The organism is Aquimarina hainanensis, assembly GCF_042684685.1.
GTDB lineage: Bacteria > Bacteroidota > Bacteroidia > Flavobacteriales > Flavobacteriaceae > Aquimarina > Aquimarina hainanensis.
The window spans coordinates 230,687-286,435 of the sequence record NZ_JBHULX010000002.1; the positions used below are offsets into that span (position 1 = coordinate 230,687).

Here is a 55,749-nt window from a genome sequence, read left to right on the forward strand (position 1 = left end):
ATTGATAAAGTAGCTCCGATTTCTATTAGGATCTCTTTCCAGGAATACTTTTTTTTGAAGAGTGCTTTGTATAAAAACCGAAGGAGTAAAAAAATGAGAAGGATATAGGCGATATCTCCAAAAGAAAAGGGCAACCAGCCCAAAGCATATCGCAACAATGTACTGATAAAAGGATAAATACCATTACTATAATATTGTTCTACAAACTCCGGGAAAAGAGAGAGTATTTTTACAATTACTATTTGTAATGGGAGTAAAAATACAAGAATACGTTTTGTTGTCAATTGCATGAGGTAAATGTATGATCTAAAATTAAAAAATCCGTTCTTTGCGGAAAGCAAAACAACGATTTAACGTAATTTTACCATTAAAACATACAAGATTATGAGTTCAGAAATAAGAAAGCTGGAGCCGGTATCAGTCTGGAATAAGTTTGCAGATCTTAATGAGGTTCCCAGACCTTCAAAAAAAGAAGAGCGGGTTATCGCATTTATGAAATCTTTTGGAGAGTCATTGGGATTGGAGACAAAGGTAGATAAAATAGGAAATGTATTTATCAATAAACCGGCTACTCCTGGATTAGAAGATCGAAAAACGGTAGTGATGCAATCACATCTTGATATGGTACATCAAAAAAATGCGGATACGGTTTTCGATTTTGACACACAGGGAATAGAAATGTATGTAGAGGGAGATTGGGTAAAAGCAGCTGGAACAACACTTGGTGCTGATAATGGATTAGGAGTAGCTACGATTATGGCTATATTAGAATCGACAGATATTCCGCATCCTGCTATTGAAGCACTGTTTACGATTGATGAAGAAACTGGTATGACCGGGGCAATGGGTTTAGAAGCTGGATGGTTAACAGGAGATATTTTACTAAACCTGGATACAGAAGAAGATGATGAAATAGGAGTAGGCTGTGCTGGAGGAATCGATGTAACAGCTTCGATGTCCTATAAAGAAGAAACATTAGAAGGTGCATATGCCGGATATTCAATTGCTGTAAGAGGTTTGAATGGAGGACATTCTGGGATGGATATTCATAAAGGGTTAGGAAATGCGAATAAGATAATGAATCGCGTATTGCATCTTGGGATTACTCAGTTTGGACTGAGAGTTCATGAGGTCCGTGGTGGGAGTTTACGAAATGCCATTCCAAGAGAAAGTTTTGCCAAAGTACAAGTACCTGTAGCGGAAGTTACAGCATTTGAAGCCGAAAGTAAGAGGTTAATAGCAACTATTAAAAATGATTTTTCCATTACAGAAGCCGATTTGGAAATTGTAATAGAAAATACAGAAGTCCCTTTACAGGTCGTAAGTGAAGCGGTAAGTACTAAGTTAATAAAAGCGATATACGCCGCACATAATGGAGTGTATAGAATGAGTCCTTCCATAGCAGATCTTGTAGAAGCCTCTAATAATATAGCCAAAGTAACAATAGGGGGAGGAGAGGTTGTTATCGAATGTCTGACCAGGAGTAGTGTAGAATCTTCTAAGGAGGATGTCGTAAATACCTTAACAGCTACTTTTGAGTTATGCGGATGTCAGGTGAAGACAAGTGGTGATTATCCTGGATGGGCACCAAATATGGAGTCTCCGATTTTAAAGGTTTTAGATACATTATATCAAAAGTTAAATGGAGAAAAAGCACATATAGCAGCCTGTCATGCAGGATTGGAATGTGGAATATTAGGACAAAACTACCCGGATATGGATATGATTTCTTTTGGTCCTACCATTTTAGGAGCACATTCCCCGGATGAACGTGCAAGCATTTCTTCCCTACAAAAATATTGGAAGTTTGTCAAAGAGATTTTAGCAAATATTCCGAAACAGTAAAAAGTAATTTAACTCTAAAAAAGAAGCCATTCAATTCATGAATGGCTTCTTGGTATATGGTAATTATTTATGTTCTCGATCAAGGATAAATTGTAGTTCAGGATCTTTTTCTTCTAGAAGATACTTCATGTATTGATCTACAGGAACTATATGATCAGGAATAATTCCATGTGGGGTGTCAATCACATCCCCAAAATATAGTTCGGTAATAGGAATTCGAACTCTTAATTTCGTTTTTGGAAGTTTATAGTTCATGAACCACCCGGCAAAAGTGGTGTTTTCATTTCCACCTGTTTCTATTCCTACAATACTTCCTCTTTTATGATCTTTGAATAGTTTAGCGAAATACACGGCCGCAGAAAAAGTATTTCCTCCTATAGTAGTATATACAGTTCCTTTAAAATTGTCTTTGTCCGGAGGGAAGTTTTCTAAAATTCCTTCTTTTAATCGATCATTTCCGATGTAAATACTGTCTTTTTTATCAAAACGTTGGTACAGGAAGTTTTCGAAATTTTTAATTCCTTCATACCCTACAGGTGCTCCATTTTCATCGATCAGATTTTCAGAATACAATTTAATAGTACTAGTCTTATAATTAAATAGATTTTTAAAATTAGTATCCGTAATAAATGAAAATAATAAAGCTGCAATATTTGGATTTCCCCCGGGATTGTTTCGAATATCGATAATAACTGTCTTATATTGATCAGCATTCATTTTTTTGAAAAACTTACTAAATTCTTTATAAGCGTATGCTTCGTTTATATTAAAACTATTAACTGTTAGAATTCCCGTTTTCGAATCAGGAAGATAATGACCGTGAATTGTTTTGTATTGTTCCAGTTTATTAATCGGATGCATTGCCTGAAAAGCTCTTCTGTATAATTCATAATAATCTACAGCGGGAACTTGAATTGTTTTCAGAGTACCTGTATTTATGTTCTTGTATTCTATTGAAAATGAAGTAACATTTTTTTGAATGTAATTAGAGTAATAAAAAGGGAAGTCAGATGAAATGTTTGTTTCTGTATTTGTTTTGATATACCCATCTCCATGAATATAGTAGTGAAGTTTATCTATGATTTCTTTTGTAGCTATTTTTTCTATAGCAGTAATCTCCGTTCCAAAGGGAAGGGTGGTGTTTTTATAATTAATAAACATTTTTCCACCCCTTACGAGTACAGGAAAAGGAAAGAAAATGTCGTTCATAATAGTGTAATCTATAAAATCTTCAGGAGGAGTGTAACTGAGATGACCATCTCCGAATCGATTTAACGCTTGTATAAAATGATGATAGGAAGGCTCTTTTTTTAAACGTTTGATCGCATTTTTTTTGTTTTTTAATTGTAATTCTTTTGATACGTACTTATACGGATTAGGGTGTTGAGCTTCAATCGTTTTGTCAAGTGTTTCTAAATCCGATAAGTAGTCATCTAATGTGAGTTTTTCAATGTCGATTTCCTGAGAAAAACCAAACTGTATTAATAATACGAGAATAAAGGGTACATGTTTTTTCATAAAAATAATTAAGATTTTTTTGAGTGTCTCAAATTCAATAATTGTACCAGTGACTCATTTCAAAAAGTGTATGTTGCGGAAAACGAGTTTTTTAAGGGAGTTTTATGTTTTTATTGTATTTTTTTAACAAACCAGAATGGCACCCGATTAGAAGAAAAAAAGTTTATAAAGAAAATATGTCATTGATGCTTTTCACTTTTATAATCTGAATAGTTGCAGGTTATGTATAAAAAAGGAGTCATTGGTATAGAAAACGATTCCAGTGGTATAATTTAGTTTAGTATGTATTCAAGATTTTATTTTTTTAATAAATGGTTGATAAAGTGTTTTTTATGATAAACGAAGTATTTGGATGAAATTTCTTTGAGAAAAAAGACATGTTTTCTTGGACTTACCTAAAGGAAACTAATATTAAAAAGAGGAAGAGTAATACACAGCCTTTATCTGAAGGTACAGCATTGTTTTGTTATATCGCTGCCATGCAAAGAAAAAAAATGCAGATACTATTTACCTATTAGGGAAGTCTTTGATGTTTTGGTTTGCTAAGAAATTAAAATTTATTTCCTGTATCATGCTTTGTAGACTTGGCTTAGAAGAAATCACAAAGTTTGATCTACATTTTACCCCGAAATTACTAATTTGTTTCAAACGAATACCTCGTGTTTTTACTTCGGGGTAATTCACTAACTTATATACACACAATTTTTTTAACTTTTAAAACTCAACTTATGATTACAAAAAAGAATGTTTTGTTGGCTTTCTTACTGTTTTCGATTTTCGTCACAGCGCAGGATAAAGCAGATAGAGAGCAAATAAAACAACAGACAAACGTACAAGCGTTACAGAAGATTATTGAACAGTCAGAGCGTCAGCTCAAAAATAATTTTACAAAGGCTACTAAACAAAAAATCCCCCTAAGCAGAACTAATAAAGATGGTGCTCTGGGAGTCTTGTATTCTTTTGATAAACAAGGAAATCCGGTATATGCTTATGATGATAATGTCGATGCTGCGATTAGTTGTCGGGCGAATAAGATATGGAGAGGAGGAAGTACGGGATTAAATCTAACAGGTTCAGGGATCGAAATTGGTGTTTGGGAGAGTGGTGCAGCCAGTCCAACCCATCAGGAGCTCAGAGGAAGTACCTCTAATGGAGATGGGGCTTTGCCAACGAATCACGGAACTCATACAGGAGGGACGCTAATTGCCAAAGGAATTGTTCCAGCAGCTAGAGGATTTGCTTCAGAGGCAACATTAAAAAGTTATACTGCAACAGGAATGGTCGCAGAAGCTGCCAGTTTTGCGGCTGCCGGAGGAATCCTGGCAAATAATTCAAATTCTCCGATTGGTCCTTATGGTTTGTATGATGATAATGCCAGAGATATGGATAATGTAGCCTATAATGCCCCGTTCTATCTACATTGCAAATCAGCAGGAAATAACGGAGGAAGATATGGATCTATATATGGAAACCAATTAGCTAAGAATTTATTTGTTGTTGCCAATGCGAATGATGTACCTAATTATACAGGACCAACATCGGTAACTATGGCAAGTTCCAGTACCTATGGACCTCCTAAAGATTGGAGAGTAAAACCTGATATTACCAATAATGGAGTAGATGTATATTCATCAGATGCTATTAGTGATACCAGTTATAGTTCTAAAACAGGAACTTCGATGTCTACTCCTGCTACTGCTGGGACTGTTGCCTTATTGCAGCAGTATTACAAAAGTAAAAACGGAGTATATATGAAAGCTGCTACCGCAAAAGCACTTGTTATAGGTACGGCAGATGAAATAGGAGCTCATGATGGTCCTGACTTTAGAGGAGGATGGGGATTGGTAAATGCAGAAAGAGCTGCAGCAGTTATTACCAATAATGGAGCCGCAGCTGTTATCGAAGAGACTAGACTTCGCTCTGGGGGGACATATACTCGGTCAATTACTTCTGATGGAAGAACTCCTTTGGCAGTTACTGTAGTGTGGAATGATCCGGCAGGAACCCCAACTTCGGGAAATGCATTGGCATTAGTAAATGATTTGGATCTTAGGGTTATAGGAGGGAATAATACTTATTTTCCTTGGGTGATGGTTCCCAATGCAACCTATGATAATTATACTGACCCTGCACAAAAAGGAGATAACTTTAGAGACAATGTAGAGAAAATTGATGCCGTTTTACCAGCAGGGACGTACCGAATTGAGGTCACACATAAAGGAACACTAAGTAATAATTCACAAGATTTTTCTTTGGTGATAAATGGAATTAAAACAAATCCAGATACGATACCTCCAACACCTCCTACAAATGTAACCGCAGTTGGAGTATATTCAACTACGATAGCACTTTCATGGAACGCGGCAACGGATAATATCGGAGTGACATCCTATGAGATTTTTCAGGACGGAGTTCGTGTAGGAACTTCTACGGATACGGCATATACTGTTACCGGGCTTCGCTCGTTAACCACTTATCGTTTTTATGTAAAGGCGAAAGATGGTGCTGGAAACGTATCGACCAATAGTAATACAGTTAGTGTTACCACTGTAGCAACACCAGCATGTACTGGAGTAACTTCATTTCCGTATACAGAAAGCTTTGAAACAGACTTTGGCGTTTGGGTAAACGCAACTACTGATGATATCCAATGGACAAGAGATTCAGGAGGAACTCCCTCTACAGGAACGGGACCTTCATCGGGACAACAGGGAGCCTATTATATTTATACAGAAGCCTCTACTAATGTAAGCCCGGTAGGGAGTCCTAATAAAGTAGCTATTTTGGATAGCCCATGTATCGACCTAAAAGGAACAGCAGATTATTCGATGGAATTTGGATATCATATGAAAGGGACTGCTATGGGAACCATGGAATTATTAGTGAGTACAGATAATGGAGTAACGTATTCATCACTTTGGTCAAAAACAGGAACTCAGGGAAGTAACTGGAATCAGGCAAGGGTTTCTTTGTCTCCATATGCCGGATCGGTTATTAAACTGAGAATAAAAGGTGTTACAGGGAGTGGATGGAGTAGTGATATGGCATTGGATAACCTTCGTATTTTAGAAATGGTACCAGATAATGAGTCACCAACTCCTCCAACGGCAGTAATGGCTTCCTCTGTTTCTTCTAATTCAATACTTCTTTCATGGACAGCATCTACGGATAATGTAGGAGTCACTGGGTATGACATATTTCAGGATGGAGTAAAAGTAGGAACTTCAGCGTCTAGTTCTTATCAGGTTGTCGGGCTTTCGCCTACTACAGCTTATCGCTTTTATGTAAGAGCTACAGATGCAGCAGGAAATATTTCGGGAAATAGTAATGTGGTTAATGTAACAACAACTGCGAGTCCTTCTTGTTCTGGAGTAAGTGTTTTTCCTTACACAGAAAGTTTTGAAACAGGTTTAGGTATGTGGACAAATGAGCTAGGAGATGATATTCAGTGGACCAGAGATTCGGGAGGAACCCCTTCATTTGGTACAGGTCCCTCATCGGGGCAACAAGGAGCTTATTATCTTTATACCGAAGCGTCTTCTAATACCACTCCCGTGGGAAATCCTAATAAAGTAGCTTTACTGACCAGTGACTGTATTGACTTAAGTGCAGGGAGTAATTATTCGTTGGAGTTCGGGTATCATATGAGAGGAAATGCAATGGGGAAGATGGAAGTATTATTGAGTACGGATGATGGAAATACATATACATCTATTTGGTCCCGATCAGGAAGTCAGGGATCTAATTGGAATCAGGCAGTTGTCGCTTTGTCTAATTATGCGGGAACAGTGATTAAGTTACAGATAAAGGGGGTTACCGGCAATAGCTGGAGTAGTGATATGGCAATTGATCATATAAAAATAATATCTACTGCTAAAGGAAATACCCAGAAAGACTCTTTTGACGATGCGTTTACTGAAAAGAAAGAAGGAAATGAATTTACAGGGCTGATACTATATCCGAATCCGGTTAGTTCTTCTGTAGTACACTTATATTATCCTCAATATGATGAGAAAGTAAAGACAATATTCATTGTCAGAGATGTATTGGGAAATACTATTGAAAAGGTAAAACTTTATTCTTATAAAATGGATTATAGTGTGAAATATTTACCTGCGGGGATGTATTTTGTGAGTGTAGTAACTCCCGAAAAAACAATTAATAAAACATTTGTAAAAAAATAAGAAAAAGGTTTCTTTATTCTGGGAGAATTGATAAACTCAGAGGATCTCTTCATAAAAAAAACGTCCGTTGATCAACGGACGTTTTTATGTATATAAGGTTGTTTACGATCTTATTTAGGAGCTTCTTCCTGAGTTTTGTTAACAATGCTAACTAAATCAATTTCAAAGATTAAATCAGTCTTAGGAGGAATAGGACCTCTTCCTTTTTCCCCGTATCCTAGGTGGTAAGGAATAAAAAGAATAGCTTTATCTCCAACGTTTAATTGTTGTACTCCTTCTTTGAATCCTGGGATCATTTGTGCTTCTGGAGAATATGGCATTTCCATAGGAGCATATCCTTTAGGGTGTGCCGCTCTACGTTCATCAAATATTCCATGCTCTTTTGCTTTTTCAGCAATATTCGTGTCGAATATTTTTCCGGTAGCGAAAAATCCTTGGTAGTTGATGTTAACGAAATCTGTTGGTTTTGGCTTCTCTCCTTCTCCTTCAGTAAGTACTAAGATTTCAAGACCACTTTCCAGTTTTTTAGCTTTTCCTTTTAGTTCACTGTATTTAGCAGCAACTTTTTCTTGCTTTTCTTTAGCGATACGCTCTTTTTCCTTTTTTTCTTCTTCTAATGCTTTTAGTTTTTCATCAAATACGCTTGTGGCATCAAAAGCTTTTGCTTCGTCTCCTTTTCTGATGATGTTTACTTCTAGCATTTTTACTTCTGATTTAGGCTTATCCCCAGGAGCTGTTTCTACTACTCCGATGCTATCTACCACATCCTGACCAATAACAACTTCTCCGAATACGGTATGTTTTTTATTTAGCCATGGAGTTTCTTTTAGTGTAATGAAGAATTGACTACCATTGGTAGCAGGACCAGAATTCGCCATAGAAAGGATTCCTTTAGAGTTATGTGTAAGAGAATCTACAAACTCATCAGGGAATTTATACCCTGGGTCTCCGGTTCCGGTTCCTAATGGATCTCCGGTTTGAATCATAAAGTCTTTGATAACTCTGTGGAAAATGATACCGTTGTAGTATTTTTTTCCTCTATAAGTGCTATCTACAGCTGTATTGGTTCCTTCTGCCAGAGAAACAAAGTTCGCTACTGTAAGCGGTGTTTCATTATAATGTAATTTGGCAACAGTAGTTCCCTTGTTGGTAATGATTTCTGCATATAAACCGTTTTCCAAATCCGGGTATTTGTCTTCACAGCTACTAAAAGCAATTGTGATAAGTGCTAACAATAAAAGATTTAGTTTTTTCATTTTTTGTGTTAAGTATTAATTTTTTGTTGTTGATTCTTGTTTTATAGAGTTTAATGTTACTTCTGCTTTTAACGGAATATTTGTCCCAATCTTGTGATCATCCCCATAATATCCATATGCCTGATATGAGGGAAAGAGAAATGTTATTTTTTCTCCCTGTTTCATGAGCTTTAAACCTTCTCTAAGACCTAAAAACAATTCTTCCTTATCAATTGCATAGGTGACAGTATCTAATTCTTTTTCGCTATAAATAATAGTATTGTTCAAATCACTTAGGTTATAGGTAAAACGAACAACATCTCCAAACTTAGGAGTTCGGTTGGTAAGTGTGTCTTTTTTTTGATAATAATACCAAAAACCATTTTCAGAAGCAATGTAGGTATTGGTACTATCGAGGGCGATGATTTTGAGGATGAGTGCTTCTTCTCTGGCAGATAGTTCCTTGTTTCTATGAATAGATTCGCTCATAAAAGAACCCGAAGAAGTACTGAGAGGTCTTCTGGCTTCCGGAGTCTTACATGAGATTGTAGCAATACCCAGACAAAATAATAAGAGAATGGTCGTTAATCGCATAATTCGGTTTTATAGGACGGTAAGATATTAATAAATTTCTCAACCGTCTCTTCCATACTAAGATTACTTTTTCCTCCGGCAGCATTATGGTGACCTCCTCCTTCAAAATGATTTCTGGAAAATTGGTTTACAGAGAACGCTCCTTTTGAGCGTAGGGATATTTTTATAATATTTTCTCCTTTGTTTTCAATAAAAATCACAGCAAAGATAATTCCTTCCAGAGATAATCCCATATTTACGAAACCTTCTGTATCTCCTTTTTTGAATTGGTGGTCATCTAACTCTTTTTGAGATAAGGTAATATAAGCTGTTTTATATTCTGGTAGTACTTTTAGGTTCTTTAGTGCTACACCCTGTAGTTGCAATCTCGAATAGGTATTGGCATCATAAATACGTTCGTGTATAGCAGTATTGTCTGCTCCTTTATCGATGAGGGCTGCAATTACTTTATGAGTAGTACTGGTAGTAGATCTAAATCTGAATGATCCGGTATCAGTCATAATACCTACATAAATGCAGGTAGCTATTTCCGGACTTATTTTTTCTGTATCACCGAGTTGTTCAATAAAATGATATACCATTTGACAGGTGGAACTCATACTTGTATCACTATAAGTATACGTAGCATAATCATCAGGTTGCTGATGATGATCAATCATGATAAAAGTAGTCGCTTGTTTTTCCAGAAAAGCTTCCATGTCTCCGGTTCTTGAGAAATGATTAAAGTCCAGGGTGAATATGATATCAGCTTCTTCGATCAATTTTTGAGATGCATCTGTTTCATTCTCATATTTAAGAATTGTTTCTTCCCCGGGAATCCATTTCAAAAAGGAGGGATAATCATTAGGAGTGATCACTGTCGAATCATGACCTAATCCTTTTAAATAGAGTGATAGCCCTAATGTAGAACCAATAGCATCTCCATCCGGATTCTTATGTGGGATAATAACGATTTTTTTTGGAGTAGATAAAAGCTCCTTGATTTCTAATATTTCATCTGCATTCATAAGGAAGCGAATATACAATATATAAATATTTTGTGATCCTTTGTTCGTTTAATTTTAAGAAAAACCACCTTTAATTCGGTTGAAATAGTACATATTTAAGACTTTTTTTGAAAAAACCCAACAGCCTTATGGAGAGGGGTAAAGCTTCCTGTTTTGTACAATCGATAGAAAGAAGAGTCGCTGGATTATAAATATAATATATCTGTTTTTGTGTATTATTATTGCAATCAGTTCCCTTGGTTTTATTGGTGTCGCCAAAGAGTATAATATTCTAAGACTTGCTTTAAAATTAAAAATTTGTTTCTGACGAATGCTTCGTGGATTTTCCTCGAGAGAGTTTACGTGATGATAGAGGGAGAATGTTTTGGAGTTTGTGCTGAAATCGAAATGTATCGTTTAAAAAGGGATCAGGTGTATGTAGTCTGAGCCAGTTGGTTGGTATGATATTTTTTGAATTTTAAAGAGAGTTCTGTATGATCTATATACATTGATAGTATGTCAAAAAGAGATGTGTCCCCGTTTTTTATAAATGAAGTGTACTTTACTATAGATAACTCTTGTTTTTATAATCATTATACATACTTTTGCAAAAAATAAATTTTAATAATCATTGATTATTGCTCTTTATTGATTAGAGCTGAAAATTATACAAATTAAGACATAAAAATGGCAACAAACAGAACTTTCACAATGCTTAAGCCGGATGCGGTAAGAAATGGACATATCGGAGCAATCCTTGAGCAAATTACTGCTTCAGGTTTTAGAATTGTAGCGATGAAACTTACACAATTAACTACGGATGATGCAAAGGCTTTTTATGCAGTACACAGTGAGCGTCCTTTCTACGGAGAGTTGGTTGAATATATGACTAGCGGACCAATTGTAGCTGCAATTTTAGAAAAAGATAATGCAGTCGAAGACTTTAGAACATTAATCGGTGCTACAAATCCTGAAGAGGCTGCAGAAGGTACTATCCGCAAAAAATATGCTGCTTCTATTGGTGAAAATGCTATTCATGGTAGTGATAGCGATGAGAATGCTGCTATTGAGGGAGCATTTCATTTTGCCGGAAGAGAGCAGTTTTAATAAAATACTGTTTTTAATTATATCAAAACCACCTGCTAGAGGTGGTTTTTTGTTTTTAGGAGAGTTTGTCTCGTAATAACAGCAGGGATTTTTTATGTACCAGTATATCTGATACCTTTCCTTCATAAGTGGCAACTGTTCTATAGTTTGGGAAACTGAGTTTCGTTTTGGTAATAGAATAGGTAAGGGTGAGCAGGGGATAGTTGAAAAGTAAAATAAGCAATTGGATACCATCTTGTTTTGTGCGTTTTAATCCGATTTTATTAGCTGTTCGCTCGTTGATAATATACGATGTACCTTGAATGATGTATTGCGTTTTTGAATTCGTTTCCAGTTCTTCAACTAATTTGAGAAGCCCTTCAATATAATTGTATAGAATAAAACGGGTTCGTTCTCTTGCATTGGAATTTTTATTGATAGTAAAGCAATAATCTAAGAAAGTCCCACCATGAATTTTGATGCGTTTATTCTTTTCTTTTTCTGCAATAAAGAGAGGGGCGTAGTAGGTGATTTTTTTAGTAGCCTTTAATGAAGGAACATCTATAAAAGGGGCTATGATCGAAATAATGACAGGAAGAATAATAAAAGGGAAAAAATATAAGGTAGTAGCATAAGCGATTACGATACTTATGAAGAAACAAAGCAAGGCGAGGCATATGATTTTGAATATAAAAAAACGCTGTTGTTGCTTTGTTTTACTATAAAAGGAATGGGGTATATTCATTGAGTAACAGGGATGTTTTTTACCCGGTAATATAAGTGGTGTTTTTGATTTTTCCTATGAAAAAAATAAGAAGAGAAGAGATCGTAAAACACAAAATTGTTACAACAGGAATACTAATGCTTGGGTGACATATTTTCCAATCAATATTGAATGAGCTTAATAGAGAAAGAATGAGGATGTGACATAAGTATATTCCGTAACTTTTCTTGCTGAGACTGTGAATCACTTTTTGGTATTTCGGATTGGTAATGACAGCTTTTTTAAAGAGGATAAAAATAGCGGTAGCGCATAAGATTGTATCAAATGTGAGATACCCGTAAAAATAATTAGTAAAGCTGTTATTTTGTTCACTTAGGTAATAAGTACCAATAATAGTGATGGCACTACCTATTGCCAGGAAAATATACCAGATGTTTTTATTAGAGATTTTATAAACGGATAAGTAGTATCCCAGTATAGTATAGCCAATAAAGCCACTAAAATTTCTTAGGTCAACAAAGCGGATGTACTCACGAACTCCAGGAATGTCAATAAGACTTGTGATTCCCCAGATGACTAGAAAATACTGTATTTCTTTTTTTGATGCATTTTTTATCCATTTACTTAGGATAGGGATTAATAAATAGATACCAATTAACACGTAAACGAACCAAAGATGATATTCACTACCTCTTAATAAGTTGCTAAATATAGTTTTGAACACTAATATAAGGGATGAAAAATCCCATTGCAATCTATGGTAAGGAAAATCATAGGCTATGTAGATACAACTCCAGAAAAGAAAAGGAGGAATGATTCTGTAGCATCGTTTTTTTAGGAAAGTAGTCAAAGAATATTCTTTTCGGAATAATAACGCCCCCGTAAGCATAAAAAAAATAGGAACACAAAAACGGGTAGCCCCATCGTATATATTACCAACCCACCAAAGGTTATCTGGAATTTTTTTGAATTCGTATAAAATAGGAGCAGAGACATGTAATAAGATGACGCTGATTGTAGCAAAAACCCTTAGGTGATCTGCCCAAAAAAGAGTATTGGTCGATTGATGAAGAGGTGTATGTTTCATGATGTGCAGTATACTTAAAGTAAGGGGAAACTAGACTGTATAGGAGTTTAAAGTACAGAAAATGAAAGGGATTTAATTCTTTTAACGGGTGAAAGTTTTGTTAAAAAAGGAATCAATGAATAAAAACAGTCGAAGAGTTGTATAAATGTATTTTTTGACGAAAAAGATATGATGTTTTTAAATTTGAGTAGAAATATAAAGGTTGTTTGATAAAAGGGAGAAATACCAGTAAGAATTTACTTATAGTTACAATTCATTTCTATGTAACAACCCCTACTATCTATAGTTAGGTAATTTTGTTTGGTGTTTTTTCTTTATATATGTTTTATTTCCATTGGAATTAATGTAATATTTTCCTCCTCTTGGTCCGGTTAGAATTGTTCTTCTCGATGAATTGTTTGGAGTTGAATAGGTGGGGATTGGGTAGGAGGAAGATGAATAATACCTGTTGGATGTCCTTTTTTTAGGGCTTAGATATACTTTTTTTTCATTGCTGATTATGTAGGATTTTCCTCCGTTCTTTCCAGTGTAAATGGTTTGTTTTTTGAGATCAGTTTCTAAGTAACTTGAATTCGAAATAGAAGAAGTGTTGTGTCTATTATGATAAGTTGAATTTGAATACTGTTTTTGTTTTAGGACTGGGTAAGAAGAGTTGCTTCTCTTGGCTCTTTCTCGCGCTGTTTTTCTTTTGTGTTGTTCAATGGTTAGTAACTGCATATTGCTTGGGTCATCTGTACCTCCTTCAGATAAAGGTTTTATATGATCAATTTCATAGCCAAATGGAATTTTGTTATATCCCAATGATTGTAAAAAAACTCTTTTATTAGCAGCACTTCTTTTTACAAGTGGTTTGCCTGTAGTGGCATAATATTGTCCGTAATAATATTCGGTATTTCCAATCTTGTAAAAGTATAGCCTAACAAAATTATCGAAGTACAATCTTTTTTATCAGATCTTTTCTAAGGGCTTCATTCAGGTTAGAAATAATTTTTTCTTTACCGTAACTAAGCTCTTCTCTTAACACTGATGAGGTGAGTCCTATATATAAGGTGCTTTTCTCCAGTGTGATGGTATGGGTATATTTATTAATAGCACTTCCCATGACCTGTTGCCAGGCGTCCCGTACATTTACTTTGTCCAGACCATTCTCCAGATTATTGCTTTTTACAAAATCCTTGAGAACATCTTTCAGTAACTGATGATCATTCTGTCGTTTGCTCATGGTTGTATTACAATCTTTTTATAAGGTTTGTAAAAATACGTATTTCCAATAGCATTTTTGAGGACAATCTCATTTTCTTTGGCAGAAATAACAGTTTCCTTATACGGGGAATTTGCTTTTTGGTAATAGATAAACAGGCTGTCATTTTCTATTTTTAGCTCGATAGGTTCTCCGGGATTGGTTCGGACAAAAGTACCATCTAATCGAGGTTTTAGCTTTGTACGCATCCCTTTTAGTCCTTCAATAGTAAAATGGTCTACAATAGGGTTGAATCCATATTCTTTTAGAGAACCATCATGCAACCTTACCCGTTCGATTTCCCAATAACCGTTAATAAAAGGGATTAAGTCTTCAGGGTTTTTCCGGGAACAGCTACTGAATACCAATAGGAATATAGCAAAAAGGTATTGTACGCTGGTAGGGAGTATTGATTTGAATGTCATAAGGAGGCTATAGTTTGATGATTTTATACGATTGAGAAATTCTTTTGACAACGGTCTCCGTTCTTTCTGCATGAGTATCACTAATAAATAACTGTCCGAAATTTTGATCATCGACTAGTTTTACGATATGCTCTACTCGTTTTTCATCCAATTTGTCGAAAATATCATCTAATAGAAGTAATGGGTTGACATTACTTTCTTTTTTTATAAAATCAAATTGGGCTAATTTAAGAGCAATTAGAAAAGACTTTTGTTGTCCCTGACTTCCAAACTTCTTAATGGGGTACGCTTCAATTTCAAAAGATAAATCATCTTTATGGGTACCCACGCTTGTGTATTGTAGTGCTCTGTCTTTTGCTATATTTTCTTCCAATAAGTCGAGTAGTGGTTTATCAGAGAGTTTACTTTGGTAATGCAATGCTATTTTTTCTTTTCCAGAACTGATCATTTCATATCTGTTAATAAAGATAGGCGTAAATATCTCTAAAAAGTTAGTGCGTTTTTCGTGGATAATAGAACCGTACTCATGAAGTTGCTGATTATAGATGTCGAGCGTAGTTGCGTCGAATGTATGATTAGCAGCAAAATACTTTAGTAAAGAGTTACGCTGTGAAATGAGTTTCGCATACTTTAATAAGGTCGTTAGGTAGGTAGGGTCACTCTGAGAAATTACCCCATCTATAAACTTACGTCGTCCTTCACTACCTCCAGAAATTAAGTCTCTATCAGCAGGTGATATAATTACCAGAGGAAGAAACCCTATATGTTCGCTAAGAGTATCGTAAGTCTTTCCGTTTCTTTTAATGACTTTTTTTTGTCCTTTTTTGGTACTTACCGTAACTTTTTCATCACGTTCATTTTTTTGATATGCTCCTTCGATTAAGAAAAAATCAGTTCCGTGTTTTATATTCTGACTCGTGATAGGATTAAAGTAGCTTTTACCAAAAGACAGGTGATAAATGGCATCCAGAACATTTGTTTTTCCAACCCCATTATTCCCAACAAGGCAGTTTATCTTCTCGTCAAAATCAAAATTAATCGACTCAAAATTTTTATAATTTAATAAGGACAGGGATTTTAGAATCATAAATTTTTAACATTCAAAAGATAAGAACCTTTGTGAAGTATTTAAATTACGAGCGCAAAATATTGAAAAATATCAAATATTTTCGCTTTTAATTATGAATAAAAATTTTATTTTTGCGCTTACCTAAAACTAAACTCATGGCAACTTATAAAAAACGAGGATATAAACCAAAGAATAAAGTAGAAGAAGTAGAACAGGTAGAAGAGCAGTCGACTACTGCTGAAGTTTTTAATACTTTAGATGAAGGAGCCTCCAAAACAGAAGAGTGGGTAGCCAACAATCAGAAATATATTTTTATGGTAGTTGGAGCTATTGCAATAGTAGTATTGGGGTATCTTGGTTTTCAAAAGTTTATTCAAGAACCAAAAGAGCAAACAGCAGCCAATGAAATGTTTCAGGCTCAGAAGTACTTTGATGATGCCTTGACAGGAAATACAGCCGTTCGTGACTCTCTTTTTAATCTAGCATTAAACGGAAGTAATGGGCAGTACGGATTCTTGAGTATTATTGAAGAATACGGAGGGACAAAAGCTGCAAACTTATCAAGCTACTATGCAGGTGTTTGTTATTTGAAAACAAAAGAATATCAAAAAGCAATTGATCATCTGGATAAGTTTGATGGAGGAGGAGAAGTGTTAGGACCTTTAGCTCTTGGGGTTATAGGAGATTCTTTCTCTGAGCTAGGACAATTAGACGATGCGTTATCATACTATGAAAAAGCAGCAAAGTCAAAAAGTAATGACTACACAGCACCTAGGTTTTTATTAAAATCAGCAATTACTGCAATTGAATTAGGAAAAGCTGATGTAGCTATCACTCATTTAAATAGAATAAAAGAAGAGTTTTCTAAAAGTATAGAAGCAAATCAGGTAGATGTACACTTAGGGCGTGCAGAAGCTATGCTTAATTAGAAAATAATGTAGTAGATCCTCATTTGTAGAGATACATGAGGTATTACATAGATATGAATTTTAATTTCGGAAATTATATTCCGAAACATTCAAATCTCGATGACCGAGTAAATATATGGCTACAGAAAATAAAAATTTATCAAATTACGATAAAGCAACAATCCCAAATTCGAAGGACTTTCGGTTTGGGATTGTTGTTTCAGAATGGAATGATGCAATAACAGAGGGGTTATTTCAGGGGGCTTTTGATGCACTTACAGATTGTGGAGTTCTTAAGGATAATATTGTCCGATGGAATGTTCCAGGGAGTTTTGAGCTTATCTACGGATGCAAAAAGATGAGAGAAAGTTATGATATGCTCGATGCAGTGATTGCTATTGGAAGTGTGATACAGGGAGAGACGAAGCACTTTGATTATGTGTGCGAAGGAGTTACCCATGGGATTAAGGATCTAAATATACAGGGGGATATTCCGGTTATTTTTTGTGTGTTGACTGATAATACATTACAGCAATCTATAGATCGTTCTGGAGGAAAACATGGAAATAAAGGAACGGAGGCAGCAATTGCAGCTATAAAAATGGCGCAGTTGAGAAAAGAAGCTACGTTTTAATTCAATTTTGGTGGTAGAATACCAAATGCGGCATTATCCTTGTTGTTAATATTTCACAAGGTATTGTGTTTCTAAATCCTTTAGAAAACAATGCTTTTTGAGTATATTTGAATCATACAAAAAAGAGAGGAGTAGCGCATGAAAGTAAATATCCTAAAAAAGAAAGAAAACAGAAGGTTTAATTATACCCCCAGATATTACAAAGGCAAGAGCGAGGGGAATATTTATGATTTTGAAAACAGGATTGTAAAATATCGCGAAACTACCAACTCTAGCGATTTTGGTGCGCAATGGTCGGAAGCCAGAAAAGCAAGTCGCCATAGAGGAAATAGAGAAATTAATAGGCGTGTTATCTATATAGCGCTGATATTGATTTTTATCTTTTTGTATTTAATAGATTTTGATTTATCCATTTTTAGTGCGCGACGATAGATGTCTGATATTATTCAATTATTACCTGACCATGTAGCGAATCAAATTGCCGCAGGAGAAGTGGTGCAACGCCCGGCTTCAGTGGTAAAAGAACTTCTGGAAAATGCTATTGATGCGAAGGCAAGCAGTATAAAACTAATTGTAAAAGAAGCAGGAAAAACCCTGATCCAGATTATTGATGATGGAGTGGGGATGAGTGTTACGGATGCGCGAATGAGTTTCGAGCGTCATGCAACTTCCAAAATAAGAAAAGCAGAAGACCTTTTTGATCTCACTACTAAAGGATTTAGAGGAGAAGCGCTAGCCTCTATAGCGGCGATAGCCCATGTAGAATTAAAAACAGCAAGAGCAGAAGATGAAGTAGGAACAGAAATTAAAATTGAAGGAGGTAAAGTTATTGCTCAGGAAGCTTGTGTTACACCTCAGGGGACCTCAATTAGTGTTAAAAATCTGTTTTATAATATTCCGGCAAGAAGGAACTTTCTAAAATCTAATTCAGTAGAATTACGGCATATTATAGATGAGTTTCACCGGGTAGCCATGGTACACCCGGATATTAAATTCGAAATGTATCACAATAATACAGAGGTGTTTAGTTTGCCAGGGTCTAATCAACGCCAGCGTATCGTTCGGATTTTTGGAGGAAAAACCAATGAAAAATTAGTGCCAATACAAGAAGAAACTGATTTGGTAACGATCACTGGTTTTGTAGGAAAACCACAGTTTGCTAAACGAACCAGAGGAGAGCAATTCTTTTTTGTAAATGATCGTTTTATAAAAAGTGCATACCTAAACCATGCGGTGAACTCTGCATTTGAAGGACTGCTAAAAGAAAAAACACATCCGAGTTATTTTATTTACCTGCAGGTGGATCCAAAATCTATTGATATTAATATTCATCCTACAAAAACAGAAATAAAATTTGATGATGAGCATTCTTTATATGCAATGTTGCGATCTACTATTAAGCATAGCTTAGGACAGTTTAATGTAGCTCCAGTATTGGATTTTGATAGAGATGCTTCCATGGATACTCCGTATGAATATAAGGATAAGGCGATCAAAAATCCGGTTATTGAAGTAGATCGTAGTTTTAATCCATTTAAAGAAGAGGGATCTTTTTCTTCTGTTCAACATACATCGTCATCGGAGCCGGTGACAAAATCGTCTTCTTTTTCGAAGAATACAGAAAAGAGTTCCTTCCCTGTGTTCAAAAAAGAGAAAACAGCCGACTGGGAGAATTTATATGTGGGATTGGAAAATGTAGAAGCAGCTGAGTCATCCGGAGAAGAAGAGAAAGTATCTTCTATACAATATGAAAGTACTGCTGTAACAGGTTCTCTTTTTGAAAATGATACAGTAACTTCGCAGGATACCAATGCGACCTATCAATTAAGGAGAAAATATATTGTTACTACGATCAAAAGTGGTATGATTATTATCCATCAGCACCGGGCACACCAGCGGATATTATACGAAGAGTTACTGAAAGATATTACTATGGCAAATGCAGTAAGTCAGCAATTGTTATTTCCTCTTCAGTTATCATTTTCTATTCAGGAGGTAGAAACCTTACAAACAATAAAAGAACAATTAGAAAATACAGGTTTTGTTTTTGGGGAAATAAAAAAAGAAGAAGTAGAGATTAAAGGAATTCCTACAGCTGTAACAGAAAGTGAAGTTTCTGTATTGTTAGAGCAGCTGATAGGGGACTTAGAAAATGAAGTGCCGGATAGTGGATTCTCTCAGACAGATGTATTAGCTAGGTCTATGGCTAAAAGTATTGCGGTCAGAACGGGAGTGAATCTGGAAGAAGAGCAGTTGCAGCACATTGTTAATAGTCTTTTTGCATGTACGGAACCTTCCGTAACACCAGATAATAAGGCTACATTCATCACGTTAACCTTAGACGAAATAGATAAGAAGTTTTAGAAAAATATGGGAAGAATTACAGATACGGTAAAAACCATCTTGATTATTAATATCATTTTTTTTATAGGTTCGCTGACCCTGGGAGATGCAGCGTATAATTTATTTGCCTTGTGGTTTCCTAAAAATTCAAGTTTTCAGATTTGGCAGTTGCTTACTCATATGTTTATGCATGGGAGTGCGGGGCATATCTTCTTTAATATGTTTGCGCTGTATATGTTTGGAAGTCATTTGGAGCATACCATTGGTCAGAATAAGTTTTTGTTCATTTACTTCTCAGCAGGTTTAGGAGCGGTTGCATTTCAGATTCTTTTTACCTATTTTCAGTTTATGCCAGGATATCAGGCTTATATGGATGCAGGCTTATCTGACGCAGAAGTTATTAAGTTTATAGAAGATGCATTAGCTAAAGGGCGATTTAGTGTGTATCCGCAGATTCCACAAGAAGTAACTAATACAATGATTACATCGTATCAAACGCCTATGGTGGGAGCTTCTGGTGCCATCTTTGGAGTACTGGCAGCTTTTGCGGTACTATATCCGAATTTGCCCTTGTATATTATGTTTATCCCTATTCCGATAAAAGCAAAATATCTCATCGGAGGCTATTTTCTATTGGATCTATATGCAGGAATCACGGGGCAGGCAATTTTAGGTCCTTCGAATGTTGCGCATTGGGCGCATATCGGGGGAGCAGTATTAGGGTTTATTATTATGTGGTACTGGAAAAAGAATTCTTTTAATCAAAATAGATGGAACTAATATGGCGCTACTCGATGATTTAAAGCGTAAGTATAGTCTGGCGTCTATGTCAGAAAGACTGATAGCAATCAATCTAATCATTTTTGTGTGTTATCATTTGATAAATACGTCACTGCGTTTATTTCAGGTAAAAGCTTTTGATTTGAATACCTGGCTGGCATTTCCGCAAGAAGTTTCGGAATTGTTGATAAAGCCATGGACACTGTTTAGTTATGCGTTTTTTCATGAAGGATTATGGCATATTCTGTTGAATATGATAGTATTTCATTTTTCTGCCAGATTTTTTAGTACTTATTTTTCGGGAAAACGTTTGTTGACGGTCTATTTGCTTGGAGGCGTTTGTGGGGCTGTTCTGTTTTCATTGGCATATGGAGTGTTTCCTCTTTTTGAATCGATATCGGCAAACAACCTCAGAGGTGCTTCAGGAGCTATTATGGCTGTGATGTTTGTTGTGGTAGGCTATGCCCCGCATCTGAAAGTACGATTGTTTTTTTTAGGAGAAATTAGTTTTTGGTGGATTGCCTTGTTTTTTGTGATGCAGGATATTATAAGTATTCCTACTATGGAAAATTCAGGAGGTAATTTTGCTCATTTAGGAGGGGCTCTTTTTGGATATATCTATGCGTTGCAATTAAAGAAAGGAAATGATATTGGAGCTTGGTTTGAGAAATGGATGGATAGTTTGGTAAGCTTTTTTAAACCGAAAAAGAAAAGTCCGTTAAAAACAGTGCACAAAACTCATAAAACATCTAAAAATACTTCTCGAAGCTCAAGAGCTGAACGTCCAAATCAAAAAGAAATAGATGCGATTTTGGATAAAATAAGTAAGAGTGGGTACGAGAGTTTGACTAAAAAAGAAAAAGATCTTTTGTTTAAAGCAGGGAAAGAATAGGGGATGAGAAAACTATTCAATAAAATTATTTTTTTTGTGAATTCAATAGCAGCTTTTACGCTGTTATTGTCATATTTGTTGCCGTATGTTTCTCCTAAGACATTTCCGTTATTGTCGGTTCTTAGTTTGGCAGTTCCTGTTCTGATCGTTATCAACGTACTCTTTTTTATGTATTGGGCAATTTTATTCAAGCGAAAGTTATTGTTGTCGTTGATTGTATTGCTGTTAGGGGTGTCTCATGTGCGCTCTTTGTATAAAATTACAGGAAAAGAAGTGAAAGAAGAGGCAGGGAACTCGCTTTCTTTGCTTAGTTATAATGTGCATAGTTTTAATCGTTTTCGCTGGATCGACTCAGATTCAATACCTGTAAATATTTCTCAGTTGGTGAAAGAGGTAAAACCAGATATTTTTTGCGCACAGGAATATTACGATAATCCGGATATAGATTTTAGTCAGTATGCGCATAAGTATCAAATCTACAATAATGATAACGGAGAATTGGCACTGGTTATTTATACCAGATATCCAATTGTTCACAAAGGATCACTAAATCTGAAAAATACAGCGAATAACATCATTTTTGCGGATATAGCAATACCGAATGATACTGTACGGGTTTATAATGTGCATTTACAATCTCATAAGCTGAATTCGCAGATAGAGGATTTGGATCTCAACGAAGAAAATTCGGATAAGTTATTAAGGAGTATTCAGGTGTCGTTTAAAAAGCAACAAACCCAGGCAGAGAAATTAATGACGCATATGTCAGCTTCTCCTTATAAAAATATTATTATGGGTGACTTTAATAATACAGCTTATTCGTATGTATATGAAAAAATCAAATCAAAAGGATTGAAAGATGCATATAAAGAAGCAGGAGAGGGGTTTGGTAAGACGTTTAAGTTTGATTTATTCCCGGCCAGAATAGACTTTATATTAGTTCCTGAGGAGTATGAGGTATTGAGTTTTAAAAGTGATACAAGAGAGTTTTCAGATCATTTCCCGATATTCTCAAGTGTAAAACTGTGATCTTCTTCGCGTGTCATAGCTTACATCAACCAGCAATCTATTTGATCTGTGAGTATATGCCACAATAGAGAAAAACCTATGAGTCTGGTTTTTTTAAATGCGGTTAATACGAAATATGAACCAATAGCGATGTATGTATGAAGGTAATGAAAGCCTACACTACATCGGTTAGGGTCAAATACAGGATTAGCAAATAAGTGATCGAGATCAATCAGCATGGCAGCTAAAAAAATAAGGTATGTTTTTTTCCATGTTTTTGGATACCATATAAGTGCAAAAAATACAGGGATGATAAAATGACAACCATAATGGATTAGAAAACGTGTCATTATGGGATAATCGGTTGGTTTTCTAAATAATGTAATGCATTAGGTCCTTCTGTGAATAGAAGATCTAGGATGCATAGATTAGGAATAAAACCGTGTTTCTCATTAAAGACCTGCGTATAGGGGGCTTGTTGGAAGCTTGTTTCTTTTTTCGCGTTTACAAGGGAACGTAAATCAATAATATCAGCAGTATCTTCTGCTAGAAAAGAAGTGGATTTTGTATATGCGTAATCTAGCTGTAAACAATCAGTGATTACATCTATGCATTCGTAGTTAAAATCCAAAAGGAAATCTTTCTTTGTATGAAACAAAGGAGCAATGTCATCTTCGTAGAATTCAAAAAAGGGAGAAGTTCTATAGGCAGATTCTAATGATTTCCAGTGATTTTTTTGCCATGCAAAATCATTTTCAATCAGGATGTCTTTGTATTTTTTTCTTCCAATGTCCTTATTGTGTTTTGTAGGAATGCTCAAAAGAAGCTTGCCGTTAGCACCATAAACATGCATTCTGTTTCTATAGGTTTGTTTTTGGAAGTTATCTTCATTTTCAAAAATGATTTCCTTCGCCTGAGCTATAGCACTATACTGTGCTATAGTTCCAAAATACATAGGATGTAAGATTATCTTTTTCAATTCTCTAAAAAATACAAAGATTAAAGAAGCACATTTTATTCGACCATCAGAATGTGAGTGTTTTTCCGAGAAGGTAACAATTATTTTATCTAATCTCTCATGTGTTTATGCAGCAGAGGAATAGTGAGATATAATAAAATGTGCTTCGTATATTTTATGCGTTTTTCTTTCTCTTTCTTATTTTACTAAATACAATCCAGCCACCAACTAAGATCAGGAAGTAATAGAAATACGATCTGGGGGCATCATCTCCTCCAACAGTTGTGAAAAGACGTTCCCATCTTATTTTATTGAATAGTCCCTTGACATTGGAATCCCAGCTCATCCAGATAAATACAGGTTTCCCTACAATGTGATTTGCAGGAACATATCCCCAAACACGACTATCTTCACTATTGTGTCGGTTGTCTCCCATCATCCAGTAATAATCCTGTTTGAATGTATAAGAATCTATTGGATTGCCATTCAGTAATACTTGTGTTCCGTTTACACTTAATTTATTGTCAATTCCCATTTCAGAACCTTCATATACTTCGATAATTCTGCGATATAAAGAGAAGCTTTGAAGATCCATTTTTACCGTTTTACCAGCTTCAGGAATGTAAATGGCACCGAAGTTATCAGTGTTCCAGTGTACTTTTCTATTATTTGGGAAAATTCCAGTGTCTTTCTGCCCTTTTTTGGCGATAATACGTTCTACTGCAGTTACATGAGGGTGGTTTTTCAGTTTTGCTGCATTTTCCTCGGTCAATTCTACTACTAAATAGTCTCCACTTTTATTGACAGGGAAGATGTTTTTTCCATAGATCAGCTTGTATCTTTCGTAAAGTACTGCGGGATTAAATCCACTCTTTGTTTTGATATTATAACTAAACTGTACTTTTGCTCTTCCGGGTAATTGTGTTGGTTTTCCGTTGATATGGACTTTTCCATCAATGATGGATAAAGAATCTCCTGGAATTCCTACACATCGCTTTACATAATTCGATTTTTTATCGATAGGCTTATGTACATGTATACCAGAAGGATCTCTAAAATAGCGAACAGTGTCTATAGGCCAACTAAATACAACGATGTCATTTCTTTTTATTTTTTGAAATCCAGGTAACCTGAAATATGGATATTGAGGTTTGCTGGTATACGATTTTGTTTTGACTACCGGGATTGTGTCATGAACCATAGGGAAGGAGACTGCCGTCATAGGGGTTCTGGCTCCATAGTGAAATTTACTTACAAAAAGAAAATCTCCCACGAGTAATGTTCTTTCCAAAGATCCGGTTGGAATTGTATAAGGTTGCATGAAGTACGTATGAACGATTGTCGCAGCAACTACTGCAAATAATATAGAACTAACCCATTCTCCTCCATTAGTTCTAGGTTTCAGACTTCGATCTTCAATATGGGTTACATCGAGCATGTAATTTACATAGTAGATGTAGAAGCCTAAAGTGGCAACAACAAGAATCGTATCTTTTGTAGTGTTTTGACCAAAACTTCTAATAGTCTCTACCCATACTACCGGAAGCATGATTACATTAATCACCGGAATAAACAGGAGGATGACCCACCACCATGGACGATTTATAATTTTGGTGAGGACGACTGCGTTGTATACGGGAACTGCAGCTTCCCAAGCTTTTCTTCCTGCTTTAATATAGAGTTTCCAGGTTCCTAAAAAATGAATAACCTGAACTATTAAGAAAAATATAAACCATTCTGTAAGTGTCATCTTCTGTGTTTTTTATAAGTATAAGTGTGATTTATAGAAAAAAGTTACACATAATTACAATCCTAATACATCTTTCATTGAAAATACTCCTGTTTTACCATGTAACCATTCAGAAGCAACAACGGCTCCCAGTGCAAATCCATGCCTGTTATGCGCAGTGTGTTTTATCTCTATGGTGTCTACCTCGGAAGTGTATGCAATACTATGTGTTCCAGGGACATCGGCTTCTCTTACAGCAGTAATAGGAATTGTGTTAATATCTCCTTCATCTAATTTCCAGGCTGTTTTAGCACTGTGTTCGATTACTCCTTCTGCTAATGTGATCGCAGTTCCACTAGGAGCATCTAATTTTTGTGTATGATGAATTTCTTCCATGCTAACATCGTATTCCTTAATAGGACTAATCATTTGAGCTAATTTTTTATTTAACTCAAAAAACAAATTAACCCCTAAGCTAAAATTAGAAGCGTAAATAAAACTTCCTTTTTTCTCTTTACAAAGTTGAAGAATATCATTGTATTGATCTAGCCACCCTGTGGTTCCTGATACAACAGGAACCCCTGCATTGATACAGGTAGTTATATTGTTTACAGCTGCTGAAGGAATACTGAAGTCTATGGCTACATCTGCCACGGATATGTCATAATTGGTGTCTTCTTTGTCAACTTTAAGGACGATCGAGTGACCTCTTTCCAGGGCTATCTTTTCAATAGTTTTTCCCATTTTTCCATATCCTAATAGTGCAATTTTCATCAGTTCTTTTTTTTAGTTGTGTCTCATAAGAAGTGATAACAGCAAACCACCTTCTGGGGAATGCAGTTATGTAAATCTTATTCTGTAAGCAATTTATTTTTTTGTAAAAGTACGTAGATTATACGTTAAAAACTATAGCTAAATGATAGGCCGTAATTCGGAGAAGTATTAAATCTGTCGATGTTGATTTTTGGCTGCAATGTAAGGTCTTCTGATATGTTATAGTTTTGTAAGTGTGCAGTAACATTGGCATCTACAATATTCAGTAAGTAGAGCCCAACAGTAACCAGTAGTGATAACTCCTGTTCTCTTCGATATCTTCGTTGGATGGAGATTAACTGGTCGTCGCTAAAATCTTTAAATTCCTCATCGGGGATTCCTGTAATACGACGTTTATAAGCATCGCGAAATCGATTATACTGGTTGGTGTTTTCTGTGTAGAAATAGACACCAGTTCCGATTGCTGCATAGACAATAGGTATTTTCCAGTATTTTTTGGTGTAAGCCTGTCCCAAGCCCGGAACAATTGCTGAATAGAAAGCAGCTTTTGCCGGGGCAAGTGGTTCATATGGCTTAATGTTGTTTTTCTTTTTTTTAACGGCTACTTTTTCCGTTTTGATCTTTACTTCGTCATTTTTTTCTTGTGCCCAGGTGTAGTGTAGTGTACCAATGAAAAAAAAGAGAATTATATAGAGCGATTTATTCTTCACTACTGATAAGTTTCTTTATGCGTTTAAAATCTTCTTCGGAAGAGAAGGGGATAATTAATTTTCCTCTTCCTTTTCCAGAAACTTTTACATCAATTTTTGCGCCAAAGTACTCAGAAATTCCTTGTAATTCATCTGCAATATATCCGGGAAGCACATTAGAGCCTTTTACTTCTTTTTCTGTAGCACTTGCAGGGTTGTTAATAGCTCGTACCAATTTTTCGGTATCTCTTACAGATAGTCCTTCTCCTACTATTTTTTCGTAAACTTCTAATTGTTTTTGAGGATCGTCTACATTGATTAGTGCCCGACCATGTCCCATGGATATAAAACCATCTCTCATTCCTGTTTGTACAATCGGATCCAGTTTTAATAATCTCAGGTAATTCGCGATAGTGGATCTTTTCTTTCCTACACGATCACTTAGTTGTTCTTGTGTAAGTTTGATTTCGTCCATTAATCTTTGATAGGATAGGGCGATTTCTATAGGATCTAAATCCTGTCGCTGAATATTTTCTACCAAGGCCATCGTCAGGGATTCCTGATCATTGGCAATACGAATGTATGCGGGAACAGTTTTTAGTCCGGCAAGTTTAGAAGCTCTTAATCGACGTTCTCCACTAACAAGCTGGTATTTGTCAAATTCTAATTTCCGAACAGTTATTGGCTGAATTACACCAATTTCCTTAATAGAAGTTGAAAGTTCTTTAAGTGTTTCGTCATTAAAATTTGTTCTTGGCTGGAAAGGATTGATTTCAATCTTATCTAATTCCAGTTCTACGATATTTCCTACAAGTTTATCTGCATTTTTATCCTCTACGGAATTGATATCATTTTCCGGGTCTTTTAATAATGCTGATAATCCTCTTCCTAATGCTTGTTTCTTTGTTGCCTTCGCCATGAATCCTTAACTGTTTTTCTTTATAATTTCGTGCGCTAAGCTCAAGTAATTAGTTGCTCCTTTACTAGATGCATCGTAATTAATGATACTTTCACCATAACTAGGGGCTTCACTCAAACGAATATTTCTTTGTATAATCGTTTTGAAAACCATTTCGTTAAAATGTTTTTGTACTTCATCGACTACCTGATTGGATAATCGTAATCGAGAATCGTACATGGTTAATAATAACCCTTCAATGTCTAAATTGACATTGTGTATTTTCTGAACGCTCTTTATTGTATTCAATAATTTCCCAAGCCCTTCTAAGGCAAAGTATTCACATTGGATTGGTATAATCACAGAATCTGCACAAGTAAGTGCATTTAGTGTTAGTAATCCTAGTGATGGAGCACAATCTATTAAAATATAATCGTATTTGGATTTAATTGGATCCAAAATTGATTTTAGCATATATTCTCTTTGGTCTTTATCGACTAATTCGATCTCGATTGCTACCAGATCGATATGAGCAGGAATGATATCTACATTCGGAGAGCTCGTTTCGATAATAGCGTCCAAAGGATCTACTGTGTGTTCCAGAATTTGATAAGTACCTTTTTCTATTGCTTCTACATCTAATCCAAGTCCTGATGTTGCATTGGCTTGAGGATCAGCGTCTATGAGAAGTACTTTCTTTTCTAAAACACCAAGAGATGCTGCTAGATTAACTGAGGTGGTTGTTTTTCCAACCCCGCCTTTTTGATTGGCAATTGCTATTATTTTACCCATAGGGGAAGATTTGGATTTGAGAGGTAAAAATACAATTAATTATAAATTATAAAAATGAAAAATGTTAACACCCTTACCCAAAAGTTGGATTAGTGCTTATGGGTTAAGGGATTCTAACCTTAAAAAAAAATTACTTATTCTTTTTTGCTCGTATCATTGCTTCTAATGCATCCCACATTTCTTCAGGGATCTGGTCAAGAAGATTGAATTGCCCGGCTCCTTTGATCCATTCTCCTCCGTCCAGTGTAACGACTTCACCGTTTACATATGCTGAGAAGTCAGATACCAGATATGCTGCCAGATTTGCTAATTCCTGATGATCTCCAACTCGATTTAAAGGAACGCGTTTAGATAAGTCAAACTGATCTTTTAGCTCTCCGGGGAGTAATCTATCCCATGCACCTTTGGTAGGGAAAGGACCTGGTGCAATTGCATTAAATCGCATTCCGTATTTAGCCCATTCTACAGCGAGTGATCTGGTCATTGCTAAAACACCTGCTTTTGCACTTGCACTAGGAACTACATAGGCAGAACCTGTCCAGGCATAGGTAGTAACAATATTTAGTACTGCTGTATTTTTATAGTTGGTGTCAATCCAATGTTTTCCCAAGCATAATGTGCAGTTTTTAGTTCCTTTTAATACAATATCTATAATAGTATCGAATGCATTGGCTGATAAACGTTCTGTAGGCGATATAAAGTTCCCTGCAGCATTGTTCAGCAAAATGTCCACTGTTCCAAAAGCTTCGATTACTGTATTTTTCATATTTTCAACCTGATCATAATGCCTTACATCACATTGAACGGGTAAACAAGTGCTTCCTGTTTCTTCTTCCAGCTCTTTTGCGGTTTTTTCAAGTTTTTCCAGATTTCTGGAAGTAATAGCTACTTTAGCACCGAGCTCTAGAAAATATTTTGTCATGGATTTTCCAAGACCGCTTCCTCCACCAGTAACGATGATGTTTTTTCCTTCTAAAGCTCCGTCACGAAGCATTTTTTGTTTGTAATTCATATGTTTTGGTTTCTTTGCTAATTAAAATGAGTAGTGCTAATGTACGGTTAAAACTTTAAAAAGTTATGCATGCATAGTATTTTTTTTAGTCGAGATCATCAAATGTTGAAATTAGGATTTCTAAAATAGTGATAGCGGCATTACTAATTTTGGTTCCTGGACCAAAGACAGCTACAGCTCCTGATTGAAAAAGATGCTCGTAATCATCTGGGGGAATTACTCCACCGACAATTACCATAATATCTTCTCTATTGTATTTTTTTAATTCTTCAACAATTTGTGGAACGAGTGTAGTGTGTCCTCCCGCGAGAGAAGATACTCCCACAATATGAACATCATTTTCCACTGCTTGCTTAGCTGCTTCTGCTGGTGTTTGGAATAGGGGACCTATATCTACATCAAAACCGACATCCGCATAGCTGGTGGCTACTACCTTAGCTCCTCTATCATGTCCGTCTTGTCCCATTTTGGCAATCATAATACGAGGTCTTCTTCCTTCTAGCTCGGCAAAGGTGTTAGCAAGTTCTCTTGCTTTGTCAAAATAGACATCGTTTTTTATTTCTTTGGCATACACTCCGGTAAATGATTTTATTTCTGCTTTATAACGTCCAAATTTTTTCTCTAATGCATCACTGATTTCTCCAAGTGTTGCACGAGCTCTGGCAGCCTCTACTGCTAAAGATAATAAATTAAGTTCTTCATTGTTAGTTGCCTCGGTTACTTTTTTCAAAGCATTTTGTACAGCTGCTTCATCTCTGGAGGCTTTTACTTTTTTGATAGAGGCGATTTGTTGTAATCGTACAGACTGATTGTCTACTTTTAGGGTACTGATTGCTTCTTCTTCCTCTAGTTGGTATTTGTTTACTCCAATGATAATATCTTGTTCACTGTCAATTCTGGCTTGTTTTCTGGCAGCAGCTTCCTCGATTCTCATTTTTGGGATGCCGGCTTCAATCGCTTTGGTCATTCCTCCTAATTCTTCTACTTCGAGAATTAGTTTCCATGCTTTTTCGGCAATCTCGTTGGTTAGATTTTCTACATAGTAACTTCCTGCCCAGGGATCAACTGTTTTGGTAATATTTGTTTCTTCTTGCAGGAAAATCTGAGTGTTTCTGGCAATTCTTGCTGAAAAATCAGTAGGAAGGGCAATGGCTTCATCTAATGCGTTTGTATGAAGGCTTTGTGTGCCACCAAATGCAGCTGCGCTAGCTTCGATACAAGTTCTGGCTACATTGTTAAAAGGATCCTGAGCGGTAAGGCTCCAACCACTGGTTTGACAGTGAGTTCTGAGCATTAGTGATTTTGGGTTTTTAGGATTGAATTGTTTAATGAGTTTTGCCCAGAGCATTCTGGCAGCTCTCATTTTGGCTATTTCCATAAAGTGGTTCATTCCAATGGCCCAGAAAAAAGAGAGTCTTGGAGCAAAGGAATCAATATCCATTCCTGCTTCTATTCCTTTTCGTATGTATTCTAATCCATCTGTTAAGGTATATGCTAATTCTATATCACAGGTTGCTCCTGCTTCCTGCATATGATAACCAGAGATACTGATGGGATTAAATCTAGGCATGTTTTTCGAGCAATATTTAAAAATATCACTTATAATTCTCATAGAGGGAGTAGGGGGATAGATATAGGTATTTCGAACCATGAATTCTTTTAGGATATCATTCTGGATCGTACCTGATAAGGATTGTTTGTCTACTCCTTGTTCTTCAGCTGCTACAATATAAAAGGCCATGATCGGTAATACAGCTCCATTCATTGTCATAGATACAGACATTTTATCTAATGGAATCTGGTCAAATAGTACTTTCATATCCTCTACGGTATCGATAGCTACTCCTGCCATCCCAACATCTCCTACAACACGTTCATGATCACTGTCGTATCCCCTGTGAGTAGCGAGATCAAAGGCGACAGAGAGTCCTTTTTGTCCGGCAGCCAGATTTCTTCTGTAAAAGGCATTACTTTCTTCTGCGGTAGAAAACCCTGCATATTGGCGTATCGTCCATGGGCGTCGAACATACATGGTAGAATACGGTCCTCTGAGGTAAGGAGGGATTCCCGCGGCAAACTGCAAGTGTTCTGCCTCTTTGATATCTTTTGGAGTATAAAAAGATTTGATAGGGATTCCTTCCTGGGTTATAAAGGGGGTAATGTCGGAAGCATCTTTTGAGAGTTCTCTAGTGTCTATTTCGAGGTGCTGAAGATCTTTTCTCGTCATTTTTGATATATCATTATTGATTGATTTGTTATGTTTTCAAAAGTAACTACTTATAAAAAACATCGCTTTCCTTTTCAGTAGTGTCAAATCATAACTGATATAAAATCACAAGCGCATATAGTATTTATGATTTTATACTGCCTATGGATAGAAAAAACCATTAGACAGCATGTAAAAATACATTTTTATCCGTGATTTTTAGAGAATAACACGAATTAGTAGCGGGGAAATAAAACTTTAATAACAAATAGGGCTACCCGAAAGCTTTTTCTATAACCATCAGAATAGAATAATAGATATCAAAAGCTATAAACTTTTTGACCTCGTAAGTATCGATTTCTTTATCCGAAAGATTATTGAGGCGTTGTGCAATCACGGAGGGGCTTACGTTGCCATCTAGTTCCAGGGTGTTGATGATATTTTTAAAGGCTTGACTATTACTGTTGTTTTTGATGCACTGAATAAACCCTCCTCTGTAATTAAAAATCATTACTTCTTCCTGGTTTTTTTTTGCAGTATCGGGGATAGGAGCCTTTTTGCCGTCTTCAGAAGCTTCGTATTCACTTAGTTTGATCCAAAGGGAATTTTTTCCATTGGCAATCTTCTTAAAAGTTCTGGCAAGTTCTATGGAGGTTTTTGATGGAAATTTTTTAAGATCTATAGACAGATTTGTTATTTCGGCTAAAAATGTTTTGTATGCCTTTACTGGGTTATTGTTTAGGTTATAGTATGTGTATAAATCCTTTTCAAAAGAAGCAAAAGACTTCTTAATAGCACCGCTTTCTTCCAGGCTCAGACAATCATATTTCTGACCATAAGAGGAAGGAACTATTATTGTTATGGTTAATAGAAACAGAAAAAATTTAATTGTATTTAGGGGCATAGTACGATTAGGGTTTTTTATTAAGCATTCATATTGTTTGTGTTTGTTAATGTTTCTTTTTCCATAGTTTCAGCTAGTCTCCTTTTAATGATCGGAGCGAACAGTGTTTTATGTATATTTTTTTCCGGGAATGGAGCTTTTTCCATATCCGGAGTTATTTCATTTTTATTTCGGTATTTATTAGTTCCTGTCAGGACTATTTGTTCCTGATCAAAAAGAAGTTGCTCTTTTTCTGCACTTTCTTTTATTTTCTTTTGGGCGGTTCCGGATTTCAGGTGTTCTAAGAATCCTCCTCCTTGCTCTATATTTTTAAACAGTAACAATGCCTTGTCAGCTAATTGTTTTGTTATACTTTCGATATAATATGATCCTGCAGCAGGATTATGAACAATATCGAAGTAACTTTCGTTTTTGAGTATTAATAATTGATTAATGGCAATTCTTCTCCCAAAATCATTATCATGATGATAGATGTCATCATATCGGTTGTTGAGAATAGTGTCAGCCCCACCTAAGATTGCACTCATGCATTCGGTAGTTGTACGAAGCATGTTTACATTATAATCTAATATAGTTTTATTCCTGTGTGAAGGATATGCTAATATATGACTTTTTTTTAGGATTTCATATTCTGAAGCCAAAGAACTCCATAAGAGTCTAAAAGCTCTAAGTTTCGCTATTTCAAAAAAGTAGTTGCCGCCAATTGCTATTTTGAATACTATGGGATAGTTCTCTACGTATTTTTTAGTGCTGTTATTAAATTGGTTTAAATATTCATTTGCATGTGCTAAACCATAGGCTAATTGCTGAACAATAGTAGCACCTGCATTTTGATATAATGCCATGTCAATACTGAGGCAGGAGCGTAAATGAGTATTGTTGTTACAGATAGTAAGCGTTTTTTGTAAATCCTCGTTTCCATTCTGAAACCAGTTTCCGGTAGCTGCTAATTTTCCTATAGGGTCATTTATGTAGTATATTGACAGTTTTGTACGCCCCGCAGCATTCTCCAGTACCTGAGCATATTCTTGGGATAAAAAGAGGGTTTCTATATAAAGAATTGTTTTCTCAGTAATCCCTGTAATTAATTCTTCAGGGTTGATACTCGAATCAGAAATTCTGAAATAGATACTTTCGGCACCCTTTTTTATGTCTTCTAGAGCAATCTTGTTAGCAGTAATGGCATCAATAACATCTATTTTCTGAGCATTGCGCCAGGGGGAAGTGGTAGTGACTGTATAGGTGTCTGATAAGTCTTCATTAGTATAAAAAGGTCTTATATCAATTCCTTCCAAAGTTCTATGGATAAGTGCTTCATTGTAGTCCGCACCTTTTAAATCAAATTGGATTTTCTGTTTCCATTCTTTAGCAGAAACTTTTTCGAAATTATCAAACAATGTCTTACTCATCATTTTTGGATTTAGGTAAACTATCTTCGTATTCTATAATAAAAATTTCTTCACCTTCTCGCTTCATAAAATATTCTTCCCGGGCAAACCGCTCTATTTCGGTACTGTCTTTTAGTTTTACAATATCTTTTTGATCTTTTATAATCTCTTTGATATAATATTCTTTGTTGTCTTTTAATTCCTGAATTTCCTGGTCTAGTTCCTGATGAATGAGCCATGAATTTGTATCAAAAAACAACATCCAAAAAATAAATACTGTAATGATTAGCACATATTTGTTTAGAAATATGGCAAATACAGGAATCAATGCAGGCTTATTTTTTAATGTATTAAAATAACTCTTTAGCTTCAAAGTGTGTTTGTAATAGTATGGTGTAAAGGTACAAAAGTTAATTCAAGCGTTCGTTTATTATCGTTTTCATAATGTTTATGGCTACATTATTATATTGGTTATTAGGGATAATAATATCTGCAAACTCTTTAGTAGGCTCTATAAATTGTTGGTGCATCGGTTTTAAGGTATTTTGATATCGATCCAGTACTTCTTTCATATCTCTTCCGCGTTCCGAAATATCTCTTTTGAGTCTTCTGATAAGACGTTCGTCATTATCGGCATGTACATAAATCTTAATGTCCAACATCTCGCGGATTTTAGGATGTGTTAAGACTAGGATCCCCTCTACAATCACCACTTTATTAGGGTAGGTGTCGATCGTTTCGCTTGTTCTGTTATGCTCTACAAAAGAGTAAATAGGTTGGGCTATTTTTTGCCCTTTTTTTAAGATAGCTAGGTGTTCTGCCAGTAAATCAAAATCAATAGACTGAGGGTGATCAAAGTTGATCAATGTTCGTTCTTCATAGGTGAGATGACTGGTATCTTTATAATAAGAATCCTGAGAGATTATAGTTACCTTACCTGTTGGTAATTCATTGATAATTTGATTGACAACTGTCGTTTTTCCACAGCCGGTACCACCTGCAATACCAATAATGAGCATTTCTTGTTTTTTGTGCAAATTTAAAGATTGTATGTTAATATAAAACTTTTGTTAATAGATTTACTCGATAATCGAGATTTGATTTTTTGAAGACTACTTAAGAATCGAAAACATTTCTTATATAACGTGTGTACATAAAGAAGTCTTACCAGCTGAATATTCTAATATGGATTATCAATATTGGTCTTCTAGATTTTTATAAATGAGTTATCATGCCGGGAAAAAAATAACTCCAGAAGAGGAGTCTCTGGATGCTCCGGTAACGGATTGCAGGCAATTGACTTCATTTCTCTCTTTTAATACGCCCATAAAACCAAATAAAATTGCTTCTTTAAAATCAATAATAGTTTCTTCAGGAATGATTACAGTAGCGATGTTTTTTATTTTTTCCCGAAGAGAGTTTATCAAAAAACTATTTTTTGCACCCCCTCCAGTAATAAAAAGGGTAGAGGTCTTTCCTTTGGTGCATGTTCTTTTGATATCATTACTAATTTGCGTGGCAATGTGTAGTGTTGCAGTATGTAACAGATCTGGAACAGGGGCTTGATATTGCTCTAAAAGGGGAATAATTATCTCTGTAAACCATTCTTTGCCTAATGATTTTGGTGGAGACTGGTAATAATATGGTAATGCATCGAGTTCTTTTGCTAGTGTAGGAATAATTTTTCCGGATTGAGAAACGACACCATTATGATCGTATTCCATGTCAATTTTGGAAGATAAGTAGTTAAGCATCATATTGACGGGAGAGATATCATAAGCAATTCGCTTTTGTTGAGCTGTATATGAAATATTACTAAATCCCCCCAGGTTCAGGCAGTAATCGTATGCTCCAAATAAGAGCTGATCACCAATAGGTACCAGAGGAGCTCCTTGTCCTCCATGAAGTACATCATTCGTTCTGAAATCACAGATTACCTTATAATTACTAGCATTAGCCAGGTGTTGTCCAGAGCCTATCTGATATGTTACCCCTTTATCTGGTTGATGAAATACAGTATGTCCATGACTTGCTATAAAATCCACTTCTAATTTATGGGTTTTTATAAACTGAAGAACCTGTTTCCCTAACCAGGTGCCATATTCATTATGAAACCGTATTAACTCAAAAGCAGTAAGGTGCATACTATCTTGTAAAGATTTTTTTAACTGAGATGTATATGGCAGGCTTTGAGATTCTAACAGGCTAAAGGACCATACATCGTCAATTATTTCATACCTGGTAAAGGAAATATCTAACCCATCCAAAGAAGTTCCGGACATCAGTCCTATTACATGATATGTGTTGATTGCCATTTAGTGATGTTTTTAGGGGGTGTATTCTTGCCGAAAAATACAAATTAATCTATTGTAATTGATTTTGGAAAGTATAAAAAAACAAGGATCTTAAGAGGGATACTAAGCGGAGATAAATAAAAAATTATGTAGAATATTTAGAAAGTGAAAATAAATAACATTTCCTGTATGAAATATTAAATATTTGTATATATTTGCCCCCGCAAAAGATAACTGCATCGGGGTGTAGCGTAGCCCGGTTATCGCGCCGCGTTTGGGACGCGGAGGTCGCAGGTTCGAATCCTGCCACCCCGACATAAAACCTGATAGTCATTCGATTATCAGGTTTTTTTATTTAATAAGAAAAATGGATTAAATTTATTTTCTATATAATACTTCATATACGCTGATATTGTACCAAGACTAAAATTGTGTTGATGCAAAAATCTGGTTCATCTAATAAAAAAGGGCACTATATTTTTTACGTATAAATGTTCTCTACAGTTGTAGATATTAAGCAAGGAAGGGATCTCTTTCCTGTATGGGGGCTTACCCCCCAAAAAGTATTTCGAAGCATTAAATTAATTCTTCAATTGATTAAAACAACTCTTCGAGATAGTCCGATTAAGGCTTCGGGGAGCTAATATAAGGAGTAATAGGTATAATGATCGTATAGGCTATAAGGGAGAATGATGGGATTATAGTAACTCTTTTTCAAAAAGAATTCTTAGATGATTGTATTAAAATCATATGACTAGAAAATGATTCTTTTTTAATACTGTTTTTTATAAAAAAACAACTAATTTTTAGTAGTGATATTTGTACAAATACGGTATGTGTACTCCTGATAAAATGGTATGCCGTCTATGTACAGTATCTGTACGTCAATGTATTATCAATAGCATGTTTTCCTGAAAATCAATTCATAGTATTGTCTCAAATTTTATAACTATGAAAGGAAAATTACAACAGTTCTTATGCTTGGTATTGCTCATTAATACATTATTTGGAATCCATAGGTTGAAAGCACAGCAAGCAAAAGTAATAACAGGAGGGATTAAAGGAGTTATAGTAGATGCAAGTACCCAAAGTCCTATCCCATATGCGACTATTGTAGTAAAATCAAAACAGGATCAAATTACTCTTACCGGAGGGATTTCTAATGATAAAGGGAAGTTTGAAATCGAAGCGATCTCTTCAGGAGATATTGTGGTGTTGATTCAGTTTATTGGATATAAAACGATTCGCAGAGAAATTAGCCTGAAGAATACCATTGAAGATATGGGAATCCTTTCTCTTTCTGAAGAAGCACAAGCCTTGGCAAGTGTGGATATTATAGCAGAGCGTTCTACAATAGAACAGCGAATAGACCGTAAAGTAATTAATGTAGGAAAAGATCTGACCACTGCAGGAGCTTCTGCAGCAGATATTATGAGTAATATACCATCAGTAGACGTTGATCAGGATGGGAATGTTTCCCTGAGAGGAAATACCAATGTCCAGGTATTCATAGATGGAAAGCCAACCAACATTAGTAGTGATCAACTATTACAACAGATTCCATCTACTTCTATCAAAAAAATAGAATTGATTACCAATCCTAGTGCGAAGTATACCCCAGAAGGAATGAGTGGAATTATTAATGTGGTTTTGCGCAAAGAAGTTACTACAGGTTTCAATGGGTCTGTAAATACGGGATTTATTGTATGGGATCATATACAGTTTAATGGAAGTACAGACCTTAATTATAAAACAGGAGATATCAATATATATGGAAGTTATGGAACAAACCTGAGAAAAAGAAGAGTGATCGGAAATATTCGTCGTCCTCTGGATGCATCCAATGAGGACTGGTATTCTAACAGAGATGGGAATTCACAGTTGTTTAAAATTGGGTTAGATTACACAATTGGCAAAAAAAGTAAATTGTCATTATATACAAATCAGAATATTTTTGAGAATGATATATTGGCGGATAATCAGGTGTCGTTTACTGGAGCTACAGCATTTATTAATCAGCATTATACTAGTCTCAGAGAAAATACAAATGCGAGTTATAATATTGATTTTAAACAGGAATTTAATAAAGGACAAACTCTGGAGTTTGAAGCAGATTATAATCGGTATAAGGGAAGCGATATTGCTGATTTTTCTGTAGGGAATGAGCAGGGAAGCAATATTTATCTGGAAGATGTTTCTGATACCCGTGATAATACGGTATTAAATCTGGACTACGTATATCCGATATCTAAGAAAACAACTTTGGAAATAGGAGCAGAAGCCAGATTACAGGAGATAGATAATACGTTTATGACTACAAATCTTCATAATGAAGATGCAACCTATAGTTACTCGAGAGATATTTATTCTTTGTATACCACTTTTGGACAAAATTTAGGAAAATGGAGTTATCAGTTGGGAGCGCGCTTCGAAAACTATGAAGCGACAGGGGATTTTAAGGAAAGTAATAAAGAGCCACAGCTTTTTGAAGATGTAATTTTTAGTATATATCCTTCTGCTTTTATCAAGTATACTCCTAATATAGAAACACAAAATAATTCTTATCAGCTCAGTTACAGCAGGCGAGTAGATCGTCCTGGTTTAAATCAGATTACTCCTATACGGGTATGGTCTTCTGCACGAGTTACTAATGTAGGAAATCCCAGTCTCAATCCACAGTTTACCAATTCGATTGAAGCTAATTATACCCGACGATTACCAAAAGGAAGTATTACCACAGGCATATTTTATCGCAGTATCTCTGATGAGATTACCCGGTTTGCATTTCAGGATCCGGAATTGCCTGCTCAAATTTTATTTTCCTATAATAATTATAAAGACAATACCGCTTATGGGTTCGAAATTTCCGGTAGTTATAAACCCTTTAGCTGGTGGAATGGCAATGTTAGTTTTGATGTATATGCACAAACCCAGAAAGGAGTTACTGAAGGAGAAGAAATAGCAGTTGATAATGTGTTATACAATATGCGAATGACCCATAGTTTCAAAGTGAATAAAAAATTCAGTTTACAGCTATTCGGGATGTATAGAGGGGCTAATGATAACTTGCAATATGAGACAAAGGCGCTCTATTTTGTCAATGCAGGAGCACGATACAGTTTTGCTAATCGTAGCGGGACTGTCAGTCTGAATATGAATGATGTGTTTAATACTCAACAATTCTCATTCAATGCATATCGACCAATTACACAAATAGGTACGTTTAACTGGAACAGCCGAACAGTATATTTAGGACTTTCTTATCGGTTTGGGAAAAAACACACCGGATTAAAACGAAAGAAACGAGATGCGAATGAGAAAAAAGGAGGAGATTTTTTATAAAGAAACATTAATCATAGTAATGGTTAATTACTTGTTTGTTTGAAGAAGCCTGATGACTTTAATAGTTGTCAGGCTTTTGATTTAAGAAAGGATACTTTTGAAGATCATTGTTATAGATTTGATTTGGGGAAGATTCGTAAAGCTATTATTTCTAGATAATTTATTTAATCAGAGATGGTTCTATTTTTTTTGGTTTTTATTCTATGGAGGTTATTCCATAGTCAAAAGAAAGTTTTTTCTATTTAATAAAGACGTTTCGATACGTTGTTTTGTTTTTAATTATTTTATCGTCTATAGATGTAGAGCCACAATAAAATGATTATTTGCCATATTGATAAGTAAATATCAATGTTATATTTTATTAGGTTTTATACTCTTATTAAATAAGAGAATTTCCAATGAGTGGGTAGGTGTTTGGAGGAGTATTTTGTTTAAATTTTTTAAAAATATAAAAGGAGGCATTTCTTTTGTTAAACGATATTCTTTGTTTTTGATAATATCGATATCAGAATAATTACTGTCGAGATACATGGTAAAACTGTTGAGGGCAGAGGATATTTCTTCTTAAGGTGGTGTATTACATAGAAGCAGAGGAGTTTATTGATATCACCAAAGAGTATAAAATACCCCATGGCTGACCTTGAAGTTGAAAAATTGTTTCTAATGAATGCTTTGCAGGCTTACTCTGAAATAGTTTGCTTAAGTCGATTGTTGAACCGATAATTTTGGAAGAAAAAATAAATGTGTAACTTGTTTTCTTAGATATATAGTATTTTCGCCAGCTAAGGATACAGTATGGACAAGTCATTATTATTTCTTCCGGACATTTCTGGTTTTACGGAGTTTGTACAAACAACAGAAGCCAGACATAGTGAACATGTTATAGCCGAATTATTAGAAGTACTTATAGAAGCTAATATGTTAGATTTGGAACTGGCAGAGATAGAAGGAGATGCGTTGTTTTTCTATAAAGAAAATGAGGTTCCGGATGCAGAAACGCTCTTTGCTCAGGTGGAGCGTATGTTTACAGATTTTTATAGTCATTTGGAGGTATTGAAGAAAAACAGAATTTGTCCTTGCCAGGCCTGTTCTTTAGCACCAAACTTACAGCTGAAGATCGTTATCCATAGTGGAGTACTACAATTTATAAATGTCAAAGGAAAACGGAAACCTTTTGGGAATCAGGTAATCGAGGTACATCGATTATTGAAGAATGATGTGCCACATGATCAATATGTTTTATTGAGTTCATCTCTTGCAGATTCTATTGCTGTTTCGGAAGGTTTTAAAAACAAATTATTTACTTTTTACAAGGGAGCAAATGAATATGATGGGAAAGTACTTCCATATCTCTATTCAGAAATAGAAAAAGAAGACCTGCAATTAATTCCTTTTTCCAAGGGAAGAACAGTGAATTTTGATGTTTCACCAAGTTTTGTGATTAAGCAACAATATCCAATATCAGCAACGCAACTTTTAGAATATATTACAAACTATTCATATCGCCATTATTGGACTGAAGGTGTTGATAAGGTAACGTATAATGAAGAGGAAGTGACACGACTGGGAACTGAACATGTTTGTGTGATTAATGGCAAGCATTTTGACTTTACAACAGTCGTAAAGGAAGGAGAACCGGGGCAGTTGGTTTATGGAGAGTATACGACGAGTTTACCACCGGTGGATGAGCTATATCAATTTTTTGTGATTACACCAGTCACCGAGCAATCCTGTATTTTGGAGCTGGAGGTATATATAGCAACAAAGTCGTGGATAAAAAAAATGGTACTCTTTTTATTGGTAAAAAAAGAAATAAAAAAGAGTGGGAAACAGGCATTACATAGCCTACATGAATTTGTAGTTAGTAATAGTAATGCCCGTTAGTTATTTTATGAACGGTTCTTTCCTGTAAATACACTAACTTTAGGATTCATAGGATTGCCAGCACTTCTTCTAAAGGATACGATCTGTCCTACATGGTAAATAGCATCTGCAATGGGACCATTCATCATATTCCAATAAGGATATGTAATTTCTTTATCTCCTCTTTTGAAAATAATAGTTAAGGCTGCAAGTTCTTTTTCATTTTTACCTCTAATAAGCTGACTGGCCTTTTGTAGATTCAGCAAGGTTTGTTTTCGAGTCTCAGCAAATGTACGGGCAGGTGCATCAGCTTGTTTTTCATTAGGACGGTTTAAGGAAGCGTTGAGAATAGTGGTAGATAGATCATAGATATGTTCTAATGTCTCAATGGCATTTCGGGCATCAGCAGAAGGAGAGAAATCCAGTTCTTTTTTTGTTAACCCTTCAGTAGCCCAGTAATATCGATATCCTAGTCCGTCAATAAACCTAGCAGCGACACTACCAGGACTATATTGCTCTGGAGCATCCGGAATCTGATGATAGGGTAATGTTTCGGAGGTATTTTGTGCATATCCCATAGAAAAAAATAAAATAGAAAGTGTAAGAAGTGATGATTTCATAATGTATTTCATGTGTTTATAATAATGTTTAGTAGTTGCATAGAACGAACCAGATATTTATTTTTAATAGATGTCAAATTTTTTTTCATGGCTCGCTTCGTATATTGATAGACTGATGCGTTTTTGGTAAAACCAGAATCAATTCTTTCTTTAATTTTAGGTAGTATGCCGAATTGTATGAAAATTACCTTCGTGTTATAAGGAGATAAGGTCAATGTAGTGCCCCTATCTTTTATATTGTATTGTATGTGTTTTGCTGAATTCGAGAAGGGGAAACAGTTTGTATGCTCTGTTAGGAGGAGCACTTCTTTGCAATTGGTTATAGAATTAACCTTTTTTGTAGAAAAAAGACAGACATATTTAGCATCAAGTAGGATCATACTCTTAATTATGATAAGATAATTTAATACAAAATCCTAAATATAAATAATATGTAGTTTTTAGGAGGAGATTTTAAAAAAGTTATAACAGTATTAAGAGTACTTCTTTTGAGCTAAATATGTCTGAAAAAAGCATGGTTTAATGATTTTTACTTAACCTGCTTTTGCTTTATATATTTAATAGCATTTGTTAATTGTGCTACTTTACGGAGTTGAGCACTGGCATGTGTCATATTTTTTTTCATCAACTCTTCCTTTTTGATCGTTCTTTCCAATTTTTTCTTTTCCTGCTCCAATATTTGAATTGGGTATGTTAAGTTTTTCATCTATACAGTACGTTTTTAGTGTGTTTTAATAAAAATCCTATTTGTCTTATTTCTTGTTGGTTACTAGTTTTATAAGATGGTTTGTATCTAAAAATAAAATAGATACTTAAGAGACTTGACAAAACATCAAGCGTTTCAACATGTTGATTTTACATATGATAAAACTATTGTCTTCCTGCAAAAGGTAAACGCCTGATTAATGAAAATAGTTTTTATTGATCTGAATTTCTTTTAATAAATCTGCAATCTTATGTCGACGGTCTGTTTTTTCGCAAAAGGCATTATATGTCAATAGAACCCTGGGGAATTCACGCCTGATAGTGGCATCTAGATTTTGGTGAACGTTTTGGTTCTCGGATAGGTATACAATAAAGAAAATAGCACGTCTGTAGAGTGTATCTGCCTCGTTGAGCTTTCCTATTTCCCAGTAGGTATTGGATAAATTATTACAAGAAATAATAAAAGTGGAGACAATGGGAATTCCAAATTGTAAGCTGCTAAACATATGCCGAACGAGTTTGGAAGCTTCGGAAAAAGCTTTTGTATAGTGAATAATAGCTTTTTCAAATTTACCTTTGCTAAACAAGGCATTTCCGGAAATGGTGTATACTTTCCATTGATTTTCTATATGAAGTAATTCTGATGTACTCATAAGTGAAATAAGTTTTTTAATGATTTGTGTATTACATGAGCGTTCTTGTTTAAGGACCGGAAAGGTCTGTTCTATAATTCTTTTTGTATTGATTTTGGTAAAAAAGGAATTAAGAGCATTGAGTAGTTTTATTGCATAGGTTGTTTGTTTATAATTTTATAAAGCGTTTAGTAATTTTTTGCTGTCCAGATATTCAAAAAAACGTTTTTTAACGCTAAAATTTTCATCGAGAATGACCATAGCTGGAAGTGAAAAAGGATATCCCTTTCTACTAGCAAGTAGTAAAGGGATATCGTGTATTGCATTTCGTTTTGTTTTGTGATGTTTATTGATAAAGTTGGTTCCGTCAAAACTGATGGTGTCTTTTTGCTCCGCATTCATTTTTACGGCATAGTATTCTTTGTTAATTTTAGCAATTACTTCCGGTTTGGTAAATACCACCCGATCCATTTTCTTGCAATACACGCACCAGTCAGTATAGAAGTCAATAAATACTTTTTTGGATTTTACTTTTAAAGAATCATCTAATTGTTCAAATGTGATCCAGTGAATTTCTTCATGTTTCTGAGAGAAAATCAATAATGGAAGCAAGTATAAGATTCCAGTAATACTATGTTTTTTAAAAAGCGACATCATATTAATGCATTTTACCAAATTTTATACCAAAAAAGAAAGTTCTGGGAGCCGCAGGACCGTAAATATAATCAGAATCCCTACTTGCTCCAGTATCAAAATCATCCTGATAACTATTAAAGATATTTTTAACCCCTCCGCTAAAAGTTAGCTGAAAATCATCTGTAATATCTATATGGTATTCTAATTTTAGATTCAGATCATAAAAAGAATCACTTTCTACAAGCTCCATAAACCCAGATTCACTAATTACATGAGGAACAGTCATGGTACCAGTATATGTTCCTGTAAAATCAATATTCAAATCTTCTAATGGAATCCAGGAAAGATTAAAATATCCATAGGTTTCTGGATTTCTGATGAATTTATCCACACTGATGTTCATTTCTCCCGGGACACTTCCATCTGTTTCAAAAAGCAATTGTGTTTCTTTATATTTTGATTGCTGATAAGTTCCTCCAATCTGAAATTGCCATTTTTTTGAAGGAGAAACCCCAATTTCAATATTAGAACCGTATACAGTGGCACCTGATCCATTTCTCACCTCCTCAAGGATTGATCCATTAGGTAATGCAGCACCTGTACTAACAAGGGTGAATGGATCTTTTAATTCAGTAAAAAAACCTTCTACGAGAAAGTCCGTTTGTACCTTATTAAAGTTTTTGCTGTAATTCAAAGATCCTGTATACGCATTAGAAAATTCTGTAGATAGATTTTCCGATAGTATAACAAATTGTGGTTCACCTCCTACAGAAGAAATATGAAGGTCTTCATTAAACGCTTGCGGAGACCTAAAACCTCTGGCATACCCTCCTCTGAACTTTAATGCATTGCTGATTTGATAGGAAAGTGTTATTCTAGGGCTTAGCACAGTTTGGTCTACGGAAACCGTTCGGGAGATTCCTCCGATGTTGTAATCTCCTTCTACCTTCACATTGTCCAAACGTGTTCCAACAAGAGCGGTGAATTGCTCTGTAGGCTTCCACTCATATTGTACATAAGTACCAATTGTTTTTACATTTTGATCAATTAACCGATTGTATCCTGCAATAACATCTTCTGTATCACTGATATTGTACTCTATTCCAGCAGTAAGAATATCTTCATTACTGAAATTTTGAGTAAACTGAATCCCGCTAACAATAGCTAAATCTTTGGTGTTTCCATAAGAATTACTCGCTAAGATACTGTCTTGTGCAGTTCTTTCGCCTCCCAGACCTCCGTAAAAGCTATCTCTGTTCGTGTACTGCGCAGAAGAATATATAGAGAATTTGTTTGTTAATTTCTTATTCTGAAGATCATATGCAATACCTCCTAGGAAGGTAGTATGATCTAATTGTTCTGTAATATCTGTAAAATGAGGAGCTATATCGAGTTGATCCCCACCTCTTCTAAATTCTTTTAGAGAAGTTATATCCAGCGAGAGTCGGCTTCTGTCATTTGGTTTTAAATAAGCTTTTGCTCCAAATGTATTATTCGTTAACGTGGTTATTTCAGTAAAACCATCTCCATTGGCATCAAATTCTTCCCGGTCTCTATAGGTCCCGAAAAGGGTGATACCGCTCATGAGGTCATCGCTAACCATTGAAGAATTAAAAGTCACTGTACGATCCGGGGCTTTTCCATCGATTAAGCTTAGATTGGTACCTATTTCCCAGGAATTTAATACTGGGTCTTTGGTAATGATATTTACGGTACCTGCAATGGCATTAGAGCCATACAAAGCAGACCCTCCACTACGCACAACTTCTACGCGGTCTATAATATTAGTAGGAATTTGCTCTAGTCCATAGACGCTATTTAAGGCACTGAATACAGCTCTACTATTCACTAAGACCTGTGTATAGCTTCCGTCCAGCCCATTAAGTCGAACCTGGGTAAAACCACAGTTTTGACAATTGGTTTCTACCCGAACACCAGGGGCGTAATTCAATCCATCTGCTAAGGCTATAGACTGTGTGGCAGTTAATAGTTTAGGACTAAGAACATTGACAACTACAGGAGCTTTTTTTCGATTAATCCGATTTCGGGTGGCACTTACGACTACCTGTTCCAGGTTTAAACGATCCGGAGTTAAGTCAAAGTTCTTGGTAATACTTTCACTATTTTTTATTTGCACATTGGTATATAATGTAGTGTATCCCATGAGTGCAATTGTTAGTTTATAGTGTCCTTCCGCTAATGCTAGTTGGTACTCCCCATGTTCATTAGCCGATGTTCCTGTAGAAAAGTCTGTTCCGTTAACTTGAATAACGGCATAAGCCAATTCTTGACCGCCAGCGGTAATTTGACCCTTTAGGGTGGTCTTTTGACCGTATATAGAAGATATGGAACAATAGAGCATACTTAAGAGTATAACGTAATATTTCATTTTTTTGATTTCATGTGTTTAGGTGATGCAAATATAAAAAGTTAGTCATGTCTAACAAATTTATTTAGATTAATTGTTTATTAAAAACTAAAGAATTCGATATAGGGAGTTTAAAGAAAGAAGAAAGGAGTAAAATACCTGTGTATTACAGGTTATTTTTAATCAATAAAAACTAATAAAAAACCATAAGTATAAGGGGATTGAGTCGTATCTTTATATGCGATAATCTGAAGTGAATTCTTTCTTAAATTTTAGTGTATGGAAAATCTTGATGCGGCAAGACTCCAAATGGCATTTACCCTAATATTTCATATTGTTTTTGCATGTATTGGGATGGTAATGCCTTTTTTTATGGTGGTATCTCATTATAAATGGTTAAAAACAAGAGATGCTGTTTATCTGAAACTTACCAAGTCCTGGCAAAAAGGGGTTGCTATTTTTTTTGTAACAGGTGCGGTTTCTGGTACAGCATTATCTTTCGAGTTAGGTCTATTGTGGCCGGAATTTATGAAACATGCAGGTCCTATTATAGGAATGCCATTTTCATTAGAAGGGGCAGCCTTTTTTGTAGAAGCTGTCGCATTGGGGTTTTATTTATATGGGTGGAATAAGTTACCAGAAAAATTTCATTGGTTTACAGGAGTCATTATTGGATTGTCTGGGGTTTCTTCTGGGATATTAGTGGTAGCCGCCAATGGATGGATGAATGCCCCGAGCGGGTTTGATTATATTGATGGAGAGTTTTTAAATATTGATCCGGTACAAGCATTGCTTAATCCTGCCTGGTTTACACAAGCATTGCATATGGTACTGGCAGCGTTTACGGCAACTGGTTTTGCTGTAGCAGGAGTACATGCATATCAGATTTATAAAAAGAAAAAAGTAGCTGTTCATAAAAAGGCATTTAATATTGCCATTACTTTTGGTGCTATTGCAGCAATATTACAACCCATAAGTGGAGATATCTCAGCAAAAGATATCGCAAAAAGACAACCGGTAAAACTAGCAGCCATGGAGGCTCATTATACTACAGAAAAAGGAGTCCCTTTATATATAGGAGGAATTGTGAATCCAGAAACCCAGGAGGTATCTTATAAAATAGAACTCCCTAAGATGCTATCATTTTTGGCATTTGGAGATATGAACGCAGAAGTAAAAGGGTTGAATGATTTTCCAGAAGATGAACGTCCCAATGTTCCGGTGGTTCATTATTCTTTCCAGATAATGGTAGGAATCGGAGGACTTTTAATGATGATAGGAATCTTTTACTTTATTTCCAGAAAAAAGAAAAAATGGCAACAACGTACAGTATACTGGTTGTTATTTGCAATCATTTCTCCTTTGGGGTTTATTGCGTTAGAGGCAGGTTGGATTGTAACAGAAGTTGGGCGCCAACCCTGGATTATTCATAAAATTATGAAAACTAAAGATGCTGTGACGCCAATGCCAGGTATCGTTTTTAGTTTTTACAGCTATCTGGTTGTTTATTTATTGTTGACAGTAGCAGTAACCTGGCTAATGACTCGACAAATTAAAGTGTTAAACTCTTCAAAGTAAGTGATATGTTATACGTTGTTTTATTTTTCCTCTTTTTTGCTTTATATCTATACGTAGTGCTGGGAGGAGCTGATTATGGAGCAGGAATTGTAGAGTTATTCTCCTCTGTAGAAAATCAAAAAATAACAAAAAAGACCATTTATAGAGTAATGGGACCTGTATGGGAAGCGAATCATATTTGGATTATCATTGTGATTGTTATTTTATGGGTAGGTTTTCCTCAATATTATAATATCATGGTGGTGCATCTGCATATTCCATTAACAATGATGTTGTTGGGAGTGACGTTGAGGGGAGTGGCCTTTGTATTTAGGCACTATGATGCCATTGTGGATGACTCACAGAAATTATACGATACACTATTTAAAATATCCAGTTTTATTACTCCTATGTTTTTAGGGATGATTTTCGGGGGACTGGTTAGTGGGGATATTCATTTAGAGGCAGTAAATGCAGCTACAAGTTTTTACGATGTTTTTATCCAGCCATGGAGTTCCATATTCAGTATTCTGATAGGAATGTTTTTTACTGCTTTATGTGCTTTTTTATCAGCTGTGTTATTGATAGGAGAGTCAGAGCAGGAAGGAAAGAAGATGTATGTGAGAAAAGCCATGATCGCTACAGCTGTTGTTTTTCTGGTAGGAGGGTTGGTATTTGGGTATGGGATTTATTTTGAGTACACATTTATTGTAAAAATAATTCAAACCCCATTTGCTATAGCACTACTCGGGATATCAGGAATATTACTTGTACCGATGTGGTTTCTGATAAAAGGAGGAAATGTAATCTGGAGCCGATTTTTTGCCGGACTACAGGTGTTTTTAATTTTATTAGCTGCATTTATAGCCCATTTTCCTCATATAATATTAGTTAATGGATCAAGTGTTAGTTTATTAGAAAAGATAGCACCGGATAGCGTAATTTCTACCTTAGCAATTACTTTGTTAATTGCCGGTCTAATTGTTTTACCTGGATTATTCCATTTGCTAAAATCTTTTAAGATGATTAAAATTCTAGAGAAAAATAACCCTTAGAATTCGGAAAGGATTATTATATTTGCGTCTTTGAAAAAACGGGATGTAGCTTAGTCCGGTTAAAGTGCTGGTCTGGGGGGCGTAAATCTTTTACTTGAAAATCAGTGTTTTACAAAGGTGTTTCTGGTGATTTGCAAACATTTTTCAAACATTTTACTTTGAAAACTTAACAACACTTCAATATCATTATCTCTCTTTTTAGATAACATAAAATTTTGCATTAGCCTTGTTTCTTCGAGTCAATAATGTCTTGCATTGACCTAGTGCTATCTGGAGAACTCAAGCCTTCTTCGATTTCTTTTCTCAGGTCTTTTATTACTTTTTCTCGGCAAGTACTATGAAGTTTTAAGGGATCACGTATCACTTCGTTGTTGTTTTGATATTCCCCAGAAGAGACTTGCTTGGGCATAAATTCTTCTTGTTCTTGTGAAAAGTTAATATTCATAATTTAATATACTTAACATGTCTAAATTTAGCAAATAGAATATGGTAATAGGTGGACATTTTTGTTGACCGTACCCCGACTATCATCGTCGGGATTATCATAAATTACGGAAAACCGTAATCAAATCCTTTGATTACGAGTGTTTTTTGCGGTTTTTCCGTAGTTTTTTTTTAATAGATTTTATTTTCTTTGCTTATAAAAACATTTACATTGAGTACTTCAATACATAGACTACTACAGGGATGTCCAAATGAATTAATGAAAGAACATTTCAGCTTGGACAGTAAGTTTAGAAAAGAACAAGCAATTAACTATATAGTAGAAACTTTTCAACGCAACAAAATCCTTGATTTTGTTTTTGAAAATTTTGGTTGTCTAAAGCAACATATCTACATTAATACATTTAATAAGGATTTTACAAGCTTTAATCCCTCCCCGGCTAATCAGCATTCAAATTATCAGAAAGGGACAGAAACGATTTACAATCTTCTTTTTGAAATGAATGTGCAAGCATTTAATAAAACACAAAAATCATTAGAGGAATTAGAATATTTAATTCCTGTACAAATAAGAAAATCAAAACTTCATTTAATTGTAAGTTTTAATACATTTGAGCGACGAGTTATAAATAGTTCAGGAGATAATTTTGTTATTCTGGACAGGAAAAATAGTGAAAATTCGTATATTGAGATAATCAAAGATAGTTTGCCTACTGGGATTACTTTTGTGCCAACAGACTTAAATAAAGGCATTAAAGAGCTGTGGAAGGAAGATAAGATAAAAGCAAAATTTTTAAAACACTTAAGGTCTAGTTCCGTATCTACAGAAGTAATGATGGAGGACGATAATTTAAAAGATAAATTACCAGATCTATACAATGAAGCTCTTACCAATCCTTTAGAAAAGAATGTTTTTGTTTTAGTAGAAGAGAAGACCGACATAGGAAGGTTTACAACTGAACCAATGAAAGGGAAGATTTCTATAAGTAGATATGCTAAGAATCTTGATTCTGTTAATGATTTAGTTATTAGTGTATTGGATAAGAATTAATAAATAATAATATTTATGTGGGGAGTTAATGTTGATAAGCAAATAGATTTATTAAGCTCTATAAACCCTGATAGGTTTTATGTGGAGAATGTAAGGAGTTTATTAGGGACTTCATTTAAAACCGCAAGACGCATTTGTGAATCAGCAACTAGATCAGGACAGTTCAAAAAAAAATATGGAGTAATATGTCCAAACGATGAATGCGGTAGAATAATTAAATCGTATGACAAAATCTCTGAAATAGAAGAAGCATTTAATTGTGACACCTGTGAGGATTTAGAAAGAGATTTATGTAAATTCTCTAGAGACGAATGTGAGATTTTAGAGTATTATCAATTGGTAACCAATGCATAAAAAACTTAAAGACATAAAGACTGAAAAGCAATTAAGGCTTTATAAAATACTCAAATCAGAATCTAGAAAAGATACAGTATTCAAGTTGATCATTTTATTCACTTTTATATTTGCAGGTATAATTGGTTATTTAATCTTTATGTGTGATTCTAAAAACACTTGGGAGATTGTCTCTTTATCTTCGCTGGAGGCTTTACTTCTTTTCGGATGGAAAAAGATTGTAAATCATTTTTTTGGCTCCCAATCATCTTCTTCAGATCACTTCTAAAAACAATCTACTGAAACTACAGAAAATAATTTCTGGGAGATAATTCCCTGTCAGAGAGAAATTTCCCTGCTGAAAATGTTAAAAAATTGATATTTACGGCAAAAACACCGTTGCTTTACGGAAAACCGTAAAAATTTGTTTTTTACAAGTAGTATATTGCTTGTTTTTACTGATTTGACTAGGTTGAAGAGATTTCGTACAAGCGTTAAAAATGCGGTAAAACCGTAAAATTTTTTACTATAAAATATGTAACTTGCCAAAGTTTTAACAAAACGCCTTTACCCCGATTACACACAAGTATTAATTAAAATAAAAGTTAAACAAGAAAAAAAAGACAACCCACTTATACGAATGACACATCTACTAGTATAATATAGTAAACTACTATATTTATCGATTTTTCCTCCTTTATAATTAGGTAGTTATCTAAATTTGTGGAAACAAATTAGATAAACCCTAAAATTAAAATAAAGATGAAAAATTTAGTAATTGTATTCGGAGTATTTGTAGCGCTGTTCATTTCTTCTTGTGAAACAACGAACATTAATGATGAAATCGGAGAAATCGAACAATCAGAACAAACTGAACTACAAGGGACACGAAAAGAAGACTCTATCAACCCTGGGGGTGGAGGGAATGGACCAATTGAGGACGACGAAGAATAATTTATATATCTTAAATAGTTTTTATTATATAATAGCGGTACTTTGTGTAACCGCTTTTTTTGCGTATGCATTTTTTCCAAGTCAAACTAAAGACTACATAGAAGCAAAATCCAAGTTTGATGACTACAAAGAGCTAAGAACAAAAGCCCTCAGTAAAGTTAAAAATGAAGCTAAAGGAACCAGGGTTTATTTAGAGTATTTAGATGCTAAAAAAGAGGTAGAGAAAGCAAAACAGAATTTATTAGAAATTAAGGAAAAAGATAAGTTTTTTGGGTTTGATAATAAGCAACAGTTTTTTGGAGAGTTTGGTTGGATCTTTGGTTTTTTTACCTACTCTTTATTTCATTTAATAGTTGCAATACTGGACAAATCTGAATACAAAAAAGGCAAGATTTGGCTTAATTCTACTACGCTATTTATTTCCTGCTATTATTTAGGTTGGTGCTTTAATATTAAGCAAGATTTTGAGGTTTACATATATGTTGTAGCTTGCTTGATAGCCACCGGAATAATTGTGGGTAGTTTGTATTTTGCTCTTAAGACAAAAAACACTTTATGGTTTAAGGTATCGAGTTTAGTCTCTTATGTCTTAAAAATAAGAAGAGTTTATATCGCAGGTTTAGCTGTTAAAGCTATGGAGGTTGAAGAAAATGAGACTATAGATATAGTTTTAGATTTTGAAAACGAAACAAAAAAAGAACTTGAAAAACTTGTTGAGTAATGGGGATGAGAGATGTTATAAAAAAAATATTCAAGAAAGGACTTATAAGTAAAGAAGCTTGTAAAGAAGAAGACTTTGATTTACTGCCTTTTATTCTTAAAAAGAGAGAAATTGAACAAAAAAGGAAAATAAAAGAATCTAAAGATAAAAAATCAGAGGTTGACGCGTTTTTAGAGATACTAAATGAAGAAGATGATTTATTTACCCCAAGTGAATTGTGTTTCCTTTATAAAGAGATTATTGGAATGGATGAGATAGCTAAATAATTCAAATAAACTATATATACTTAAAACCTAAATTTAAAATGAAACAAATTGCATCACTGTTAATAGGAGTTTTTTTTGTAGTTTCTTGTGGAAAAAACAAAGAAGAACAAATGTTATATAACTATCAGCAAGAAAACGCAAAAGCCTTAAATTTCAATCTTGATGATCTGAATTTTGAAATTAAAAAAATAGAAAAGGTTGCTGATATAACCGCCTCCGATACCATTAAAGAATTAAAAAAGGAACTTGCAGGGATATGGACAAAAAAACCAAAACAATCCCTTATCGACACTATAAGTTTTAGTTATCTTAAAGATGTTTTAAATGATGCTATAAACAAACAAGACACCCTTTATAAGGCTTATCAAGAATCGGTAATGACCGCGATTCGTATTGGTGATGTAGCTTATAAATACGAATCAAAAAGAAAAAGAGACAATGCATTAGATGAAAAGTTGTCTTATCAAAAAACATTGAGCAAAGTGAATTCTTTAGAAAAATACCACAGACAACTTTCGAAAAAACCAGACTCTGTACTTTCCTCAAAATATGTTGCTAGCTATACTCAGAACAATCCAATGCTAGGGAACGCAAAACAAACCTTTGACAAAGTGTTCTATACTGATTCAAAACAAACTCGTTTTATTAAAAGCGAGCCATTAAATCCAGAAACAGAATAAAACAAATTAAAAAACTCTCTAAACTTAACCAATGACTAAAAATTCATCTAGCCACCCTGTTAGACAAAAATTCGCAAGTAAGAGCTATTTAAATGGGCTAAATAAGGATAGAGAGAATATTTTTTCTGATTGGCATCAAGTAGGAAAGGATATAGAATCAATTATTGATATCCCTAATTATCCAGAAATTTCTTTTTCCAAAACGCATATTGTAAGCGCAAAAGGCTTTGTAAAAGTTATGAGATCTAAAAATAAAACTATAACAAAGACAAGATTTATTAGACCGAAAATAGGAAGTAAAAGCTTAGGTAAGTTTTTGGTGAAGTTTCATAGATAATAAAAATGTATTTATTTCTTATTTAAGATGTTTAGTCATAATAAATTAAAATGGGTAAAACAGCAACAACTACAAAAGAGCAATTAACGTCTCTAAAGAAAAGAGGAATGATTTTCGATTGCGGAGATGAAAAAGCTGAAGAAATACTTCTGGATATAGGTTATTATAGACTTGGGTTTTATTGGTTTCCTTTCGAAATAGACAAAGATCATAATTTTAGAGAAGACACATTGTTTTCGAACATAATTAATCTTTACTACTTAGATGTAGATTTAAGAAATATTTTACTTAAATATTTAAAACGTATAGAGGTTAATTTTAGAACTAAAGTTATTTATTATGTCTCTAATAAATATAAAAAAGACCCTATATGGTACTCTAATCCTCAAATAATGGATACTTGGTTTACAAGAAGCCTGAATAAAAAATTATATACAAATAAATTTAAAGAAGAGAATAAGCAAATAAAACTTCATCATAAAAAATACAGAAAAGACACATATGCGCCTACTTGGAAAACTTTTGAGTTTTTAACGTTTGGAGCTATCGTTACTGTTTTTAAAGCATTAAAAGACGAGGATCTTAAAAAAGAAATTTCGATGCTTTATGGGTTAAAAAACCTAAAAACATTTATAAATTTTATTTATACTATAAAATATATCCGAAATATTTGTGCGCATGCAGGAGTTCTATATGATTTGAATTTTCCACAAGGTATATACAAAATTCCTAGAACTAAGTTTAACAACAACAACAATCAATCATTAGATGCCGGAATAAAAACAATATCTTTTATTTTACGAAACATATCTGAAGAAAGGAACAAAGACATGAATAACGAAATAGATAAATTGTTCAGAGAGTACAAGAATAATGAGACAATTAAATTTATAATTAAGAATAAAATTGGTTATGATATATAATTTTTTTATATTTGCAATATCAAGTGCCTAGCTATTCATTTTGCTTTAGTGTTGCACTATAAAAAATTATACAGAACCTAGACATTGTGCTCTAGGTTTTTTTTGTGTCCAAAAATCTAACTAAAATTGGTAAGTCACTATGGCGTCGTTGAAATAATAACTATATGGGTTTCGCAAACTTAATACCTTTTTTATCTATGGTTTTGAAGTCTGTAGTGCCTTTAATATATGAACGAACAGCCTCTTTGTCAGATACCATTTTGGTAATTGACTTTAGAATTAAGGCTTTATTTATTTTCTTTTTGTCCATAATTATATAACAAAAGTATTGAATTTAAATGAATTACACAAGGCTATCTGGTTAATGAAGTAATTTGAAACAAAAACCAATTACCAATAACACGCATAATAAATAGCTAAATACGTGCCAACTTTTTTGATTGATATTAAGAAGATGTTGATCTTTAGTATTTTATTTACTCCTGGAACTTGTTAATTTTCTTTAATAAAGTCTCTTTAGCTTGCTTGATCTTAGACTCTGTATCTTCTACAATTTTCTTTAATTCAATTTCACGATTACAATCTTTTAGAAAATCTATAAACAATTCTGACTTCAATAAATCTGGTTGGTTATCAAGTAGAAAACCAACCACTTTTTTTATTTTCTTCGGATCAAGACTATCTATATCTCCAGATGTTCCTCTCAACATATCACCTTTTCCAGTAATAAGCCACTCTGGGTTCAGGTCAGGATAATGGTTTAATATTTTACTCGCTTTATCACTTCCTATATGGGTTCCGTTTCTAACAAACGAACTTGAAAACCCTAGGTCTTTGCAGAATTTATAGTTGCTAACCCCTTTTAATTTAAGATATTCCTGTATTCTTATTGAAGCGTTTGTCATTTATTTTAAAATATTACCTTAAAATACTTTTTTAGTATAAAATATTACCATATATTTGTATCATAATACTACTACTACTAACACAAAGCAGTATTAAAAATTAACAAAGTCAACACAAATATATGCAAAAGTCGAACAAAATATCGCACAAAACC

Annotated in this window: 54 protein-coding genes and 1 tRNA gene (1 of these 55 running past the window's edge); 23 read left to right on the forward strand and 32 right to left on the reverse strand. The window is 34.6% G+C overall.

Going from position 1 to position 55,749, the window contains the following annotated elements:
- Positions 1-290, reverse strand: the 5' end (the start) of a protein-coding gene (locus ACFSTE_RS03750) for a DUF3810 domain-containing protein (protein WP_378256131.1). Its footprint begins 784 nt before the window's first position; only the first 290 of its 1,074 coding nucleotides appear in the window; it begins with the start codon at positions 288-290; its stop codon lies off the left edge, out of view.
- A gap of 94 nt (positions 291-384) precedes the next feature.
- Here ACFSTE_RS03750 and ACFSTE_RS03755 point away from each other — a divergent pair, with 94 nt between their 5' ends.
- Entirely contained in the window at positions 385-1,845 is a 1,461-nt protein-coding gene (locus ACFSTE_RS03755; RefSeq protein WP_378256129.1) for an aminoacyl-histidine dipeptidase, read from the forward strand.
- 63 nt (positions 1,846-1,908) lie between these two features.
- Here ACFSTE_RS03755 and ACFSTE_RS03760 read toward each other — a convergent pair whose 3' ends face one another.
- A complete protein-coding gene (locus ACFSTE_RS03760; protein WP_378256127.1) occupies positions 1,909-3,363 on the reverse strand; it encodes a S41 family peptidase in 1,455 nt (484 codons plus the stop codon).
- A gap of 728 nt (positions 3,364-4,091) precedes the next feature.
- On the opposite strand from ACFSTE_RS03760, the gene ACFSTE_RS03765 reads away from it, so the two are divergent.
- On the forward strand, positions 4,092-7,547 hold the full coding sequence (locus tag ACFSTE_RS03765) for a fibronectin type III domain-containing protein (RefSeq protein ID WP_378256120.1): 3,456 nt from the start codon (positions 4,092-4,094) through the stop codon (positions 7,545-7,547).
- Positions 7,548-7,657: 110 nt separating this feature from the next.
- Here the strand turns inward: ACFSTE_RS03765 and ACFSTE_RS03770 are convergent, their stop codons facing one another.
- From ACFSTE_RS03770 to ACFSTE_RS03780, 3 genes are read right to left on the reverse strand one after another with little or no spacing between them, the layout of a single operon-like run.
- Positions 7,658-8,803 carry a peptidylprolyl isomerase gene (locus ACFSTE_RS03770; protein WP_176029473.1) on the reverse strand — a complete coding sequence of 382 codons (1,146 nt, stop codon included), beginning with the start codon at positions 8,801-8,803 and terminating at the stop codon, positions 7,658-7,660.
- A 15-nt stretch (positions 8,804-8,818) separates the two neighbouring features.
- Positions 8,819-9,376 (reverse strand): gliding motility-associated peptidyl-prolyl isomerase GldI, encoded by a 558-nt coding sequence (gene gldI / locus ACFSTE_RS03775; protein ID WP_176029474.1) that lies wholly within the window; start codon positions 9,374-9,376, stop codon positions 8,819-8,821.
- Complete coding sequence (locus ACFSTE_RS03780; RefSeq protein WP_176029475.1) at positions 9,367-10,383, reverse strand: DHH family phosphoesterase; 1,017 nt, start codon at positions 10,381-10,383, stop codon at positions 9,367-9,369. Before ACFSTE_RS03780 ends, gldI begins: the two co-directional genes overlap by 10 nt.
- Positions 10,384-11,049: 666 nt before the next feature.
- Here ACFSTE_RS03780 and ACFSTE_RS03785 point away from each other — a divergent pair.
- Positions 11,050-11,469 (forward strand): nucleoside-diphosphate kinase, encoded by a 420-nt coding sequence (locus tag ACFSTE_RS03785; protein WP_176029476.1) that lies wholly within the window; start codon positions 11,050-11,052, stop codon positions 11,467-11,469.
- Positions 11,470-11,524: 55 nt separating this feature from the next.
- Here ACFSTE_RS03785 and ACFSTE_RS03790 read toward each other — a convergent pair whose 3' ends face one another.
- The 6 genes from ACFSTE_RS03790 to recF all read right to left on the reverse strand — a co-directional run bounded on the left by ACFSTE_RS03790 (position 11,525) and on the right by recF (position 16,011).
- Positions 11,525-12,193 (reverse strand): hypothetical protein, encoded by a 669-nt coding sequence (locus tag ACFSTE_RS03790; RefSeq protein WP_378256117.1) that lies wholly within the window; start codon positions 12,191-12,193, stop codon positions 11,525-11,527.
- A 19-nt stretch (positions 12,194-12,212) separates the two neighbouring features.
- Positions 12,213-13,259: an acyltransferase gene (locus ACFSTE_RS03795; RefSeq protein WP_378256115.1), complete on the reverse strand. Its 1,047-nt coding sequence runs from the start codon at positions 13,257-13,259 to the stop codon at positions 12,213-12,215.
- Positions 13,260-13,535: 276 nt separating this feature from the next.
- On the reverse strand, positions 13,536-14,198 hold the full coding sequence (locus ACFSTE_RS03800; RefSeq protein WP_378256113.1) for an HNH endonuclease signature motif containing protein: 663 nt from the start codon (positions 14,196-14,198) through the stop codon (positions 13,536-13,538).
- On the reverse strand, positions 14,185-14,481 hold the full coding sequence (locus ACFSTE_RS03805) for a DUF721 domain-containing protein (protein WP_176029480.1): 297 nt from the start codon (positions 14,479-14,481) through the stop codon (positions 14,185-14,187). Before ACFSTE_RS03805 ends, ACFSTE_RS03800 begins: the two co-directional genes overlap by 14 nt.
- Positions 14,478-14,924: a lipocalin-like domain-containing protein gene (locus ACFSTE_RS03810; protein WP_176029481.1), complete on the reverse strand. Its 447-nt coding sequence runs from the start codon at positions 14,922-14,924 to the stop codon at positions 14,478-14,480. Before ACFSTE_RS03810 ends, ACFSTE_RS03805 begins: the two co-directional genes overlap by 4 nt.
- Positions 14,925-14,931: 7 nt before the next feature.
- Positions 14,932-16,011: a DNA replication/repair protein RecF gene (gene recF / locus ACFSTE_RS03815; protein WP_176029482.1), complete on the reverse strand. Its 1,080-nt coding sequence runs from the start codon at positions 16,009-16,011 to the stop codon at positions 14,932-14,934.
- A gap of 137 nt (positions 16,012-16,148) precedes the next feature.
- Between recF and ACFSTE_RS03820 the strand changes: the two genes are divergently transcribed.
- From ACFSTE_RS03820 to ACFSTE_RS03850, 7 genes are all read left to right on the forward strand, one after another.
- The gene (locus ACFSTE_RS03820) at positions 16,149-16,922 is read left to right on the forward strand and encodes a tetratricopeptide repeat protein (RefSeq protein ID WP_176029483.1); all 774 of its coding nucleotides are present in this window, start codon (positions 16,149-16,151) and stop codon (positions 16,920-16,922) included.
- Between the two features lie 115 nt (positions 16,923-17,037).
- Positions 17,038-17,535: a 6,7-dimethyl-8-ribityllumazine synthase gene (gene ribH / locus ACFSTE_RS03825; RefSeq protein WP_176029484.1), complete on the forward strand. Its 498-nt coding sequence runs from the start codon at positions 17,038-17,040 to the stop codon at positions 17,533-17,535.
- Positions 17,536-17,673: 138 nt separating this feature from the next.
- A complete protein-coding gene (locus ACFSTE_RS03830; protein ID WP_176029485.1) occupies positions 17,674-17,967 on the forward strand; it encodes a hypothetical protein in 294 nt (97 codons plus the stop codon).
- Positions 17,968-19,899 carry a DNA mismatch repair endonuclease MutL gene (gene mutL / locus ACFSTE_RS03835; protein WP_176029486.1) on the forward strand — a complete coding sequence of 644 codons (1,932 nt, stop codon included), beginning with the start codon at positions 17,968-17,970 and terminating at the stop codon, positions 19,897-19,899.
- Between the two features lie 6 nt (positions 19,900-19,905).
- Positions 19,906-20,658, forward strand: coding sequence for a rhomboid family intramembrane serine protease (locus ACFSTE_RS03840; RefSeq protein ID WP_176029487.1), 753 nt, complete (start codon positions 19,906-19,908; stop codon positions 20,656-20,658).
- Between the two features lies 1 nt (position 20,659).
- Positions 20,660-21,550: a rhomboid family intramembrane serine protease gene (locus ACFSTE_RS03845; RefSeq protein ID WP_176029488.1), complete on the forward strand. Its 891-nt coding sequence runs from the start codon at positions 20,660-20,662 to the stop codon at positions 21,548-21,550.
- Between the two features lie 3 nt (positions 21,551-21,553).
- Positions 21,554-22,579: an endonuclease/exonuclease/phosphatase family protein gene (locus ACFSTE_RS03850; protein ID WP_378297966.1), complete on the forward strand. Its 1,026-nt coding sequence runs from the start codon at positions 21,554-21,556 to the stop codon at positions 22,577-22,579.
- A gap of 20 nt (positions 22,580-22,599) precedes the next feature.
- Here the strand turns inward: ACFSTE_RS03850 and ACFSTE_RS03855 are convergent, their stop codons facing one another.
- From ACFSTE_RS03855 to ACFSTE_RS03920, 14 genes are all read right to left on the reverse strand, one after another.
- Positions 22,600-22,908, reverse strand: coding sequence for a DUF6122 family protein (locus ACFSTE_RS03855; RefSeq protein ID WP_176029490.1), 309 nt, complete (start codon positions 22,906-22,908; stop codon positions 22,600-22,602).
- A complete protein-coding gene (locus ACFSTE_RS03860; protein ID WP_378256105.1) occupies positions 22,908-23,513 on the reverse strand; it encodes a WbqC family protein in 606 nt (201 codons plus the stop codon). The genes ACFSTE_RS03855 and ACFSTE_RS03860 overlap by 1 nt, the downstream gene beginning before the upstream one ends.
- Positions 23,514-23,691: 178 nt before the next feature.
- Positions 23,692-25,266 carry a signal peptidase I gene (gene lepB, locus ACFSTE_RS03865; RefSeq protein WP_378256103.1) on the reverse strand — a complete coding sequence of 525 codons (1,575 nt, stop codon included), beginning with the start codon at positions 25,264-25,266 and terminating at the stop codon, positions 23,692-23,694.
- A 54-nt stretch (positions 25,267-25,320) separates the two neighbouring features.
- On the reverse strand, positions 25,321-26,019 hold the full coding sequence (dapB, locus tag ACFSTE_RS03870; protein WP_176029493.1) for a 4-hydroxy-tetrahydrodipicolinate reductase: 699 nt from the start codon (positions 26,017-26,019) through the stop codon (positions 25,321-25,323).
- A gap of 125 nt (positions 26,020-26,144) precedes the next feature.
- Positions 26,145-26,729 carry a DUF5683 domain-containing protein gene (locus ACFSTE_RS03875; protein WP_378256101.1) on the reverse strand — a complete coding sequence of 195 codons (585 nt, stop codon included), beginning with the start codon at positions 26,727-26,729 and terminating at the stop codon, positions 26,145-26,147.
- The gene (locus tag ACFSTE_RS03880) at positions 26,719-27,627 is read right to left on the reverse strand and encodes a ParB/RepB/Spo0J family partition protein (RefSeq protein WP_378256099.1); all 909 of its coding nucleotides are present in this window, start codon (positions 27,625-27,627) and stop codon (positions 26,719-26,721) included. The genes ACFSTE_RS03875 and ACFSTE_RS03880 overlap by 11 nt, the downstream gene beginning before the upstream one ends.
- A 6-nt stretch (positions 27,628-27,633) precedes the next feature.
- Complete coding sequence (locus ACFSTE_RS03885) at positions 27,634-28,398, reverse strand: ParA family protein (protein ID WP_176029495.1); 765 nt, start codon at positions 28,396-28,398, stop codon at positions 27,634-27,636.
- A 130-nt stretch (positions 28,399-28,528) separates the two neighbouring features.
- Positions 28,529-29,410, reverse strand: a complete 882-nt coding sequence (locus tag ACFSTE_RS03890; RefSeq protein ID WP_176029496.1) for an SDR family oxidoreductase — start codon at positions 29,408-29,410, stop codon at positions 28,529-28,531.
- Between the two features lie 85 nt (positions 29,411-29,495).
- Complete coding sequence (scpA, locus tag ACFSTE_RS03895; protein WP_176029497.1) at positions 29,496-31,637, reverse strand: methylmalonyl-CoA mutase; 2,142 nt, start codon at positions 31,635-31,637, stop codon at positions 29,496-29,498.
- A 253-nt stretch (positions 31,638-31,890) separates the two neighbouring features.
- Complete coding sequence (locus tag ACFSTE_RS03900) at positions 31,891-32,520, reverse strand: hypothetical protein (RefSeq protein WP_176029498.1); 630 nt, start codon at positions 32,518-32,520, stop codon at positions 31,891-31,893.
- A 20-nt stretch (positions 32,521-32,540) separates the two neighbouring features.
- The gene (locus tag ACFSTE_RS03905; protein ID WP_378256095.1) at positions 32,541-33,932 is read right to left on the reverse strand and encodes a methylmalonyl-CoA mutase subunit beta; all 1,392 of its coding nucleotides are present in this window, start codon (positions 33,930-33,932) and stop codon (positions 32,541-32,543) included.
- On the reverse strand, positions 33,922-34,281 hold the full coding sequence (locus tag ACFSTE_RS03910) for an FtsB family cell division protein (protein WP_378256093.1): 360 nt from the start codon (positions 34,279-34,281) through the stop codon (positions 33,922-33,924). Before ACFSTE_RS03910 ends, ACFSTE_RS03905 begins: the two co-directional genes overlap by 11 nt.
- Before the next feature lie 37 nt (positions 34,282-34,318).
- Complete coding sequence (gene udk / locus ACFSTE_RS03915) at positions 34,319-34,927, reverse strand: uridine kinase (protein WP_176029499.1); 609 nt, start codon at positions 34,925-34,927, stop codon at positions 34,319-34,321.
- Between the two features lie 210 nt (positions 34,928-35,137).
- Positions 35,138-36,223, reverse strand: a complete 1,086-nt coding sequence (locus ACFSTE_RS03920; RefSeq protein WP_176029500.1) for an anhydro-N-acetylmuramic acid kinase — start codon at positions 36,221-36,223, stop codon at positions 35,138-35,140.
- Between the two features lie 219 nt (positions 36,224-36,442).
- On the opposite strand from ACFSTE_RS03920, the gene ACFSTE_RS03925 reads away from it, so the two are divergent.
- From ACFSTE_RS03925 to ACFSTE_RS03935, 3 genes are all read left to right on the forward strand, one after another.
- A tRNA-Pro gene (locus ACFSTE_RS03925) sits at positions 36,443-36,517 on the forward strand.
- Between the two features lie 636 nt (positions 36,518-37,153).
- The gene (locus tag ACFSTE_RS03930) at positions 37,154-39,544 is read left to right on the forward strand and encodes an outer membrane beta-barrel protein (RefSeq protein ID WP_378256091.1); all 2,391 of its coding nucleotides are present in this window, start codon (positions 37,154-37,156) and stop codon (positions 39,542-39,544) included.
- Between the two features lie 795 nt (positions 39,545-40,339).
- Positions 40,340-41,428 carry a DUF2652 domain-containing protein gene (locus ACFSTE_RS03935; protein WP_378256087.1) on the forward strand — a complete coding sequence of 363 codons (1,089 nt, stop codon included), beginning with the start codon at positions 40,340-40,342 and terminating at the stop codon, positions 41,426-41,428.
- A 5-nt stretch (positions 41,429-41,433) separates the two neighbouring features.
- Here the strand turns inward: ACFSTE_RS03935 and ACFSTE_RS03940 are convergent, their stop codons facing one another.
- The 5 genes from ACFSTE_RS03940 to ACFSTE_RS03960 form a co-directional block, all read right to left on the reverse strand.
- The gene (locus ACFSTE_RS03940) at positions 41,434-42,027 is read right to left on the reverse strand and encodes a DinB family protein (protein WP_217704333.1); all 594 of its coding nucleotides are present in this window, start codon (positions 42,025-42,027) and stop codon (positions 41,434-41,436) included.
- A gap of 529 nt (positions 42,028-42,556) precedes the next feature.
- Positions 42,557-42,733: a hypothetical protein gene (locus ACFSTE_RS03945; RefSeq protein ID WP_176029504.1), complete on the reverse strand. Its 177-nt coding sequence runs from the start codon at positions 42,731-42,733 to the stop codon at positions 42,557-42,559.
- A 196-nt stretch (positions 42,734-42,929) separates the two neighbouring features.
- Positions 42,930-43,385, reverse strand: a complete 456-nt coding sequence (locus tag ACFSTE_RS03950; protein WP_176029505.1) for a tetratricopeptide repeat protein — start codon at positions 43,383-43,385, stop codon at positions 42,930-42,932.
- 156 nt (positions 43,386-43,541) lie between these two features.
- Positions 43,542-44,021, reverse strand: a complete 480-nt coding sequence (locus ACFSTE_RS03955) for a thioredoxin family protein (RefSeq protein ID WP_254884013.1) — start codon at positions 44,019-44,021, stop codon at positions 43,542-43,544.
- Position 44,022: 1 nt separating this feature from the next.
- Positions 44,023-46,389 (reverse strand): TonB-dependent receptor, encoded by a 2,367-nt coding sequence (locus ACFSTE_RS03960; protein WP_378256082.1) that lies wholly within the window; start codon positions 46,387-46,389, stop codon positions 44,023-44,025.
- A 258-nt stretch (positions 46,390-46,647) separates the two neighbouring features.
- Between ACFSTE_RS03960 and ACFSTE_RS03965 the strand changes: the two genes are divergently transcribed.
- Both ACFSTE_RS03965 and ACFSTE_RS03970 read left to right on the forward strand, forming a co-directional pair.
- On the forward strand, positions 46,648-47,946 hold the full coding sequence (locus ACFSTE_RS03965) for a cytochrome ubiquinol oxidase subunit I (protein ID WP_378256080.1): 1,299 nt from the start codon (positions 46,648-46,650) through the stop codon (positions 47,944-47,946).
- A gap of 5 nt (positions 47,947-47,951) precedes the next feature.
- A complete protein-coding gene (locus tag ACFSTE_RS03970; RefSeq protein ID WP_378256078.1) occupies positions 47,952-48,980 on the forward strand; it encodes a cytochrome d ubiquinol oxidase subunit II in 1,029 nt (342 codons plus the stop codon).
- Positions 48,981-49,200: 220 nt separating this feature from the next.
- On the opposite strand, the gene ACFSTE_RS03975 is transcribed toward ACFSTE_RS03970, so the two are convergent.
- The gene (locus tag ACFSTE_RS03975; protein WP_378256076.1) at positions 49,201-49,425 is read right to left on the reverse strand and encodes a type II toxin-antitoxin system ParD family antitoxin; all 225 of its coding nucleotides are present in this window, start codon (positions 49,423-49,425) and stop codon (positions 49,201-49,203) included.
- A 210-nt stretch (positions 49,426-49,635) separates the two neighbouring features.
- Between ACFSTE_RS03975 and ACFSTE_RS03980 the strand changes: the two genes are divergently transcribed.
- The 8 genes from ACFSTE_RS03980 to ACFSTE_RS04015 all read left to right on the forward strand — a co-directional run bounded on the left by ACFSTE_RS03980 (position 49,636) and on the right by ACFSTE_RS04015 (position 54,689).
- On the forward strand, positions 49,636-50,475 hold the full coding sequence (locus tag ACFSTE_RS03980; protein WP_378256075.1) for a hypothetical protein: 840 nt from the start codon (positions 49,636-49,638) through the stop codon (positions 50,473-50,475).
- A 15-nt stretch (positions 50,476-50,490) separates the two neighbouring features.
- Positions 50,491-50,829, forward strand: a complete 339-nt coding sequence (locus tag ACFSTE_RS03985) for a hypothetical protein (protein ID WP_378297969.1) — start codon at positions 50,491-50,493, stop codon at positions 50,827-50,829.
- 741 nt (positions 50,830-51,570) lie between these two features.
- Positions 51,571-51,762: a hypothetical protein gene (locus ACFSTE_RS03990; RefSeq protein ID WP_378256069.1), complete on the forward strand. Its 192-nt coding sequence runs from the start codon at positions 51,571-51,573 to the stop codon at positions 51,760-51,762.
- Positions 51,734-52,483 carry a hypothetical protein gene (locus ACFSTE_RS03995; protein WP_378256067.1) on the forward strand — a complete coding sequence of 250 codons (750 nt, stop codon included), beginning with the start codon at positions 51,734-51,736 and terminating at the stop codon, positions 52,481-52,483. The genes ACFSTE_RS03990 and ACFSTE_RS03995 overlap by 29 nt, the downstream gene beginning before the upstream one ends.
- Positions 52,483-52,749: a hypothetical protein gene (locus ACFSTE_RS04000; protein WP_378256065.1), complete on the forward strand. Its 267-nt coding sequence runs from the start codon at positions 52,483-52,485 to the stop codon at positions 52,747-52,749. Before ACFSTE_RS03995 ends, ACFSTE_RS04000 begins: the two co-directional genes overlap by 1 nt.
- A 38-nt stretch (positions 52,750-52,787) precedes the next feature.
- Positions 52,788-53,429 carry a hypothetical protein gene (locus ACFSTE_RS04005; RefSeq protein ID WP_378256064.1) on the forward strand — a complete coding sequence of 214 codons (642 nt, stop codon included), beginning with the start codon at positions 52,788-52,790 and terminating at the stop codon, positions 53,427-53,429.
- A 31-nt stretch (positions 53,430-53,460) separates the two neighbouring features.
- Positions 53,461-53,766, forward strand: coding sequence for a hypothetical protein (locus ACFSTE_RS04010; protein WP_378256062.1), 306 nt, complete (start codon positions 53,461-53,463; stop codon positions 53,764-53,766).
- A 50-nt stretch (positions 53,767-53,816) separates the two neighbouring features.
- Entirely contained in the window at positions 53,817-54,689 is an 873-nt protein-coding gene (locus ACFSTE_RS04015) for an Abi family protein (protein WP_378297971.1), read from the forward strand.
- Positions 54,690-55,165: 476 nt separating this feature from the next.
- Here ACFSTE_RS04015 and ACFSTE_RS04020 read toward each other — a convergent pair whose 3' ends face one another.
- Entirely contained in the window at positions 55,166-55,594 is a 429-nt protein-coding gene (locus ACFSTE_RS04020; protein ID WP_378256056.1) for a hypothetical protein, read from the reverse strand.
- Between the last annotated feature and the right edge of the window lie 155 nt (positions 55,595-55,749).

Coding starts and splice junctions, on each gene's coding strand:
- ACFSTE_RS03755 (WP_378256129.1), top strand. CDS start 385: ATGAGTTCAGAAATAAGAAAGCTGGAGCCGGTATCAGTCTGGAATAAG.
- ACFSTE_RS03760 (WP_378256127.1), bottom strand. CDS start 3,363: ATGAAAAAACATGTACCCTTTATTCTCGTATTATTAATACAGTTTGGT.
- ACFSTE_RS03765 (WP_378256120.1), top strand. CDS start 4,092: ATGATTACAAAAAAGAATGTTTTGTTGGCTTTCTTACTGTTTTCGATT.
- ACFSTE_RS03770 (WP_176029473.1), bottom strand. CDS start 8,803: ATGAAAAAACTAAATCTTTTATTGTTAGCACTTATCACAATTGCTTTT.
- gldI (WP_176029474.1), bottom strand. CDS start 9,376: ATGCGATTAACGACCATTCTCTTATTATTTTGTCTGGGTATTGCTACA.
- ACFSTE_RS03780 (WP_176029475.1), bottom strand. CDS start 10,383: ATGAATGCAGATGAAATATTAGAAATCAAGGAGCTTTTATCTACTCCA.
- ACFSTE_RS03785 (WP_176029476.1), top strand. CDS start 11,050: ATGGCAACAAACAGAACTTTCACAATGCTTAAGCCGGATGCGGTAAGA.
- ACFSTE_RS03790 (WP_378256117.1), bottom strand. CDS start 12,193: ATGAATATACCCCATTCCTTTTATAGTAAAACAAAGCAACAACAGCGT.
- ACFSTE_RS03795 (WP_378256115.1), bottom strand. CDS start 13,259: ATGAAACATACACCTCTTCATCAATCGACCAATACTCTTTTTTGGGCA.
- ACFSTE_RS03805 (WP_176029480.1), bottom strand. CDS start 14,481: ATGAGCAAACGACAGAATGATCATCAGTTACTGAAAGATGTTCTCAAG.
- ACFSTE_RS03810 (WP_176029481.1), bottom strand. CDS start 14,924: ATGACATTCAAATCAATACTCCCTACCAGCGTACAATACCTTTTTGCT.
- recF (WP_176029482.1), bottom strand. CDS start 16,011: ATGATTCTAAAATCCCTGTCCTTATTAAATTATAAAAATTTTGAGTCG.
- ACFSTE_RS03820 (WP_176029483.1), top strand. CDS start 16,149: ATGGCAACTTATAAAAAACGAGGATATAAACCAAAGAATAAAGTAGAA.
- ribH (WP_176029484.1), top strand. CDS start 17,038: ATGGCTACAGAAAATAAAAATTTATCAAATTACGATAAAGCAACAATC.
- ACFSTE_RS03830 (WP_176029485.1), top strand. CDS start 17,674: ATGAAAGTAAATATCCTAAAAAAGAAAGAAAACAGAAGGTTTAATTAT.
- mutL (WP_176029486.1), top strand. CDS start 17,968: ATGTCTGATATTATTCAATTATTACCTGACCATGTAGCGAATCAAATT.
- ACFSTE_RS03840 (WP_176029487.1), top strand. CDS start 19,906: ATGGGAAGAATTACAGATACGGTAAAAACCATCTTGATTATTAATATC.
- ACFSTE_RS03845 (WP_176029488.1), top strand. CDS start 20,660: ATGGCGCTACTCGATGATTTAAAGCGTAAGTATAGTCTGGCGTCTATG.
- ACFSTE_RS03850 (WP_378297966.1), top strand. CDS start 21,554: ATGAGAAAACTATTCAATAAAATTATTTTTTTTGTGAATTCAATAGCA.
- ACFSTE_RS03855 (WP_176029490.1), bottom strand. CDS start 22,908: ATGACACGTTTTCTAATCCATTATGGTTGTCATTTTATCATCCCTGTA.
- ACFSTE_RS03860 (WP_378256105.1), bottom strand. CDS start 23,513: ATGTATTTTGGAACTATAGCACAGTATAGTGCTATAGCTCAGGCGAAG.
- lepB (WP_378256103.1), bottom strand. CDS start 25,266: ATGACACTTACAGAATGGTTTATATTTTTCTTAATAGTTCAGGTTATT.
- dapB (WP_176029493.1), bottom strand. CDS start 26,019: ATGAAAATTGCACTATTAGGATATGGAAAAATGGGAAAAACTATTGAA.
- ACFSTE_RS03880 (WP_378256099.1), bottom strand. CDS start 27,627: ATGGCGAAGGCAACAAAGAAACAAGCATTAGGAAGAGGATTATCAGCA.
- ACFSTE_RS03885 (WP_176029495.1), bottom strand. CDS start 28,398: ATGGGTAAAATAATAGCAATTGCCAATCAAAAAGGCGGGGTTGGAAAA.
- ACFSTE_RS03890 (WP_176029496.1), bottom strand. CDS start 29,410: ATGAATTACAAACAAAAAATGCTTCGTGACGGAGCTTTAGAAGGAAAA.
- scpA (WP_176029497.1), bottom strand. CDS start 31,637: ATGACGAGAAAAGATCTTCAGCACCTCGAAATAGACACTAGAGAACTC.
- ACFSTE_RS03900 (WP_176029498.1), bottom strand. CDS start 32,520: ATGCCCCTAAATACAATTAAATTTTTTCTGTTTCTATTAACCATAACA.
- ACFSTE_RS03905 (WP_378256095.1), bottom strand. CDS start 33,932: ATGATGAGTAAGACATTGTTTGATAATTTCGAAAAAGTTTCTGCTAAA.
- udk (WP_176029499.1), bottom strand. CDS start 34,927: ATGCTCATTATTGGTATTGCAGGTGGTACCGGCTGTGGAAAAACGACA.
- ACFSTE_RS03920 (WP_176029500.1), bottom strand. CDS start 36,223: ATGGCAATCAACACATATCATGTAATAGGACTGATGTCCGGAACTTCT.
- ACFSTE_RS03930 (WP_378256091.1), top strand. CDS start 37,154: ATGAAAGGAAAATTACAACAGTTCTTATGCTTGGTATTGCTCATTAAT.
- ACFSTE_RS03935 (WP_378256087.1), top strand. CDS start 40,340: ATGGACAAGTCATTATTATTTCTTCCGGACATTTCTGGTTTTACGGAG.
- ACFSTE_RS03940 (WP_217704333.1), bottom strand. CDS start 42,027: ATGAAATCATCACTTCTTACACTTTCTATTTTATTTTTTTCTATGGGA.
- ACFSTE_RS03945 (WP_176029504.1), bottom strand. CDS start 42,733: ATGAAAAACTTAACATACCCAATTCAAATATTGGAGCAGGAAAAGAAA.
- ACFSTE_RS03950 (WP_176029505.1), bottom strand. CDS start 43,385: ATGAGTACATCAGAATTACTTCATATAGAAAATCAATGGAAAGTATAC.
- ACFSTE_RS03955 (WP_254884013.1), bottom strand. CDS start 44,021: ATGATGTCGCTTTTTAAAAAACATAGTATTACTGGAATCTTATACTTG.
- ACFSTE_RS03960 (WP_378256082.1), bottom strand. CDS start 46,389: ATGAAATATTACGTTATACTCTTAAGTATGCTCTATTGTTCCATATCT.
- ACFSTE_RS03965 (WP_378256080.1), top strand. CDS start 46,648: ATGGAAAATCTTGATGCGGCAAGACTCCAAATGGCATTTACCCTAATA.
- ACFSTE_RS03970 (WP_378256078.1), top strand. CDS start 47,952: ATGTTATACGTTGTTTTATTTTTCCTCTTTTTTGCTTTATATCTATAC.
- ACFSTE_RS03975 (WP_378256076.1), bottom strand. CDS start 49,425: ATGAATATTAACTTTTCACAAGAACAAGAAGAATTTATGCCCAAGCAA.
- ACFSTE_RS03985 (WP_378297969.1), top strand. CDS start 50,491: ATGTGGGGAGTTAATGTTGATAAGCAAATAGATTTATTAAGCTCTATA.
- ACFSTE_RS03990 (WP_378256069.1), top strand. CDS start 51,571: ATGAAAAATTTAGTAATTGTATTCGGAGTATTTGTAGCGCTGTTCATT.
- ACFSTE_RS03995 (WP_378256067.1), top strand. CDS start 51,734: ATGGACCAATTGAGGACGACGAAGAATAATTTATATATCTTAAATAGT.
- ACFSTE_RS04000 (WP_378256065.1), top strand. CDS start 52,483: ATGGGGATGAGAGATGTTATAAAAAAAATATTCAAGAAAGGACTTATA.
- ACFSTE_RS04005 (WP_378256064.1), top strand. CDS start 52,788: ATGAAACAAATTGCATCACTGTTAATAGGAGTTTTTTTTGTAGTTTCT.
- ACFSTE_RS04010 (WP_378256062.1), top strand. CDS start 53,461: ATGACTAAAAATTCATCTAGCCACCCTGTTAGACAAAAATTCGCAAGT.
- ACFSTE_RS04015 (WP_378297971.1), top strand. CDS start 53,817: ATGGGTAAAACAGCAACAACTACAAAAGAGCAATTAACGTCTCTAAAG.
- ACFSTE_RS04020 (WP_378256056.1), bottom strand. CDS start 55,594: ATGACAAACGCTTCAATAAGAATACAGGAATATCTTAAATTAAAAGGG.